45 protein-coding genes, 1 tRNA gene and 1 pseudogene (1 of these 47 cut by a window edge) are annotated in these 55,112 nt (G+C 66.6%); 29 read left to right on the forward strand and 18 right to left on the reverse strand.

Going from position 1 to position 55,112, the window contains the following annotated elements:
• From goxA to AC0IXR_RS15515, 9 genes are all read left to right on the forward strand, one after another.
• On the forward strand, positions 1 to 1,424 hold the 3' portion of the coding sequence (goxA, locus tag AC0IXR_RS15475) for a CTQ-dependent glycine oxidase GoxA (RefSeq protein ID WP_471761379.1). 541 nt of this gene lie to the left of the window's left edge; the window shows 1,424 of its 1,965 coding nt (coding positions 542–1,965); its start codon lies beyond the left edge, outside the window; it ends in the stop codon at positions 1,422 to 1,424.
• A gap of 11 nt (positions 1,425 to 1,435) precedes the next feature.
• Positions 1,436 to 2,506 carry an NAD(P)/FAD-dependent oxidoreductase gene (locus tag AC0IXR_RS15480; RefSeq protein ID WP_471761380.1) on the forward strand — a complete coding sequence of 357 codons (1,071 nt, stop codon included), beginning with the start codon at positions 1,436 to 1,438 and terminating at the stop codon, positions 2,504 to 2,506.
• A 16-nt stretch (positions 2,507 to 2,522) separates the two neighbouring features.
• On the forward strand, positions 2,523 to 2,999 hold the full coding sequence (locus AC0IXR_RS15485; RefSeq protein ID WP_207411039.1) for a RidA family protein: 477 nt from the start codon (positions 2,523 to 2,525) through the stop codon (positions 2,997 to 2,999).
• A gap of 149 nt (positions 3,000 to 3,148) precedes the next feature.
• Complete coding sequence (locus AC0IXR_RS15490; protein WP_471761581.1) at positions 3,149 to 3,466, forward strand: hypothetical protein; 318 nt, start codon at positions 3,149 to 3,151, stop codon at positions 3,464 to 3,466.
• A 454-nt stretch (positions 3,467 to 3,920) separates the two neighbouring features.
• A complete protein-coding gene (locus AC0IXR_RS15495) occupies positions 3,921 to 4,133 on the forward strand; it encodes a hypothetical protein (RefSeq protein ID WP_471761381.1) in 213 nt (70 codons plus the stop codon).
• A gap of 289 nt (positions 4,134 to 4,422) precedes the next feature.
• Positions 4,423 to 5,187, forward strand: coding sequence for a histidine phosphatase family protein (locus AC0IXR_RS15500; protein ID WP_419953121.1), 765 nt, complete (start codon positions 4,423 to 4,425; stop codon positions 5,185 to 5,187).
• Positions 5,187 to 6,089: an NAD(P)H-hydrate dehydratase gene (locus AC0IXR_RS15505; RefSeq protein ID WP_471761382.1), complete on the forward strand. Its 903-nt coding sequence runs from the start codon at positions 5,187 to 5,189 to the stop codon at positions 6,087 to 6,089. The genes AC0IXR_RS15500 and AC0IXR_RS15505 overlap by 1 nt, the downstream gene beginning before the upstream one ends.
• Positions 6,090 to 6,302: 213 nt before the next feature.
• On the forward strand, positions 6,303 to 6,857 hold the full coding sequence (locus AC0IXR_RS15510) for a YciE/YciF ferroxidase family protein (RefSeq protein ID WP_419953123.1): 555 nt from the start codon (positions 6,303 to 6,305) through the stop codon (positions 6,855 to 6,857).
• A gap of 12 nt (positions 6,858 to 6,869) precedes the next feature.
• The gene (locus tag AC0IXR_RS15515; protein ID WP_056422565.1) at positions 6,870 to 7,106 is read left to right on the forward strand and encodes a DUF2171 domain-containing protein; all 237 of its coding nucleotides are present in this window, start codon (positions 6,870 to 6,872) and stop codon (positions 7,104 to 7,106) included.
• 387 nt (positions 7,107 to 7,493) lie between these two features.
• On the opposite strand, the pseudogene AC0IXR_RS15520 reads toward AC0IXR_RS15515, so the two are convergent.
• A pseudogene (locus tag AC0IXR_RS15520) lies at positions 7,494 to 7,672 on the reverse strand (IS630 family transposase); the annotation flags it as partial.
• 309 nt (positions 7,673 to 7,981) lie between these two features.
• Entirely contained in the window at positions 7,982 to 8,428 is a 447-nt protein-coding gene (locus AC0IXR_RS15525) for a hypothetical protein (RefSeq protein WP_471761383.1), read from the reverse strand.
• A 145-nt stretch (positions 8,429 to 8,573) separates the two neighbouring features.
• On the opposite strand from AC0IXR_RS15525, the gene AC0IXR_RS15530 reads away from it, so the two are divergent.
• A complete protein-coding gene (locus AC0IXR_RS15530; protein WP_471761384.1) occupies positions 8,574 to 8,807 on the forward strand; it encodes a hypothetical protein in 234 nt (77 codons plus the stop codon).
• 202 nt (positions 8,808 to 9,009) lie between these two features.
• On the opposite strand, the gene AC0IXR_RS15535 is transcribed toward AC0IXR_RS15530, so the two are convergent.
• The 3 genes from AC0IXR_RS15535 to AC0IXR_RS15545 all read right to left on the reverse strand — a co-directional run bounded on the left by AC0IXR_RS15535 (position 9,010) and on the right by AC0IXR_RS15545 (position 11,571).
• Entirely contained in the window at positions 9,010 to 9,576 is a 567-nt protein-coding gene (locus tag AC0IXR_RS15535; RefSeq protein WP_471761385.1) for a metallophosphoesterase, read from the reverse strand.
• Between the two features lie 241 nt (positions 9,577 to 9,817).
• A tRNA-Lys gene (locus AC0IXR_RS15540) sits at positions 9,818 to 9,893 on the reverse strand.
• A 103-nt stretch (positions 9,894 to 9,996) separates the two neighbouring features.
• Positions 9,997 to 11,571, reverse strand: coding sequence for a 2-isopropylmalate synthase (locus AC0IXR_RS15545; protein ID WP_461221913.1), 1,575 nt, complete (start codon positions 11,569 to 11,571; stop codon positions 9,997 to 9,999).
• A 511-nt stretch (positions 11,572 to 12,082) separates the two neighbouring features.
• Here AC0IXR_RS15545 and AC0IXR_RS15550 point away from each other — a divergent pair.
• The 4 genes from AC0IXR_RS15550 (at position 12,083) to AC0IXR_RS15565 (ending at position 15,758) form a co-directional block, all read left to right on the forward strand.
• Positions 12,083 to 12,568, forward strand: a complete 486-nt coding sequence (locus tag AC0IXR_RS15550; RefSeq protein WP_471761387.1) for an SRPBCC family protein — start codon at positions 12,083 to 12,085, stop codon at positions 12,566 to 12,568.
• A 169-nt stretch (positions 12,569 to 12,737) separates the two neighbouring features.
• Positions 12,738 to 13,100 carry a hypothetical protein gene (locus tag AC0IXR_RS15555; RefSeq protein ID WP_311276495.1) on the forward strand — a complete coding sequence of 121 codons (363 nt, stop codon included), beginning with the start codon at positions 12,738 to 12,740 and terminating at the stop codon, positions 13,098 to 13,100.
• A 344-nt stretch (positions 13,101 to 13,444) separates the two neighbouring features.
• Positions 13,445 to 14,812 carry a KpsE/RkpR family capsule polysaccharide export protein gene (locus AC0IXR_RS15560; RefSeq protein WP_056422576.1) on the forward strand — a complete coding sequence of 456 codons (1,368 nt, stop codon included), beginning with the start codon at positions 13,445 to 13,447 and terminating at the stop codon, positions 14,810 to 14,812.
• A 148-nt stretch (positions 14,813 to 14,960) separates the two neighbouring features.
• Positions 14,961 to 15,758, forward strand: a complete 798-nt coding sequence (locus AC0IXR_RS15565; protein ID WP_311276496.1) for an ABC transporter permease — start codon at positions 14,961 to 14,963, stop codon at positions 15,756 to 15,758.
• A gap of 16 nt (positions 15,759 to 15,774) precedes the next feature.
• Here AC0IXR_RS15565 and AC0IXR_RS15570 read toward each other — a convergent pair whose 3' ends face one another.
• Positions 15,775 to 18,387, reverse strand: coding sequence for a bifunctional acetate--CoA ligase family protein/GNAT family N-acetyltransferase (locus AC0IXR_RS15570; RefSeq protein WP_471761388.1), 2,613 nt, complete (start codon positions 18,385 to 18,387; stop codon positions 15,775 to 15,777).
• 99 nt (positions 18,388 to 18,486) lie between these two features.
• Between AC0IXR_RS15570 and AC0IXR_RS15575 the strand changes: the two genes are divergently transcribed.
• The 3 genes from AC0IXR_RS15575 (at position 18,487) to AC0IXR_RS15585 (ending at position 21,792) form a co-directional block, all read left to right on the forward strand.
• A complete protein-coding gene (locus AC0IXR_RS15575) occupies positions 18,487 to 19,149 on the forward strand; it encodes a class II aldolase/adducin family protein (RefSeq protein ID WP_471761389.1) in 663 nt (220 codons plus the stop codon).
• Positions 19,150 to 19,713: 564 nt separating this feature from the next.
• Positions 19,714 to 20,208: a Ros/MucR family transcriptional regulator gene (locus tag AC0IXR_RS15580; protein ID WP_311276499.1), complete on the forward strand. Its 495-nt coding sequence runs from the start codon at positions 19,714 to 19,716 to the stop codon at positions 20,206 to 20,208.
• Between the two features lie 804 nt (positions 20,209 to 21,012).
• The gene (locus AC0IXR_RS15585) at positions 21,013 to 21,792 is read left to right on the forward strand and encodes a restriction endonuclease (protein ID WP_056422591.1); all 780 of its coding nucleotides are present in this window, start codon (positions 21,013 to 21,015) and stop codon (positions 21,790 to 21,792) included.
• 359 nt (positions 21,793 to 22,151) lie between these two features.
• On the opposite strand, the gene zwf is transcribed toward AC0IXR_RS15585, so the two are convergent.
• Entirely contained in the window at positions 22,152 to 23,696 is a 1,545-nt protein-coding gene (gene zwf, locus AC0IXR_RS15590; RefSeq protein WP_471761390.1) for a glucose-6-phosphate dehydrogenase, read from the reverse strand.
• 274 nt (positions 23,697 to 23,970) lie between these two features.
• On the opposite strand from zwf, the gene AC0IXR_RS15595 reads away from it, so the two are divergent.
• Positions 23,971 to 25,467, forward strand: coding sequence for an endo alpha-1,4 polygalactosaminidase (locus AC0IXR_RS15595; RefSeq protein ID WP_471761391.1), 1,497 nt, complete (start codon positions 23,971 to 23,973; stop codon positions 25,465 to 25,467).
• Between the two features lie 86 nt (positions 25,468 to 25,553).
• Here AC0IXR_RS15595 and AC0IXR_RS15600 read toward each other — a convergent pair whose 3' ends face one another.
• The 6 genes from AC0IXR_RS15600 to AC0IXR_RS15625 form a co-directional block, all read right to left on the reverse strand.
• The gene (locus tag AC0IXR_RS15600; RefSeq protein ID WP_311276500.1) at positions 25,554 to 27,041 is read right to left on the reverse strand and encodes an efflux transporter outer membrane subunit; all 1,488 of its coding nucleotides are present in this window, start codon (positions 27,039 to 27,041) and stop codon (positions 25,554 to 25,556) included.
• A gap of 188 nt (positions 27,042 to 27,229) precedes the next feature.
• The gene (locus AC0IXR_RS15605) at positions 27,230 to 30,502 is read right to left on the reverse strand and encodes an efflux RND transporter permease subunit (protein ID WP_461234783.1); all 3,273 of its coding nucleotides are present in this window, start codon (positions 30,500 to 30,502) and stop codon (positions 27,230 to 27,232) included.
• Entirely contained in the window at positions 30,499 to 30,945 is a 447-nt protein-coding gene (locus AC0IXR_RS15610) for an endonuclease domain-containing protein (RefSeq protein WP_471761582.1), read from the reverse strand. The genes AC0IXR_RS15605 and AC0IXR_RS15610 overlap by 4 nt, the downstream gene beginning before the upstream one ends.
• Positions 30,946 to 31,085: 140 nt before the next feature.
• Positions 31,086 to 34,199 (reverse strand): MdtB/MuxB family multidrug efflux RND transporter permease subunit, encoded by a 3,114-nt coding sequence (locus tag AC0IXR_RS15615; protein WP_471761392.1) that lies wholly within the window; start codon positions 34,197 to 34,199, stop codon positions 31,086 to 31,088.
• Positions 34,200 to 34,380: 181 nt separating this feature from the next.
• Complete coding sequence (locus tag AC0IXR_RS15620) at positions 34,381 to 35,817, reverse strand: MdtA/MuxA family multidrug efflux RND transporter periplasmic adaptor subunit (protein ID WP_471761393.1); 1,437 nt, start codon at positions 35,815 to 35,817, stop codon at positions 34,381 to 34,383.
• A gap of 272 nt (positions 35,818 to 36,089) precedes the next feature.
• Entirely contained in the window at positions 36,090 to 36,230 is a 141-nt protein-coding gene (locus AC0IXR_RS15625) for a hypothetical protein (RefSeq protein ID WP_200919012.1), read from the reverse strand.
• 388 nt (positions 36,231 to 36,618) lie between these two features.
• Here AC0IXR_RS15625 and AC0IXR_RS15630 point away from each other — a divergent pair, with 388 nt between their 5' ends.
• The 8 genes from AC0IXR_RS15630 to AC0IXR_RS15665 all read left to right on the forward strand — a co-directional run bounded on the left by AC0IXR_RS15630 (position 36,619) and on the right by AC0IXR_RS15665 (position 43,980).
• Positions 36,619 to 37,785: an aminotransferase gene (locus tag AC0IXR_RS15630; RefSeq protein WP_471761394.1), complete on the forward strand. Its 1,167-nt coding sequence runs from the start codon at positions 36,619 to 36,621 to the stop codon at positions 37,783 to 37,785.
• A 99-nt stretch (positions 37,786 to 37,884) separates the two neighbouring features.
• Positions 37,885 to 38,370, forward strand: a complete 486-nt coding sequence (locus AC0IXR_RS15635; RefSeq protein ID WP_471761396.1) for a DUF4112 domain-containing protein — start codon at positions 37,885 to 37,887, stop codon at positions 38,368 to 38,370.
• A 25-nt stretch (positions 38,371 to 38,395) separates the two neighbouring features.
• A complete protein-coding gene (locus tag AC0IXR_RS15640; protein ID WP_471761397.1) occupies positions 38,396 to 39,571 on the forward strand; it encodes an ABC transporter permease in 1,176 nt (391 codons plus the stop codon).
• 201 nt (positions 39,572 to 39,772) lie between these two features.
• Positions 39,773 to 40,993 carry a Gfo/Idh/MocA family protein gene (locus AC0IXR_RS15645; protein WP_461234790.1) on the forward strand — a complete coding sequence of 407 codons (1,221 nt, stop codon included), beginning with the start codon at positions 39,773 to 39,775 and terminating at the stop codon, positions 40,991 to 40,993.
• A gap of 123 nt (positions 40,994 to 41,116) precedes the next feature.
• The gene (locus tag AC0IXR_RS15650) at positions 41,117 to 42,400 is read left to right on the forward strand and encodes a cation:proton antiporter (protein ID WP_207411058.1); all 1,284 of its coding nucleotides are present in this window, start codon (positions 41,117 to 41,119) and stop codon (positions 42,398 to 42,400) included.
• A 276-nt stretch (positions 42,401 to 42,676) separates the two neighbouring features.
• A complete protein-coding gene (locus AC0IXR_RS15655; RefSeq protein WP_056423281.1) occupies positions 42,677 to 42,886 on the forward strand; it encodes a cold-shock protein in 210 nt (69 codons plus the stop codon).
• A gap of 176 nt (positions 42,887 to 43,062) precedes the next feature.
• Positions 43,063 to 43,425, forward strand: a complete 363-nt coding sequence (locus AC0IXR_RS15660) for a DUF6481 family protein (protein ID WP_280136526.1) — start codon at positions 43,063 to 43,065, stop codon at positions 43,423 to 43,425.
• Between the two features lie 357 nt (positions 43,426 to 43,782).
• Positions 43,783 to 43,980 (forward strand): hypothetical protein, encoded by a 198-nt coding sequence (locus AC0IXR_RS15665; protein ID WP_056422637.1) that lies wholly within the window; start codon positions 43,783 to 43,785, stop codon positions 43,978 to 43,980.
• Between the two features lie 103 nt (positions 43,981 to 44,083).
• Here the strand turns inward: AC0IXR_RS15665 and AC0IXR_RS15670 are convergent, their stop codons facing one another.
• Positions 44,084 to 44,620 (reverse strand): Dps family protein, encoded by a 537-nt coding sequence (locus AC0IXR_RS15670; RefSeq protein WP_056422641.1) that lies wholly within the window; start codon positions 44,618 to 44,620, stop codon positions 44,084 to 44,086.
• Between the two features lie 201 nt (positions 44,621 to 44,821).
• Positions 44,822 to 45,757, reverse strand: coding sequence for a L,D-transpeptidase (locus AC0IXR_RS15675; protein WP_056422644.1), 936 nt, complete (start codon positions 45,755 to 45,757; stop codon positions 44,822 to 44,824).
• 297 nt (positions 45,758 to 46,054) lie between these two features.
• On the opposite strand from AC0IXR_RS15675, the gene AC0IXR_RS15680 reads away from it, so the two are divergent.
• The 3 genes from AC0IXR_RS15680 to AC0IXR_RS15690 all read left to right on the forward strand — a co-directional run bounded on the left by AC0IXR_RS15680 (position 46,055) and on the right by AC0IXR_RS15690 (position 48,885).
• A complete protein-coding gene (locus AC0IXR_RS15680; protein ID WP_471761398.1) occupies positions 46,055 to 46,447 on the forward strand; it encodes a hypothetical protein in 393 nt (130 codons plus the stop codon).
• Between the two features lie 109 nt (positions 46,448 to 46,556).
• Positions 46,557 to 47,783, forward strand: coding sequence for an exonuclease SbcCD subunit D (locus AC0IXR_RS15685; protein ID WP_471761399.1), 1,227 nt, complete (start codon positions 46,557 to 46,559; stop codon positions 47,781 to 47,783).
• 121 nt (positions 47,784 to 47,904) lie between these two features.
• Positions 47,905 to 48,885 carry a catalase family peroxidase gene (locus AC0IXR_RS15690; protein ID WP_471761400.1) on the forward strand — a complete coding sequence of 327 codons (981 nt, stop codon included), beginning with the start codon at positions 47,905 to 47,907 and terminating at the stop codon, positions 48,883 to 48,885.
• A 71-nt stretch (positions 48,886 to 48,956) separates the two neighbouring features.
• Here AC0IXR_RS15690 and AC0IXR_RS15695 read toward each other — a convergent pair whose 3' ends face one another.
• The 3 genes from AC0IXR_RS15695 to AC0IXR_RS15705 all read right to left on the reverse strand — a co-directional run.
• Positions 48,957 to 49,652 carry a calcium-binding protein gene (locus AC0IXR_RS15695; RefSeq protein ID WP_471761583.1) on the reverse strand — a complete coding sequence of 232 codons (696 nt, stop codon included), beginning with the start codon at positions 49,650 to 49,652 and terminating at the stop codon, positions 48,957 to 48,959.
• Positions 49,653 to 49,971: 319 nt separating this feature from the next.
• Positions 49,972 to 53,502: a hybrid sensor histidine kinase/response regulator gene (locus AC0IXR_RS15700; RefSeq protein ID WP_471761584.1), complete on the reverse strand. Its 3,531-nt coding sequence runs from the start codon at positions 53,500 to 53,502 to the stop codon at positions 49,972 to 49,974.
• 775 nt (positions 53,503 to 54,277) lie between these two features.
• Positions 54,278 to 55,112: calcium-binding protein (locus AC0IXR_RS15705; protein ID WP_471761401.1), on the reverse strand; the 835-nt coding region annotated here is incomplete at its 5' end.

Raw genomic sequence — 55,112 nt, forward strand, 5'->3', positions numbered from 1 at the left:
CCTGCCGCATGCAGGGTCGGTTCTGGAACACCCTCGATGTCGATCTCGGCCACCTGCGCACAGACGACAACGGCCGCCTGCTGGTCTTTGCCGCCAACGGCATCTCGCGCACGGCCCTGCCGCAGAACCCGGTGCGCGACTTCACCAACAACGACGGCTGGCACGACGATTGGTGCGACGGCTGGGTACAGGCCAGGGTCGAGATCGACGGCGCCTCCGTACCCTGCGAACCGGCCTGGATCGTCTGCTGCGGTCCGAAATTCGCGCCCCAGCTCGAACCCATCGTCACCCTCTACGACGCCGCCCGCGAAGCGATGGTCGAGCTCGGCCATCTGAAGGCCCCCTCCGATACCGTCTCGTTCCGGCGCGACGTGCTGCCGATCCTGCGCCGGGCCGGCACCATGCAATGGGTGGCCACCTCCTCGTTCCTCGGCGCGGCCTGGAACCAGATCGGCGACCTCTCCAGTCCGGCGCTCATCGCCAAGCTGGCGCGTCCCCATGAAGAGGGCCGCGCGATGCGGCAGAACGTTCTCCAGGCCTTCCGCCGTCCGGGCGGCGAGGACCAGCGGGCCGCCGCCATGCCGATCATGCTGGGCGACGGGGTGAATTACCCGGAGAGCCAGCGCACCTGGCTCACCCTCACGCCGACCCAGTACCGTCAGCTCGAACTCTGGGCGGACGGAAAATTCGCCGACGATTACGAAGACGCCGCCGCCGATTCCGTCACGCGCCTCGACGACCTGCCGCTCGCCCTCCGGCCGGAGGCCCTCACCCGCGCCGCGCTCGATGCCTGCTCGGGCGGAGCCTTCCACCCCGGGGTCGAGATCACGTGGCCGATCCGTCACGCCGCCCTCTATCGCGGCCGTGACGAGACGAAGCTGCCCTTCCGCATCAAGATCTCGGATCGACCGGGCCTGATCCAGGATCTCGGCCTGCAGCTCAATGCCACCAACGTGTTCGCGGGCAATCCCGCCAAGCCGCGCGAAGGGGCTCCCATCGGCCCGCAGGCCCCCGGCGACCTGACCCGCTGGATGGGTGTGCCGTGGCAGGGCGACGCTTTCAGCTGTCAGGCGGTTCTGACCGCCTCGGGCTTCCCCACCCCGGTCTGGTGGCCCGCGCTGCTTCCGGTGGATGTCCTACCGGAGACTTTCTACGAGCACGTCATGCGCACCGATCTCAGCGACGAGGAGCGTTTGCGCTTCTACCATGCGCGGGTGCCGTGGGCGCGGGGCGCGGCCGGTATCGGGCTTCACGTGGAGGCGGGCTACACCGATGGCCTGCGCCGTATGATCGAGCTGTGGACCCGCATGGGTGTTCTCGTCCGCCGCCCCGGCCCCAAGGGCCTGACCGGCGTGCCGGAAGTGATCTACGTGGAGACCCAGCGCGGCTCCATGGACATCGCAGCCCCGTTCCCCCGCCGCTGAGCGCGCGGCGCGTGGACCGTATCGTGGTCGTCGGGGCGGGAGTCGCCGGCCTGTCCGCAGCCCGGCGTCTCGCCCTCGCCGGACATTCTCCCCTCCTCGTCGCGCCGGATCGCGTCGTGCCCAGCCGGGGGGAAACGCTCTCCGCCACGGCAGCTTCGTTTCTGGACGGGCTCGGCTGGTCCGCCCTGATCGACGGCGACACCGCCATGGCCAGTCAAGGGCGCTTCTCGATCTGGGGTGACAGCGCCCTGCGCAGAGCGTCCGGGTACGAGCACGGCGCCCATATCGACCGCTCCCTCCTCGAAGGACGGATGGCGGCGTCTCTGGCTGAGCGCGGGGTCGAGCGCCTGGCGGAGGCCGTGGTCGGCCTGGAGCATCTTCCCCGCGGCGTCCGCATCGGCTTGGCCGACGGGCAATGGCTCGATGCGGCGGCGGTGATCGATGCGAGCGGCCGGGCCGCGCTCTCGGCTGGACCGACCGCCCACCGGCGGCGCCTCGACCGGCTCGTCTGCGCCTATCAGGTGCACGACGTGTCCGATGATGCCGAGCTTGCCGCCGCGACCCTGGTGGAGGCGGTGGAGTTGGGCTGGTGGTACATGGCGCCGATGCCGGGCCGGCGCATGATGATCGGCCTCTTCACAGATTCCGATCTTCTGCCCGCCGGGGCGGCGAAGGATGGCAAGCTCTGGGCGGATGCGGCCAGGGAAACCATCGCCATCGCCGCCCGTCTGGAGAGCCTCGGGCTCGACACCGCCTGTGCCTCGCTGTCTCCCCAAGTTGCGCCGGCAGCCTCGATCGTGCCGACCCACCTGGTCGAGGGGCATGTCCTGCGCTCGGGCGACGCGGCGGCCTCCCTCGATCCGCTCGGGGCGAACGGCCTCGCGACGGCGCTCTGGAGCGGCATCCAGGCCGCGGAGGCCGCGCTGGCCCTCATCGCCGACGATCCGGCTCCGGCACTCGCCTACGAGCGCGCCTTTCTCGAAGGCATCGCGCATCACCTCTCCGGGCAGCGGACCCTCTACGCCGCCGAGCGACGCTTTACCGACGCTCCCTTCTGGTCCCGCCGGCATGCTTTCCCCTGAATCCGAGGATGATTCCATGAGACCCGTTTTTCGCTCCCTGCTCACCGCGCTTCTCGCGGTGCTCGTTCCCGTCGCGGCTTGCGCCGACGAGACACGCCGCGTCGAGATCCTCGCTCCGAACGCAGAGACGATCACCCCCAGCGGCACCTGGAGCATCGGCGCACGGGCGGGAGATTTCGTGTTCATCGGCGGGATGCGCGGTGTCGACCGGACCACCGGCGAACTCATCGAGGGCGAGGAGGCTCGTATCCGTCGCATGTTCGACAACATGCTCGCCGCCGCCGCGGTGGCGGGTGCAACGAAGTCCGATGCCGTTCGCCTGACGGTGTTCGTCACGGACGTCGCCCGGCTGCGTCCGATCGTCAACAAAGTACAGAAAGACATCTGGGGCGACGGCCCATATCCACCCCGCACCGTGCTCGAGGTTCCCCGCCTCGACCAGAACGACATCGCCGAGATCGACGGCACCTTCTACCGACCCATCGTCAAATGACGACATTCCGGCGGTGGCCGTAAGGCGCGGTCGACCCTTTCGATCAAACTCATGAGAACGCTGGAGCTGCGCCCGATCTCATCGACATCGTCATCGATGCCGGCGGCACCCAGACGGGCGGCGACGGCGATGACACGCTGCGAGGCGGCATCGGTGGGGATACCCTCAATGGGGGGGCCGGAAACGACACCATGATCGCTGGCCGCGACGTGGTCCAAGACTTTGATATTGCCGAAGGTGATAGACTTGACTTCAGTGTGATAGATGCAGAGCGCAACGTTGCAGGCAACCAGAGCTTTGACTTTATTGGAACCAACACCTTCTCGGGCGAGGCCGGCGAACTGCGCTTCAGGTTCGGCGGCGGAAACACTTTGGTCCAGGGTGACACCAACGGCGATGGAGCGGCCGACTTCGCCGTCCTCCTCAAGGGCCATCAAGTCCTCGACAGCGGATCCTTCATCGTCTGATGGTCCGAGCCTCCGAGAATGACCAGGGAAGGGCGAGGGGCCGGCGGCTCTCCGTCCTTCTTCAACGATCTCGGAGCGTCATCACGCTCCAGAGAACAGGTGTACGATTACAATCGTCGCCGGCATCGATGTCGATCATGAGATGTTCCTGCTTCATGCTCCCGAGACACAGCGATGTCGGATCCCGGTAATCTTTGGCATTCTGCGCTTGACGCTGGTATACCAGAGGGCACATGGTGTGAGTGCTCCTCGTGAGGAGCCTTCCTATGAGCAAAACTTTACCCGCCCGGCGTGAGCCGAGGCGGGTTTTTTCGTCGCTCCGCAACCCGCGACGCACTCGGCCGTTGGCGAACCGGGAAAGGGCGCTGCCTGCGCACGGTTCCGTCGCCACCGGCGAGGAGGCGGGAATCCGGCCTCCGCGCCCCCTCCCCTCTCCCTGGAACCGAGGCGTGCCGTGAACGACAACGAACATGCCGTCTACGCCATCGCCCCGGAACTCGGCGGCTGGACGGTCTACGACACGAAGACCCTGGAGCCCGCCATGGTGGACGGCATTCGACAGGTCGGATTGTGCCGTGATGCCGCTCACGCCCTCGCCGGCAGCCTGAACGCCATGGAACGGACGGTGGCCGGATCGTCGATCCCCCTTCCCGATGAAGAACCATAGGGTTTCCGAACCCGGGCTCTCGAGGGCAAGGCCCACACGTGGCTTGCCGCTTCGGAACCCGAGGCGACCACGAGCTCAGACAAGGTTCGATCATGTGCAGGCCGAGCGCCATGCGGCTTTTCTTGTCTCCGTTTCCGTCATGAAGCGTCATCGAGGCAGCGATCCCGACAAGTCGACGCAGTCTATTCCACCCGAATTCCTGGGGCCGCGTCACAGAGACAGAGCGAGCATTGCCGAACCCGGAGGATATCGCGGACGTTAGGCAACGACATCGGAATAGGATCCGCGAATGGGACAATGCTGGCCGAACCGTATCTGGATCGTTCGCCACGGTGAGAGCGCCGGCAACGTCGCGAGCGAGGCCGCGCATGGGGCCAATCGTGCGCGGATCGATATCGCCGAGCGCGACGTCGACGTCCCCTTGAGCCGACGGGGCGAGGAACAGGCCGACGCGCTGGGCCGATGGTTCGCGACGCTTCCCCCAGATGAGCGGCCGGAGACGGTGCTGACCTCGCCCTATAGGCGGGCGCGGCAGACCGCTTCCCGCATCCGCGCCGCAAGCGGCTTGGCGCATGAGGCGCCGGAGGATCTCGTCGATGAGCGGCTCCGCGAGAAGGAGCTCGGCATCCTCGACCGCCTGACCCGCTCGGGCGTCGAACAGCTGCATCCCGAACAGGCCGAGATGCGCCGGCGCCTGGGTAAATTCTATCACCGGCCACCGTCCGGCGAGAGCTGGTGCGACGTCATCCTGCGCCTCAGGAGCGCGCTCGACACGGTGTCCCTGCATCACGGTGAGAAGCGCGTCCTCATCGTCGCGCATCAGGTCGTGGTTCTATGCCTGCGCTATCTGCTGGAGGAGATGACCGAGGCGGAGATTCTCGCCATCGATGCCGCTGGCGACGTCGTGAACTGCTCCGTCACGGAATACAGCTTCCAGCCTGAGGAGAAGACGACGGGTAAGCTGAGGCTGGAACGCTACAATTTCGTGGCGCCCCTGTTCGAGGCGGGCGCACCCGTCACCTCCGAACCCGACGCGAACGTGGCGGCCCGGTGATGGAAACGCAGAGCCTCACCCTCGCCCGGCTCCGGACGCTTCGGCTTCCCATCCCCCATGAGGGCAGCAAGGACGAACGCGGCAGCGCCTTCGTCCTCGGCGGCTCCACGGAAGTGCCCGGGGCCGCCCTCCTGGCAGGGGTCGCGGCTCTCAGGGCCGGCGCGGGCAAGCTGAAGATCGCCACCGTCCGCAGCGTGGCCATCCCCCTGGCCCTCGCGATTCCCGAAGCCATGGTCGTCGGCCTGCCGGAAACGCCATCGGGCGGCGTCGAGGCCCAGGGCGCCCTCGATCGGCTGCTGGCGGTGACGAAGGGCTGCGATGCCATCCTGATCGGACCCGGCATGGTCGAGGATGAGGCAACGACCGCTCTGACGATGGCTTTGCTGAAGCAGCACTCGTCCGCCGCCTTCATCCTCGATGCCGCTGCCATCTGTGGGCTCGGTGCCCACGCGGCCGACATCCGCGCTTTCGGAAGCCGGGCCGTCATCACGCCCCATGCCGGTGAGATGGCCCAGTTGCTGGATCGCAGCCGTGAAGAGATCGAGGCCGATCCGTTGCGCGCGGCCGTCGACGCAGCGGCTTCGCTGCAGGTCGTCGTGGTGATGAAGGGTGCCAAGACCTGGATCGTGGATCCGCAGGGCGCGCACTGGTTCTACGAAGGCGGCGGCATCGGCTTGGCGACGTCCGGTTCCGGCGATGCCCTGGCGGGCCTCGTGGTCGGGCTCCTCGCCCGAGGGGCTGCTCCCCTCACCGCGGCCCTCTGGGGGGTGTATCTGCATGGCGAAGCGGGATATCGCCTTGCCGCCGATATCGGCCCGCTGGGTTTCCTCGCGCGGGAGATTTCCGGCCTCGCCCCCGGACTGCTTCAGGAGACAACGGCCGATTCTGCCTCGGCGCCTTGAAGCCATCCGCCGGCGTGGCTCGACCGGGCGTCGGCGGGGGAGCCAGGCTGGCGGCGAAAGGTTCCCCGCACGGCAGCGCTCTTCATAGTTTTCCCCGAAATCCCGACGTTTCTTTTTTGGGACCCGCAAGGCAACGCGAGCGTTCATAGGAGACGGACAGCGCTGCGACGCGTCGGTATCAAATAAGACATTCGACAAAGTGGGATGGTATCTATGGCTGCCAAGCAGAAAACCTTGCACGATGCGTTCTATGAGACTCTCAAGGACGTCTATTACGCTGAGAGACAATCCGTTCGCGCTCTGAAGAAGTCGGCCAAGGCCGCCGAGCATGACGAGTTGCGTCAGGCGTTCGAGACCCATGCCGAGGAAAGCGCCGTGCAGGTCGAGCGCCTCCAGCAGGTGTTCGAGATCATCGGCAAGTCCGCACGCTCGAAGACCTGTGAGGCCATGCAGGGCCTGACCGCCGAGATGGAAGAAGATCTCGAGGATTTCGGCGGCAGCCCGGCGGCGGATGCGGTCCTGATCGGCTGCGCCCAAGCGGTCGAGCACTACGAAATCGCGCGCTACGGCACCCTGAAGACCTGGGCGAGCCAGCTCGGCTACGAGGATGCCGCCAAGCTCCTCGACGAGACCCTTCAGGAGGAGAAGAAGACCGACGAGCTCCTGACGCAGATCGCACAGAGCATCAATGTCGAAGGGTCGGACGAGGCTCCGGCCGAGGACGAGGCGGCCCCCCGGAAGAAGAGCGCCAAGGCCAAGGCCGAATAAGGAGTTCCGATCATGGTCGATCCTAGCAAGATCCAGGACCATATGCCGGTCATCGGTTCGGATGGCGGGCATGTGGGCACGGTGGATCATCTCGATGGGCAGCGCATCAAGCTCACCCGGACCGATCCCGAGGCCAAGGGTCAGCACCACTTCATCCATGTCGACTCCATCGACACGGTGGAGGACGGCACGGTGAAGCTGAACCGAACCACCGCCCAAGCCAAGGACGAATGGGGCACGGCGGAATAAGGCCGAGGCTCTGGCAGACGTCCGAAGGGGTTGCCATCACGGCAACCCCTTTTCGTCTCGATCAGGGAACATTTCGGGGCGGGAAGCCCACCGGTGAAGAGATCCTCGAAAGAAATGGAGGCGCAGGGTTGCCTGCCCCTCGGTGGACAACCTCGGGACCAAGGTGCCGTTGCGGGCTCCGTGAACGCCGGGCTGGGTAATGGCCTCAGTGCCTCCGCCGTTTGGGAGGTGCTCACAACGCAAGGTCACCTTCGACGGGCATGGCCGTCGCGATAAGGAACTGTTCGCTGGCGAATTCTGCACACACGCCATTCAGGGGGGCGGGATGATGCACCTCACCGGCCGGATTGCTGTCCTGGCCGTGCGGTCCTTCGGTTCGGGCGATTAGGCCGGCAAGTAGAGCAGACGGGCGCCTGCCGCCCAATGGTCGCGCCACTGCCGCTGACCTTGTGGGCGGTCAGGTTGTCGAGCACGACCGTGTCACCGTGCTTCAAGGTCGGCACCAGGGTCTCTTCGACGTAGCGGCGGAAGCAGATCCCGGTGATCGGTCCGTCCAGGAGCGGCGTATCGAGGATCAGGCTAATGAACGCGGACTCGGTCGGCTGATCGGAGCAACCGGCGAACGGTTCGACCCTCCGCAGCACACGGTATTCGCCTCCGCTCTCCAGCACGCATGCAATGCGTGCCGAACGGGTTGCGTCACCTCGACCGTTTCCTCGCCTTCAAGCTCACCGTCGCGTGGCCTTTCAAGGCCGTGACCTGCTCGTAGATAGACACGGTTGCGTTGGCTCAACGCGACGAGCCGAGCCTCGGTGCCCGATGGAGACAGCACGTGTCAGGGCTCGGGACACCAAAGGCAGACAGGCCAGGCGATCCTACGGCTTGACCGCAGCCTTCTTCGACGGCTCCGCCGGTTTGATGCTGCCTGTCTCCGATACCCGATCCCGAGCCTGCTCGACGCGCTTCCTGGAAGCGGCAGCTGCGCGCTGAGAGCTGGCAAGCTGGCCTTTGGCTGCGTCGCGAGCCGACACAGCTTGGCTGAGTTCCTCTCGAGCAGAGGCGAGCTTACCTTGCCACTCACGCAAGAGTTCGCCGTTTGCCTGCTCCAGCTCTTTTTGCCGGTCGACCAACCCGTTTCGCTCTGTCTGCAAGAGGCTGACCTGATTCGTCAGATCGCGGTTGAGCGAAGCTTTGTTCGCGAATGCACCCCATCCTGCCAGAGCGTAAACTCCCAGGATCAGATTGAGCGCGACAGTCCGTGTCGGCGTCCAAGCAAAGAGCAGCTGGAGTTTCCAGCGTAGCAGTTCGAGCATGCGAGGCATGGCCGTTTGACTCCCATCTCAACTGGGCGGACCCCAATGGTCCGAACTGCTGATCGATTGAGTAAGAGAGGATGCCCGCTCAGCGTTAATGCTTGCTTACGAAGGGGCACCGGTCGGTCGTGGATGTACGACGAGGTCGCCATCGATGAACGCCACGCTGAAAGAGGTTGAAGGTCCCGATCCCGATTGGCCGAAACGGGTTGGGGCGAAATCACTCACGCTTGCCGTCATGGTATCGGCGGGGCAGGCGAGTGCCGTTCCGCCGCTGTCGTGGAGCTTGGTCCGGATCAAATACGCCTGCGCGCCGTTTGATGGAGAGAGGAGCCGTGCCATGACCCTTTCCCCATTCAATAAAGCTCGACCTCGTCCGACTGCCTGACGGTCGGGTCGGAGCCATCGTTGGCGTCTGGAACCTCGGCGAAGCCTACGAGGTCGATGTCGGCGGCGTTCGTGAGACTTGGTCGACCGACGACCTTACGCCGACGGCCTGACCCCCGACGGCTGGCACATCCGCAAACGCGGTGCCTCCGTGCGGAGACACAGGTGGATTTTTCGCGCCGAGACGTCAGCGTCGGGGCTGATCATATGGTCCGAGTCTCATTCTGCCGTTGAAGTTCTTCCGGGACAGCGTGAGCCTGGTTCTGGCGGGTTATGAGTTCGCCGACACCGACGGGTCGGTAGCCCCATGCATCGACGCCGACATCGCATGAGAAGCGGGTGTCGGGCAGTGAACCATGTGTGTGGCCATACAGGTGCCGCGTCCCGCGCCACAGGCCGGGCCAGGCGCGATGCGCGTAATGTGCGAGAAACAGCCGCCATTCCGTGCCATCGGCATCGCTTACAGTGATCCGCGCAGTTTCCTGCGGCGGTTTCACCCACGGCAATTCAAGAACCCGATTGGTGTCGTGATTGCCGCGGATCAGTCGCTTTCGGCCTCTCAGGCCCTCGAAGATCTCCGCGCAGCGCCCCCGGCTCGCTCCGGCTGCGAAATCGCCGAGATGCCAAACGTCGTCGTCCGTGCCGACAACGTTGTTCCAACCCTCGATCAGAGCCGCATCGTGATCATCGAGTGATCCGAACGCCCCTCCACGCTGACGCAGGATGTGAGCATCCCCGAAATGGGTGTCTGAGGTGAAGAAAGTAGCCATACGGATCCGACGGCGCCGCATGCTTCAGGCAGCGACCTGCCATTCAAACCCATCCGACTCAGCTTGGATCGACCCGACTCGAAAAATTGTAGGGTGGTACGAACTCACCGCGCTCACGCGTTTCCGTTCGCTCAACACAAGCTTCGAAACATAAGGAGGGGCGCTGCAACGAACCGGTAGCTACGTGGTCGCCAGGGCTTTTCAGGAAGCCAGCAATCAGCAGCTACGTCATTGAAATAATTGGTGGGTGCACAAGGGTTCGAACCTTGGACCCGCTGATTAAGAGTCAGCTGCTCTACCAACTGAGCTATGCACCCATTGCCTTTCGGCAATCGCGGCGGCCACCAAAACCCGCTGCGACGAGGGGGCTGATAGCAAAGGCCCCGGAGGGTGTCCACCCCCGGGGCTTCATTTTCCCGGCTAAACCGATGCGGCGTGCTGGGCGTGGAGGCGGACCGCCGTCGCCGAGAGCTTGTTCAAGGCCGAGAGATAGGCGCGGGCCGAAGCCACGAGCGTATCGGGATCGGCGCCCCGCGCCGTCACGCTGCGGTCGCCGGCCTTGAGGCGGACGGAGACCTCGGCCTGGGCGTCGGTGCCCTCGGTCACGGCGTCGACCTTGTAGAGTTCGAGCTGCGCCTCATGCGGGACCAGGGCCTGGATCGCGTTGAACACCGCGTCCACAGGGCCATTGCCGTCGGCCTCCTCGGTGACGATGCGGTCGTCGATGGCGAGCTTCATCGTCGCGCGCTGGGGGCCTCGCGTCCCCGCGATGACCGAGAGCGAGACGAGGCGGATGCGGTCATGGGCCGTGGCGAGGTTCTGATCGACCAGGGCCTCGATATCCTCGTCGTAGACGTGCTTCTTGCGGTCGGCGAGCGCCTTGAACCGGTCGAACACGTCCTGCAGCTGATTGTCGGCGAGATGCAGGCCGAGCTCCTCCAGCTTCGAGCGGAAGGCCGCGCGGCCCGAATGCTTGCCCATCACCAGCGACGTCTTGGCGACACCGACGGAGGCCGGGGTCATGATCTCGTAGGTCTCGGTATGCTTGAGCATGCCATCCTGGTGGATGCCGCTTTCATGCGCGAAGGCGTTCCGGCCGACGATGGCCTTGTTGTACTGCACGGGGAAGTTCGTCGCGTGGGAGACGAGCTTTGAGGCGCGGGTGAGCATCGTGGTCTCGATGCCGGTCTCGTAGGGCATCACGTCGCCACGGGTGCGGATCGCCATGACGATCTCCTCGAGCGCGGCGTTGCCCGCGCGCTCGCCGATCCCGTTCACCGTGCACTCCACCTGCCGGGCGCCGCCCTCGACACCGGCCAGCGAATTGGCGATGGCCAGACCGAGATCGTCGTGGCAATGGACCGAGAAGATCGCCTTGTCGGCATTCGGCACCCGCTCGCGCACCTGGCGGAACATGCTGCGGTACTCGTCCGGCGTCGCGTAGCCCACGGTGTCGGGCAGGTTGATCGTGGTCGCGCCCGAGCGGATCGCCGCCTCGACGCAGCGGCACAGGTAGTCGATCGGCGTACGCGTCGCGTCCATGGCCGACCATTCCACGTCCTCGACGAGGTCGCGGGCCTGCGCCACGGTCTTGAGGATGATCTCGATCACCTCGTCCTGGGATTTGCGCATCTGGTGGGCGAGGTGGATCGGCGAGGTCGAGACGAAGGTATGGATGCGGCCGCGCCGGGCGAGGCGGACGGCTTCGCCGGCCCGCGCGATATCGGCGGGAATGGCGCGGGCGAGGCCGGCGATGGTGGCGCGCTTCGCGCGACGGGCGATCTCGGAGACGGCCTCGAAATCGCCGATCGAAGCGATGGGGAAGCCCGCCTCGATGATGTCGACCCCCATTGCGTCGAGGAGTTCGGCGACGGCGAGCTTCTCGTCCAGGGTCATGGTGGCGCCGGGGCATTGCTCGCCGTCGCGCAGGGTGGTGTCGAAGATGAGGACCCTGTCCTTCGGAGAGGCCGCGGTTGGGGCGATGATGTCGGTCATGGCGTGTCGTCCTGTCGGAGGCGCGGTCGCTTCGGGACGCGGCGCCTTTTAAACCCATCGATCGGCTCGACCGGACTTTTCGGAGTCACGGCCGCGAAACGATCCCCTGAGTGCCCAGGCGCAGGCGCCCGGCCGGCCCTCAGGGGCGGATAAGGAGGAGAAGGCCGGTGGAAAGAGCACCAGGGCGCGCAGAACCGCGCGCGGCCGTGAAGGCAGCGTCGGCGATGTCCTGCGTGGAGCCGGCGGTGGCCAAGGCTCGTCTCTCCCGAATGGCGTGACAGGCGCGCGAAGCACGCGGTCAGGCGGTTACGTAACCCCCGGCGCTTCCGTTGACAAGGATCGCACTGCGACCGCCCCGACCGGTGTCAAATCTTCGTGGGCTTGACTCGGAGCCATTGCCCCGGCCCGGTTCGCGACCAGCCTTACCCCTATCCGCTCGCTGCTCTTTGCACGGTGGCAAGGCGCGGACCCATCCGCGCTTATAAATCAACCGGAAGGAAACCCCTCTCTCATGTCGCGCACCTTCATGCGTCGCCTCGCTCTGCCGGGTCTGGTCCTCATCGCCGGCACCGCTCCGGGCTTCGCCATCGACCTCACCAAGACCATCGACATCGCGGCTCCGCCGGCCAAGGTCTGGTCGACGATCGGCGATTTCTGCGGCATCGGCACCTGGCACCCGGCCATCGCCAAATGCGAGCCCTCCTCCAAGGGAAGCACGATGCTGCGCACCCTCAGCCTCAAGGGTGGCGGCGCCATCGTCGAATCGCAGACGGCACGCGACGACACGGCGATGCGCTACACCTACGCCATCGTCGAGAGCCCGCTGCCGGTCTCCGATTACTCCTCCACCCTCGCGGTGAGCCCGAAAGGGTCCGGCTCGACGGTGACGTGGACGGGAACCTTCAAGGCGAAGGGCGTCCCGGATACGGTCGCGGCCGATGCCATCACGGGAATCTACGAATCCGGTCTCGCGGCGATCGCCGAGAAGGCAAAATGACCCGCCGACACAAGATTGGAATATGACGACATGGGATCGTCGCCGGAGCCCAGGCCCGGCGATTGACCAGCGGGTTGCGTGAGGGCAAGAACTTGCCCGAAGAGCGAGATTCCGGCGCAGCGGCCACGCTGCGCCGGCCCGTCGCGCCGGAACGTGAAGGAATAGCTCCGTGACCGAGAACCTGGTGCTACCACGACGCGCCGGCCTGACGCTGGTCACCTGCCTTGCCGCTGCGCTCGGCGCCTGCAGTGCATCCGGTCCTTCCCCCAAAGCGGCGGTGGCGCCCATTGCCGCCACGGTCGCTACCGCCCCCGCCCTGGCCCCCTCGCCGACGGGCTCGGGCTGCGGTCCCAGCATCGCCCGCACCCAGGCCGTGGTCGACAGCGATGTCGCGACCGGCAACCTCAACCCGCCGGTGGGCGCGCGCTTCTCGGCCGACCTCGCGCGCGCTTCCGAGGCCTGCAATGCCGGGCGGGACCGTGAGGCCATCGGACTGCTTGCCGCCGCCAAGGCGCGTTACGGCTACCCGTAGACCGAAGCGGGTCGTCGTTCGTTGCGCTTCGCCCTTCGGATGCGCATGTCCTGATCTGACGTCACCGCTGGCCGCGGGGCGCCCGGACCTCATCACGAAGGCGTGACGGCGCCCCACCGGAAAATGGCGCGGCGCGATGGGAGACGTGCTCAGGACATGCGCCGGAGCCGCTCTATCCAGCAGAATACTGCTGGAAATACCTGCCTTTCCCGGCGATCACTTGCAAGCTCTCGTCCGGCGACTTGAAAGCAACACGGGCCACATCCCTGCTGCGCCGCCATAAAAGGGCCGGGAAATGACCTACTGTCAGGGACGACGAATTTTGGTGACAGGCCCCGCGACGCATGAGCTCAGCGCCCAACAACATCACGCGCTTGCCGACCGCGAACGTGACCGCGATCGAGACTAGAGACGCGCTGGCCAAGGAGGAGCGGGCCCGGGCCAACGAACTGGCGGTGAACGACGACCGCGAGATGCTCCCCCAGCGGGACGACGAAGCGCGGCGGGAACTGGCGCTCGAGGGCGCGGATGACGAGACGTTTTCCCTCGTTCCCATGCCACAGCCCGATCACAACTGGAGCTATATGCTGATCAGCTTCGGCATCGTCGTGCTCCTGCCCCTATGCCTGCTCGGAATGTATTTCCTGTTCCTCGCCACGCCGCAATACTTTGCCGAGTTCCGGTTTTCGGTGACCGAGGTGACCCCCTCGGCCGGCCCTCTCGGCGGAGGGGCGAGCGGGGGTACGACTGCATCGGCAGTCGCCAGCGCCATGGGAGGTCACGGCGCTGCAGTCGGCGGCGGCAGCGCGCAGAACTTCGTCGTGATCGACTATCTCAAGAGCCGTCAGGTCGTCGACGAACTGTCACAGACCGTCGATGTCCGCGAGATCTACAGCCGCCCCGAGATCGATTGGCCGAATCGGTTCGACAGAAGCCGGTCGACAGAGCACTTGGTGCGATACTGGAACAAGATGGTCTGGGCGAATTACGATCCGCTCACCGGGCTCGCCTCCGTCGAGATCAAGGCGTTCCGTCCCGACGATGCCCTGACCATCGCCAATCAGCTCGTCACCTTGTCTGAGACCCTCGTCAACAAGATCGCCAAGCGCGCCGAGGAAGATGCCGTCAAGTTCGCCGAGCAGGAGGTCGTCCGTGCCAAGGCCAGCCTCGACAAGGCCCGTGCCGCCATGGCCGAGTTCCGCGAGAAGGAGGGTGTGATCGATCCGATACCCAGCGTCGTCTCGGGCAACACCCAGCTCATCGGCACCCTGCGCGGATCGGTGTCACAGCTCGAGGCGGATTACGACACGATCCGCAGACAGAATCTCAGCGAGACGGCCCCCTCGGTCCTGGCTCTCAAGTCCCGCGTCCAGGCGGCGCGCGAGCAGCTGGCCTCCGTCGAGCGCGAAGTCTCCGGCAGCCGCTCCGGCCGCAATGTCCTGGCGGGCGTCGTCGCCCGGTTCGAGTCACTCGATATGGATCGGCAATATGCGCAGGCGATCCTGCTCACGTCGTTGCAATCCCTCGACCGTGCACGGGCCAACGCGGCGGCCCAGCATCTTTATCTCACGCCTTACGTTCGCCCAGCACTACCCGAAAGTGCAGGCGGCCCGCGCGTCCTCCTGTCGATGATGCTCGGAGGCTTCGTGCTCGCATCGATCTGGTTCATCGGCCTGCTCAGCGTGCGCTCGCTCTTGAACAGTCGCGCCTGAGCGAATCCAACCTTCGGCATCGGACAAGATTTCTGGCTCATGACGAGGCGACACCTGGCACGAGGCAACACTTGGCACGAGGCGCGTGAGGGGCGGTCTCACGACCGGCCCTCGCCTAATCTGGCATCCTTGGACCTCGACTAAAACGATGGCAAATTCTTCGATCGCGCTTCCGACCGCCTCTTCGAAGCCAAGAGTACGACCATGGCTGACGATCGTGGTCGCGTTGATTGTCCGTGATTTCGGACTCCGCTTCCGCAATTACCACCCAGCCATCGGCATCCTGCTCTTCATCGAACCGATCATCGTCATCGCGACCATGTCTGGATTGAAGATCTTTCTCTTTGGAAAGGAGCCGCCTTTCGGACCGTCAGTTCTTCTCTTTATGGGAACCGGCATACTTCCATTCTATATCTTTCGGCGTTGTGCCACCGGTGTTCGCGGCCTCAAGTCGCGAGCATTAGAGTATTACTTGGTTAAACCATTTGATTTTCTTTTGTCTCGCTTCTTAATTAGCATTATACAAAATATAATTCTCATGATCATCTTTTTTTCTGCGCTTTATATCTACGGAATCCGGGAGGCTGCGCCCGTGTTACCTGATATGTGCCTCATCAGCCTCTTTGCTATTGCTTGTTTCTCTATAGGAATATCACTCATCAATACGAGCATCCAGTCGTACTTCCCTGGATGGGCGCAAGTTTACGGATTCTTGAGCAGACCAGTCATGATGTTCAGTGGGGCGTTCAGGACCGTTGATCTATCCCCTGAACCTCTTCGAACGGTTTATTCATGGAATCCGCTCTCGCACATGATTGAGCTGTTCCGGCTGGGATTCTATCCGAATTATCCTCACGCGAGCTTCGATGGAATTTATCTGACCAAATGGTGCGCAGGCGTCATTTTCGTCGGGATCCTGTTCTACAACAATAAAGCCAAAGACTGATTCGATTGGTCTTTGTCTACGGCATATCGAGCGCTAGGCTCACCTTCATCACAGTGCCGTCATCCTTGTCCGGATGGACCGAGAAGCCGAGGTTGCGGCATACGGCCAGCATGGGGCGGTTCTCCCGAAGGACCGTACCCTCGATGCGCTTCAGACCCTCCGCCCTCGCCCAGTCGATCATCAACTGCATCAGCGCGAAGCCGAGGCCGGTGCCCTTGCGATCGCTGCGGACCAGGATGGCGTACTCGCCGCTCTCATGGTTCGCATCCGCATGGAGACGGACCGCGCCGAGCATCGACGCGGTCTCCGCGTCGATGGCGACGAAGGCGATGGCGCGGGCATAGTCGAGCTGTGTCAGCCGGGCCAGGAAGGCATGGTTGAAGTCGCGCACTGGCATGAAGAAGCGCAGGCGCAGGTCTTCGGCGCTGACCTGCTCGAAGAAGCTCTTGAACAGCCCCTCATCTTCTGGCCGCACCGGGCGCACGGTGACCCGCTCGCCCTTCAACACGAGATTGCGCTCCCATTCCACCGGATAGGGGCGGATGGCGAAGCGCGGGTTCCGGGTGCCGCCGCGCCGCTCCGGGGCGGGGCCGATCATCACGCGGGCATCCAGGGCCAGCACGCCGTTGGCATCGGCGAGCAGGGGATTGATGTCGAGCTCGCGCACCTCCGGCAGGTCGGCCGAGAGCTGGGCGAGCTTGACCAGGACGAGGCCGAGCGCCCTCCGGTCCACCGCCGGCACGTCGCGATAGGCGGCAAGCCGCCGCGCCACCCGCGTACGGTCGATGAGTTCGCTGGCGAGCCGGAGATCGAGGGGAGGCAGACTGAGCGCCCGGTCGTCGATGACCTCCACGGCGACGCCGCCCCGCCCGAACACCACGACGGGGCCGAAGACGGGATCCTCGGCGAGGCCGGCGATGAGCTCGCGGCGCTTACCCTTGCGCACCATGGGCTGGACCGCGAACCCCATGATCCGCGCATCCGGCCGCTGCCGCCGGGCCCGGGTGAGGATGTCGGCGGCGGCGGTGCGCACATCCGCCTCGCTGGTGAGGTCCAGGCGCACCCCGCCGACATCGGATTTGTGGACGATGTCCGGTGAGACCACTTTCAGCGCCACCGCGCCGCCCTCGGCGATGATGGGCCAGGCAGCCGCCGCGGCGGCATCGACATCGGGAGCGAGCGTGAGCGGCACGCTGTCGATCCGGTAGGCGGCCAGGAGGCCCGCCACGGCGAGGGGATCGAGCCAGATCTCCCCCGCTTCCAGGGCCGTCGCCACGATGGCGCGGGCGGCCTCGACATCGGGCGAGAATTCCCGCGGCAGGGAATCCGGCGTGCGCATCAGGTCGTCCTGCGCCTCGCGGTAGCGGACCAGATGCATGAAGCCTTCCACGGCATCGGCATCGGTGGCGAAACGCGGGATGCCGGCGGCGGCGAGTACGACCCCGGCCTCCCCGTCGTCGCCCACCGTCACAGCGAAGACAGGCTTGCGCCGCCCGCCCTTGCGCCGGGCGGCACTGACCGTGTCGGCGATGGCCGAGGCGACACCGGCGCTGTCGGAGCGGGCCGTCGGCACGTGGATCGCCAGCACGGCGTCGTTGGCCGGGTCGGCGAGAAGGGGCCCAAGGGCGTCGGCATAGGCCTGCGCATCCGCCTCGACGCCGAGATCGGCGGGATTGCCGCCGAGCCCCGCCGCGGCCAGCGTGCCGCCCCGGTCCGCGAGCCTGTCGGCGGCGAGCGCGCCGATGCCCTCGCCATTCCCCAGGATGGCGAGGCGCTGGCCGGGGAAGGGGCGCTGCCGGCCCAGCGTCTCCACCGCCGAGAACATGGCGTCGAGCCCGTCGACGCTGAGCAGCCCCGCCCGCCGGAACGCCGCCTCGTAGACGGCATCCGGCCGGGCGAGGGCGCCGGTATGGGTCACCGTGTGGCGCAGGGGCGCCTCGTGGCGCCCCGTGCGCAGCACCAGGACGGGTTTGGCGCGCGCCGCCGCGCGGGCGGCCGACATGAACTTGCGCGCATTGGGAATCACGTTCAGCGACAGCAGGATCGCGCGGGTGTGGATGTCCGCGGCGAAATGGTCGAGGCAATCGGCGATGTCGATGTCGCAGGCGGCGCCCAGGGACAGGACGGCCGAGAACCCGACATCGCGATGCGCCGCCCAAGCGACGATGCCGGCGGCCACCGTGCCCGATTGCGAGATGAGGGCGAGATCGCCGGCTTTCGGCGCCGCCGCGAACAGACTGGCATCCAGTTGGGCACGCGGCACGATCAGCCCCATGCTGTTGGGGCCGAGGAGGCGCATGCCCCATTGCCTCGCACGGTTGCGCACCGCCTCGCAGAGGTCCTGCGACAGGCCGGACGTGAGAATGGCGGCCACGGCGACACCCCGCAGGCCCGCCTTCTCGACCCAGCCTTCCACCGACGCGGCCTCCGCGACGATCACGACGAGATCCGGCGTGTCATCCAGGTCGTCGAGGGTGGGAAGGCCCGCTTCGCCGACGAGATGAACCGGGCCGGCGAACCCGGCCTTCTCCAGATTGCCGACCACGGCTTGGCCGAGCGCGCCCCGGCCGAGGCCGACGACCGCGATCGCCCGTGGCGCCAGCAACGCCTCGAAGCGATAGGTGCTCATGAACTGGCGTGACCTTCGATCAGGCCGGCGCGGCGGAATGCGACATCACGCCGACCGGCACGGTATAGGGCATGGGTCTCTCGCGACTCGGGGAACCACATGTCAGAACCAGAAGCTTACGAGATTTCCTGCGCCATCGTCGAGGCGATGCGGTCCCTGATCTCACTGGGACTGAGCCAGGGCACCGCCGGAAACGTCTCCGTACGCTATCGCGACGGCTTTCTCATGACGCCCTCCGGCATCCCGGCCGACGACCTGCGGCCGGAGGACATCGTGCGGATGACCATGGCGGGCGGTCATGACCATGCCCTCGCCCCTTCTTCCGAATGGCGCTTTCATCGCGATATCCTGCAGCGGCGACCCGAGATCGGCGCCGTCGTGCATGCCCATCCGACCTATTGCACCGCCTTTGCCATCTGCGGACAAGAGATTCCCGCCGTCCATTACATGATCGCGGCGGCGGGCGGCCCGACTATACGCTGCGCACCCTACGCGCCCTACGGTACGGAAGAGCTCTCTGTCGCGGCCGTCGCGGCCCTCGACAATCGCCTTGGTTGCCTGCTGGCCAACCATGGCATGATCGCCATCGGCAGCAACCTCACGAAAGCATTGTGGCTGGCGGTAGAGATGGAAGCACTATGCCGACAATATGCAGCCGCGCTGCAGGTGGGCAAACCAATCATACTGTCGGATGCCGAGATCGCCCGAACCGTCAGGCGGTTCGAAAGCTATGGGCCGCGAAGCCGGGACGTAGCGCCGTGAGAACATCCGACTCTGTCGGACGGAACGGGGTGCGATGATTACGTAGAACCGACTGCATCGCCCCTCATCTACGGCTTGAACTGTCTTTCGGCAGCAGATTCCCAGAAAAACTTTTCTTCTCCTGCGCAACGGGAGGCTGTTCCGGCAGCCGTCCCGACGGACGCTTAGACATTCTTACAAAGCGTGTAGTTTATTTCGGAAGCCTACATTCAAAGTTGCGAAACTGACCTAAAATAGCTCAGACCTGGGCAGCAAGGTTCCAATTCAACAATTAAATTGCCGCCTCCATGGTCGCCTGCAATTTTTTTCAGAGCTGAGGGGATACAAAAAATCCTCCCCTTCCCGGTAACATCAGCCAATTCTGCGGTGCTTGAAGCTCCCCCAACAGACCTGAAGCTTCATTCCAGTTTTCGTTAAGGACGTGGTCTTGCCGTAGCCTCTTGCGCTTTGTTAATGGCTGCCCTACGAACTGCCTAGTCAACTCATGTTGATGAAAAGACCCTTCCGCCCGCATCGATCGGTGCCTTGGGCCGGTCTAAAACTGTCTTACTTCCGGGGGTGAGCGTGGAACTCGAGAACGACGTTGTAACGGATTACATTGAGCTTACCGCCGACATCGTCTCGGCATTCGTAAGCAACAATTCCGTGCCTGTTTCGGATATCGCAGCGCTGATCGCATCGATCCATGCGACCTTGAGCAACCTGACGACGGCCGCTTCGCCGGAGAAATTCGAGCCGCTGACGCCGGCCGTATCCATCAAGCGTTCGATCACGCCGGACTTCGTCATCTGCCTCGAAGACGGCAAGAAGTTCAAATCGCTGAAGCGTCACCTTCGGACCCGCTATTCCATGACGCCTGACGAGTATCGGGCGAAATGGAGCCTTCCGAGCGACTATCCGATGGTTGCCCCGAACTACGCAGCCGCACGGTCGGAACTGGCGAAGAACATGGGTCTGGGCCAGCAGCGCCGGAAGACCCGCGTAAAGCCCCCCGCCGCCGAAGCCCCGACCTCTCCCGCACCGCGCGGCCGTCGCCCCCGCGCGGCTCTGGCCTCCTAAAGCCTCTCCGCCGAAGCGGATGCCGCTTTGGCTAGAAAGAGCGTGACACAACGAAGGCCTAGAGCTGAAGCAGGATGAGACGACGCGGGAGATCGCCTCGTCTAAAGCATGCACGGTAGGACGAATACGGAGAGCTGCATTCGATTTGACTCGGTCATGTCGGATGCAGTTCTACGCGTTTTTGTTCTACCGTTTCGGGCGTGCGAACACTTCATCGAGCTTCGTCGCGGAATCAGAAGCTCTCTCGCTTGAGAAGGCGAGTGGTACCCCGCTCTCTGACGAGCGGACGATAGGTGTGCCGCATCGATGGGGCCGCCGTGAGCGGATTACTCGTTCGGGACGCCAAACGGATGTGCTCGGTGCTGTCGGGGCCGGCACACGGCCCAATGGCATCCTCATCCACAAGAAAACGACACAGATGTCATCGGTCGCGACCACGGAGCGACCGAGCATATCTCCAATGGAACGCTTGCGCTTTCCTGTCCCGAGACTCTTTGGGGCCAATCTGCATGCAAAATAATAAATAATCCCCCAGTTCTAACGGCAACATCATCCACCTTGTGCGTTTCCTCTGCAAATACGCTTCAACGTGAATGAATTCGAACCAATCCAGGGGGATGAATCCAATCATTTTTGCCTGATGTCGATTGACGACATCCGATTTCGTCTCGCGCCGCACGGCACTATCGGAGCAGGCGGTTTTTCTGGCACGAGCCGGCGTTAGGCCCGTCGCAAGACCCTCCCGGCATTCTGCGAAAGAAGGCGCGGCCGATGCGGGCGCGTTGGCAGCGGGAAAGGGTGCGCATGTCCGGTCGATCGAGCCTTGTCGCGCGCCTGTTCTGGACCACCCTCCTGGGTGGGGGCCTTGCCTTCTGGTTCGGACTCCCCGCCCTGGCGGCGACCGGCCTCTGTCTCTGCCTGATCCTGCTGCATCGCCTCGACAGGCCCCGGCGCTTCAGGCGGACGGTACGCCGGCTCGCGCGCGCCCATGCCGAGACCCTCGCCCTCCGCCGCCGCCAGGAATGTTTCGAGGACGCCTACGGCAACCGGATCGACGATGGCTGGCTGCGCGAGCGGGATTACTTCGCCGAGCGGTCGATCCTGCCGCATCTCGATGCCAAGGGCTTCACCGACCTCGCCGACACCCGCTGGCCGATCGTCCTCGACATCATCGACGACGTTGCCCTGTCCGTCGCTCTGCCGGACGAGGACGAGGCCCCGGAAGACGGCATCGCCTACGAGCGTTTCTGCGCCGAGGCGCTGCGCGAGGCGGGATGGTCGGCGCGCCCGACGAAGGCCAGCGGCGACCAGGGGGCGGACGTGGTCGCCGAGCGCTCAGGCATCCGCCTCGTCCTCCAGTGCAAGCGCTACACCAAGCCCGTGGGCAACGCGGCGGTGCAGGAGGCCTCGGCGGCGGCGCGCTACTGGCAGGCGGATATGGCGGCCGTCGTCTCCAATGCCGGCTTCACCCCCGCCGCGCGCAGGCTATCGGGCGCCACCGGCGTTCTCCTCCTCCACCACGATGCCCTGCGCACGCTCGCGCCCATCCGCAGATCCCGGCGGCTCGACGCCGAGCCGGCCTGACGCGCGAGTCTCACCCCTCTGCGCTACGATATTCATACATGTCGCGGGCACCACGAGTCCCCTCTCCTGGAAGGCAGGGCCATCGCATATGGTACCACGCCGTCATTCCGGGTCGCCAGAGGCGAGCCCGGACCCGGAGGGCCGCGCCAGAGGCGTGCAATCCAGAGCCGCCGACGGTGCAAAGTCCTGCACCGCCTGTGTTTCTGGATCCCGGGCTCCGCTGCGCGGCCCCGGGATGACGGGGGGCTGCGTTTCAATTTCTCGACGAGTAAATCGGCATATGCGATCACCCTGCCTTCCAGGAGAGGGAGTTCCGCTGCGCCTCATGTCGAAGCCGCCTGTATAAAGGGAACAGCCGTCTAGCGGATGGGTGAATCCACGATCCCCTCCGCGAGAGGCAGCCAAGCCCGCCCGTCGCGGGCAAGCAAATCATCCGCCCCCGCCGGTCCGTTGCTGCCCGCCGCATAGAGCTCCACCGGGGCGTCGCCCCAGGCCTGGATGAGGGGGTCGACGGCGGCCCAGCCCGCCTCGATGGCGTCGGCCCGTTGGAACAGGGTCGGGTCGCCGATCATGCAATCGTAGATCAGGGTCTCGTAGCCGACGCTCGGCGCCTCGGTGAAGAAATCGCCGAACCGCACGGAGGAGGTGACCGCGCCGAGGCGCATCTCTGGCCCCGGCCGCTTGGTGTTCCACTGGGTGCTCAAGCCCTGGTCCGGGTCGATATGCACGCGCATGATGTTCGGTGCGAGATCGGTGCCGGCGAACAGGCCATGACTCGGCGGCTTGAAATGCACGGCGATCTCGGTGAGGCGCCCGGCCAGACGCTTGCCCGTACGCAGGTAGAACGGCACGCCGGACCAGCGCGGGTTATCGATGGAGAGCTTCAGGGCCGCGTAGGTCTCGGTGCGGGAATCGGCTGAGACATCGGCCTCCTCGCGGTAGCCCCGCACGGCATGACCGTGCTCCTCACCGGAGGCGTACTGGCCGCGCACCGCCTGATCCGGCGTCACCGGCCGCACAGCTTCCTCGATTCGCGCCTTCTCGTTGCGGATCTCCTCCGCATCGAAACTGGCGGGCGGCTCCATCGCCACCATGGACAGAAGCTGGAAGAGGTGGTTCGGCACCATGTCGCGCAGCGCGCCGGTCGGCTCGTAGAAGCCGCCGCGCTGCTCGACGCCGATGGTCTCGGCGGCGGTGATCTGCACATGGTCGATGTGGTGGGCGTTCCATATCGGCTCCAGCATGGCATTGGCGAAGCGCAGCGCCAGGATGCTCTGCACCGTCTCCTTGCCGAGGAAGTGATCGATGCGGAACACCTGAGTCTCGTCGGCCTGGTTCAGGATGCGGGCGTTGAGGGCGCGCGCCGACGCGAGGTCCGTGCCGAAGGGCTTCTCGATCACCACGCGGCGGAAGGCGCCCTCCCCCTCCTTCAGCAGGCCCGCGGCACCGAGATGGTCCACCACCGGGCCAAAGAAGCGCGCGGACACGGCCAGGTAGAAGATCGCGTTGCCGCCGATGTCCTGGGCGAGCCGCCGATAGGTCTCCGCCGCCTCGAAATCCCCCTTCGTGAAGGTCAGGCGCTCACGGATGAAGCCCCAGTGATGGGGGTCGATGGAATCCGGGTGGAATTCGGAGGTTCGGTCCTGGGTGAAGGACTGCATCGTCTGCGAGAGGTCGTCGCGCCAACCCTCGCTCGTCCGGTCGTTATGGTCGATACCAACGATCTTCAGCCCCTCGGAGAGCAGCCCGCCGGCGGCGAGATTGTAGAGGGCCGGCATCAGCAGGCGCTTCGTCAGGTCGCCGGCCGCCCCGAAGATCACCAGGGTGCAGGGCGGGGCGGTCTCGACCTCGGAACTGGCGAGCTTCTGCTTGCCGTCGCTCGCTGGGACGTCGGATCGGCTCATGGGACGGATACTCCGGGATGGATCGGCGACGCGGGTCAAACCGGATTTGCGCCGTGCCGTTCCGATCCATGGTGCATAGCAGCGATCACGCTGCCGTGGTGGCGGAACATGGCCCGTGCCCGGCGGCCGACATCGGACGCATCGCTTGCATCGAAAACGCCGGACCGATCGAAGTCTCCGTTAAGGGCTTGCGACCCCATAGAGAGGCCGAACGTCCGCCACGCCCAGCGGGACGCTCGCCGCGACGCGGCCGAATGCGAGGACCGATCGACCCATGGTCACCTTCAGAACCTCCACCGGGACCGTCGCCGTCGAGACCTGGGGATACGAACTGCAAGGACGCGATGGCGCGCCCCTCGACCGGGATCTGCTCGCCTCGGCGACCCATGACCTCCTCGTCATCGATTCCTCCCGCGACGGCACCAACGCCCTCCGGTTCTCGGCCGATGACGTCACGCGCATGAAGGACGGGATGGGCGGCCGTTCCGTGGTCGTCTCGTACATCTCCATCGGCGAGGCGTCCGACTTTCGCGATTACTGGCAGCCCGGCTGGACCGAGACGGGACTGGCGGAGGGCGACCTCGACGCGCAAGCGCCCGATTGGCTCGGGCCGCTCAATCCCGACTGGCCGGAATCGCGCAAGGTGCGCTTCTGGGACAAGGAGTGGCAGGACATCCTCTTCAACGACGCGCGGACGGGCGATGTCGACGCCATCGTCGCGGCGGGTTTCGACGCCGCCTATCTCGACATCGTCGACGGCTATTATTTCTGGGGCACGGAAGTCGCCGCCAAGGACCGGCAGGCCGGCGACCCCGTCTCGGTGAAGCAGGCGGCGCAGCGCATGGTCGATTTCGTCGTCGCGCTCACGGAACATGCCCGCGAGACCAACCCCGACTTCTTCGTCATCCCGCAGAACGGCGCCTGGATCCTCAACGATCTCGGCAACGACACCGCGCGCAGGGAAGCCTATCTCGACGTCATCGGCGGGATCGCGGTGGAAGACCTCTATTATCGCGGCGCCCGCGACGAGAACAATCCGCTCAGGCCCGATGCCGAGACGATCGAGATCCTGAAGCAGGATTTCCTCGGCAACGGAAAGCCGGTCTTCTCCGTCGATTACGTCAACGGCGCCGAGCGCGTGGCGGAGTTCGACGCCCTGGCCCTCGCCGACGGCTTCATTCCCTTCGCCGCGCCGACGCGCGGCCTCGACCGACTGGTCGGCACCCATGACGGCGACCCGGCCTACATCCTGCCGACGGGCAAGGCCGACATCCTGCGGGGCAGCGTCCTCGCCGACCGAATCGACGGGCTGGCCGGCAACGACAGGGTCGACGGGAGGGCGGGCGCGGACCGACTCCTCGGCGGGGCGGGAAACGACACGCTGTTCGGGGGCGACGGCAACGACACGCTGTTCGGTGGCGCCGGGAAGGATCGCCTGAAGGGCGGGGCGGGCGACGACGTCTTCGTGTTCGCCACCGCCCTCGATGCCCGGAAGAACGTCGACCGGATCACCGACTTTTCGCGGGCCGACGACACCGTCAAGCTGGACGACGACGTCTTCCTCGGGCTCACCACCGGGCGGCTCGCCAAGGGCGCCTTCACCATCGGCACCCGAGCCTCGGATGCGGATGACCGCATCCTCTACGACACGGCGACGGGCGATCTCTTCTTCGACCGGGACGGTTCGGGGGCGACCTACAAACCCATCCTGTTCGCGCATCTCACCAAGGAGACGGCCCTCGCCGCCTCGGATTTCCTCATCATCGGCTGATCCGCGCGGCGCCGCGCACCGTCACCGCCCGTGCAATCCCTCGCCATCCGCCCGCAGCGGACGGCTCACTCGTCCGTGCGGACGGCTTACTCGTCCGTGCGGACGGCTTGGCCCCGGTCGATCGGCAGGCGGTCGCCCTTGAGTTCGTCGGGCGTCGGAAGGCTGCGGACGTCCCAGCCGCCGCCCAGCGCCCGGATGAGGCTCACCGCCGTGGTGAAGCGGTTGAGCCGCACCTGCAGGGCGGTCACTTCGTTGTTCAGTTCCAACGCCTGGGCGGTGATGACCGTGGTGAAGTTCTGGGTACCCGCCCGGTACTCGTTGAGGGTGATCTCCACGGCGCGGCGGGCGGAGGCTACGGCCTCCTCCTGCGCCGCCTGCTGCCGGGCGAGGATGCGCACCCCGGCCAAGCCGTTCTCCACCTCGGCGAAGGCGGTGAGCACGGTCTGGCGGTAGGTCGCCACCGTGGCGTCGTAGGCGGCTCTCGCGATCTGCACGGCGGCGGTGCGGGCGCCGCCATCGAGCAGGGTCTCGCTGCCGGCCGCGGCCACCGACCAGACCTGGTTCGCGGCCGAGAAGACGCCGTTGCTGGTCAGCCCCGAGACGCCGCCCGAGCCCGAGAGGACCAGGGTCGGGTAGAAGGCCGCCACGGCGACGCCGATCTGCTCGCTCTGGGACTGCACGCTGCGCTCGGCCTGCGCGATGTCCGGGCGCCGCTCCAGCAGGGCGGAGGGAATGCCCACCGGAACCGCGGGCGGCGTCTTCGGCAGGCTCCCCTTCGGCAGGGACAATTCGGAGGGCGGCCGTCCGATCAGCGTCGCGATGGCGTGTTCGAAGGTCGCGCGCTGCAGGCCCACCGCGATGGCCTGGGCCTGGGTCGACTGCACCTGCGTCTGCGCCGTGATCACGTCGGAACGGGCCGCCACGCCGGCATTGTACTGGTTCTCGGTGATGGCGAGGCTCTTCTTGTAGGCCTCCACCGTCTCGTTCAGCAGACGCTGGAGCGAGTCCTGGTAGCGCAGGCTGAAATAGTTGGTGGCGACCTCGGACTGGATCGCCAGGCGCACCGCCGCCAGATCCGCCGCGCTCGCCTGGGCATTGGCGACCTCGCTCTCGATGTTGCGCCGGATGCGGCCGAACAGGTCGAGCTCCCACGAGGCCTGGGCCTGGAGCGAGACCGAGGTGCGCTCGGTGCCGAGCGTCCGCGAGCGCGTGATCGTCGGCGCGCCGATGACCGTGGGGTAGAGCGCCGAGCGCGCCTGGGCGACGAGGCCGCGCGCCTGGTCGTAGGAGGCCAGGGAGACGCGCAGGTTCTGGTTGTCCACGTCGACGAGGCGGATCAGCCGGTCGAGGGCGGGATCGCGGAACACGCGCCACCAATCGCCGCGCTCGGCCCCGTCATTGGGCTGCACCGCGCGCCAGCCCTTCCGCGTGGCGACATGGGCCACGCTGTCCTCGCGCATTCCGCCCTGCTTGAACGCGAGAGGAGTCTCCACGGAGGGCCGGGAGTAATCGGGCCCGACCATACAGCCGGAAAGGGTTGCAGAGAGAGAGAGAAGGGCGAGGGGCAAGCACAACGTGCTCCCTCTCCTGGAAGGAGAGGGTTGGGGTGAGGTGTGTGACACCTCCGAAAAGGTCGCACACCTCACCCTGTCCCTCTCCTTCCAGGAGAGGGAACCTGCGCCGTCGTCTGGAAGCGGTGCGCTTCCCCTCGAAAGGGAAGCCACGAGCCCGCGCAGGCGACCGTCCGTCAAACCGCCCACGCTCATTCGGCCGCGCCCGGAACCACGCCCAAGGCCGGGCGACGCCGGCGGAGGCGGTCGAGATAGAGGTAGACGACGGGTGTGGTGTAGAGGGTCAGGAGCTGGCTCACGATCAGGCCGCCGGCGATGGCGATGCCCAGGGGGCGGCGCATCTCCGACCCCTCGCCCCCGGCGAGGATGAGAGGCAGGGCGCCGAGCAGGGCCGCCAGCGTTGTCATCATGATCGGCCGGAAGCGCAAGAGGCAGGCCTCGAAGATCGCATCCTTCGGTGTGGCCCCGCGCGTGCGCTCGGCGTCCAGCGCCACGTCGATCATCATGATCGCGTTCTTCTTCACGATCCCGATAAGCAGGAACACCGCGATCAGCGCGATGATGGTGAATTCCGTGCCGGAGACGAGGAGCGCCAGCAGCGCGCCGATGCCGGCCGAGGGCAGTGTCGAGAGGATCGTCACCGGATGGACGAAGCTCTCGTAGAGGATTCCGAGGATCGTGTAGACGGCCAGCAAAGCCGCCAGGATCAGCAGCGGCTGGCGCGAGGACGAGGCCTGGAAGGTCTTGGCCGCGCCTGCGAATTCTCCGTGGATCGTGGCCGGCAGGCGTAAGGCCGCCTCCGCCTCCTCAATGGCGGCGGTGGCGTCCGAGAGGCTCTTGCCCGGCGCCAGGTTGAACGAGAGCGTGGTAGCCACGAACAGGCCCTGGTGGCTCACCTGCACGGGCGCGTTCGCGGTCTCGACCCGGGCGAAGGCCGAGAGCGGGATCATCGTCTCCTTGGCGCTCGAAACGGGTGCGCTGGACGAGGCCCCCGCCCCGCCCGCGATGGCGTTGGAGGCGGCGTTGCGGGCGGAATCGGCGGCGATGGTGGAGGCCGTCGTCCCCGTCGTCGCGGCCCCCGCCACCGTCCCGGCCACCGCGTTGGTGATGGCCGAGCCGCGCGCCTTGCCGCCCGATGTCGAGACGAAGACGGTCTTCAACGTCTCCGGGCTCTGCAGGTAGCGCGGCGCGATCTCCATCACGACATGGTACTGGTTGAGCGGGTTGTAGATCGTCGAGACCTGCCGCTGGCCGAAGGCGTCGTAGAGGGTGTTGTCGATCTTGTCCGGCGTGATGCCGTAGCGATAGGCGGTGGCCCGGTCGATGACGAGGCGGCTCTCCAACCCGCCCTCCTGCTGGTCTGAGGTGACATCGGCGAAGACCGGATTCTTCTGCAGCGCCTCCACGAGCCGGGGCGCCGCCGCATAGAGTTCGTCGGCCGTGTCGCCCTGCAGGGTGTACTGGTACTGGGCGAAGCTCTGGCGCCCGCCCATGCGCAGGTCCTGGCGCGGAAACAGGAACAGCCGGGCACCGGCCACCTGGGCCAGCTTCGGCCGCAGCCGGGTCATCACCTCGGTGATCGAGGCGCGCTCGCCCCGCGGTTTCAGGCCGACGAAGACGTTGGCCGAGTTGGTGGCGCGCCCGCCGGTGAAGCCCACGACGCTGTCCACCGCCGGATCGGCCTGCACGATGGCGGTCGCCTGTTCCAGCTTCTGCTTCATCGCCTGGAACGAGATGCGCTGGTCGGCCTGGATGCCGCCCATCATCTGCCCGGTATCCTGCTCGGGGAAGAAGCCCTTGGGGACGATGATGTAGAGATAGACGTTGAGCCCGATCGTCGCGAACAGCGTGAGCAGCACCAGGCGGCGATGAGCGAGGGCGATCCGCAGGGTGCGCTCATAGGCGCGCAGCGTTCCCTCGAAGGCGCCTTCCAGCCCCCGGATCAGGAGGTTGGGGCGGCGCGGCGCCTCTCCCTCCGGCACGCTTTCACGCTTGAGCAGCAGCGCGCACATCATCGGCGTGGTGGTGAGCGAGAGGACCAGCGAGATCAGGATCGCCAGGGACAGGGTGACGGCGAATTCCTCGAACAGCCGCCCGACGATCCCCCCCATCAGCAGGATCGGGATGAACACCGCAATCAACGACAGGGTCATGGAGATGACGGTGAAGCCGACCTCCTTCGACCCGGTGAGGGCGGCCTCCACCCTCGGCTTTCCGAGCTCGATATGGCGCTGGATGTTCTCCAGGACGACGATGGCGTCGTCCACCACGAAGCCCGTCGCGATGATGAGGGCCATCAGCGACAGGATGTCGAGGCTGTAATCCAGCAGGTACATGGCCGAGAAGGTGCCGATGATCGAGATCGGCACGGCCACGGCCGGGATCAGGGTCGCCCGGCCGGAGCGCAGGAAGGCGAAGACCACGCCGATGACGAGGACGACCGCGATGATCAGGGTCTCCTCGGTCTCCGCGAGGGAGGCGCGGATCGTGGCGCTGCGGTCGCCCGTGACGGTGAGGTCGATGTCTCCCGGCAGCGCTGCCTGGACCTGCGGCAGCGCCGCCTTCACCGCCTTGATGGTGTCGACCACGTTGGAGCCGGGCTGCTTGTAGATGAACAGGATCACGCCCGGCCGGCCGTTCACGAGGCCGAGATTACGCTTGTCCTCCACCGAATCCTCGACCTTGCCCACATCGGTGAGACGCACGCCCGCCCCGTTGCGGTAGGCCACGACGATGTCACGGTAATCCGCCGCCACCCGGCCCTGGTCGTTGGCGTAGAGCTGGTAATGGCGGGTGTCGGTCTCGATTGCGCCTTTCGGGGAATTGGCGTTGGCCGAGGCGATCGCGGCGCGCACCCCTTCGAGCCCGATCCCGTAATTGTAGAGGGCGGTGGGATCGAGTTCGACCCGCACCGCCGGGAGCGACGAGCCGCCGATATCGACATTCCCCACCCCGGGGAGCTGGGACATCTTCTGCTGCACCACCGTGGCGGCGGAATCGTAGAGCTGGCCCGGCGACAGGGTGTTCGAGGTGAGCCCGAGGATCAGGATCGGCGCATCGGCCGGGTTGAACTTGCGATAGGTCGGGTTCGAGCGCAGGGCGGTGGGCAGGTCGGCCCGCGCGGCGTTGATCGCTGCCTGCACGTCGCGGGCGGCCCCGTCGATGTCGCGGTTGAGATTGAACATCAGGACGATCCGCACCGTCCCGACGGAACTGGTAGAGGTCATCTCGCCCACATCGGCGATGATGCCGAGCCGCCGCTCCAAGGGGGCCGCCACCGTCGTCGCCATGGTCTCGGGCGAGGCCCCGGCCATCTGCGCCTGGACCAGGATGACGGGGAAATCCACCTGCGGCAGCGGCGCCACCGGCAGCTTGAAGAACGCAAAGATCCCCGCCAGCAGCACCCCGATGGTGAGCAGCGTCGTGGCGACCGGACGGCGGATGAACGGTTCGGAGACGTTCATGGGCGGGAGGCCGGGCGCATACTCCCTCCCCCCTCTGCGGGGGAGGGTGGCCCGGCCGTCAGGCCGGGTCGGGAGAGGGGAGCGACGCGGCCGGACGCGGCGCGAGCCAGCCGCGCCTCGACGGTCGCGCCGACCGAGTCGAGGACCGAGGCGAGATCGCTCAGGACACGGTCATTCGGGAAGCGCAGAATCTCGAATCCCTGCTCCCGCAGCCAGACATCGCGCGCGGCGTCGCGATCACGGCGTTCGGCCTCGTCATGCGGGGCTCCGTCGAGTTCGACGATCAGACGGGCGGACGCGCAGAGGAAATCGGCGATGTAGGGCGGCAGGGGAACCTGGCGTCTGAATTTGAGCCCACGGAAGCGGCTACCGCGCACCTGCTGCCAGAACGCATCCTCGGCAAGGGTACGAAGCCGGCGTTGCTCGCGAGCGAACGCACGCAGATGTGGAGTGGGTCTGACAAGGGTCCGCCCATCGTCGCTCGGCGCGTCCGATCCGGAAACCGGGTTCCCCTCTCCCGACCCCCTTCGGGGGCCACCCTCCCCCGCAGAGGGGGGAGGGAGAGTGACGGCAAGGTCCCGGATCACGGCGTCACCCCCGCAGCCTTCGCGCCGCCGCCGCGCTTGAACCGGCGCTCCAGGCGGTCGAAGGCGAGGTAGATCACCGGGGTGGTGAACAGGGTCAGCACCTGGGAAACGATGAGGCCGCCGGCGATGACGATGCCGAGCGGCTGGCGCAGTTCGGAACCGACGCCGGTGCCGAGAATGAGCGGCACCGCCGCGAACAGGGCGGCCAGCGTCGTCATCAGGATCGGGCGGAAACGCAGCAGGCAGGCCTCGTAGATCGCGTCGCGCGGGGCCATGCCCTCCTCGCGCTCGGCCTGGAGCGCGAAGTCGATCATCATGATCGCGTTCTTCTTCACGATGCCGATGAGCAGCACGATGCCGATGACGCCGATGATGTCCAGCGGCATGCCGAAGAGCATCAGCCCGACGAGGGCGCCGATCCCCGCCGAGGGCAGGGTCGAGAGGATCGTGATCGGATGGACGAAGCTCTCGTAGAGCACGCCGAGCACGATGTAGACGGTGACGATGGCGGCGATCACCAGGAAGAGCTGGTTCGAGAGCGCCGATTGGAAGGCGAAGACCGAGCCCTGCGGCACCACGCGGAAGCTCGGCGGCAGGTCGATCTCCTTTCGCGCCGCCTCGATCGTCTGCACCGCATCGCCCAGCGCCGCGCCTTCGGCGAGGTTGAACGAGACGGTGGTGGCCGGGAACTGTCCGAGATGGCTGATGAGAAGCGGCGCCCGGCGCTCGCTGATCCGCGCCACCGCCGAAAGCGGCACCTGGCCCGAGGCCGCCGTGGAGGAGGGCAGGAAGATGCCGTTGAGGCTGTCGAGAGTCTTGTGCAGGTCCGGGTCGGCCTCGAGGATCACCCGGTACTGGTTCGACTGGGTGAAGATCGTCGAGACGATGCGCTGGCCGAAGGCGTCGTAGAGCGCGTTGTCCACGGTGGCGGGGGTGATGCCGTAGCGGCCCGCGGTGGGCCGGTCGATGGTGATGTAGGCCGCCAACCCGTTGCCCTGGAGGTCGCTCGCCACGTCCGACAGCAGCGGCGAGCGCTGCAGCGCCTGGACGAAGCGCGGCACCCAGGTCTCGAATTCCGAGAGGTTCGGGTTCTCCAGGATCACCTGGTACTGCGTCGCGCTCACCGCCGTATCGATGGTGAGGTCCTGCACCGGCTGCATGTAGAGCCGGATGCCGGCGACCCCGCGCGTCGCTTCCTTCAGGCGGCGGATGATGGCGCTGGCATCGGTAGCGCGGCCCTCATGCGGCTTCAGGTTGATGAGGAACCGTCCGGAATTCAGCGTGACGTTCTGGCCGTCGACACCGATGAACGAGGACAGGCTCGCCACATCCGGGTCCTGCAGGACGATCCGGGCGAGTTGCTGCTGGCGGTCGGCCATCTCGGCATAGGAGACGGTCTGGTCGGCCTGGGTCACGCCCTGGATGACGCCGGTATCCTGGACCGGGAAGAACCCCTTGGGGATGACCACGAACAGGTAGGCGGTGAGCGCGATGGTGCCGAGGGTGACCACCAGGGTCAGGCCCTGGTGGTTGAGGACGATGCGCAGCATCCGCCCGTAGCCGGCGATCACCCCGTCCATGGCCCTACGCCCGGCCCGCCCGATGAATCCTTCGCGGCGCTCCGCCTCCGGCGCGTGCTTGAGCAGGCGGGCGCACAGCATCGGCACCAGGGTGAGCGAGACCACCGCCGAGATCACGATGGTGGCGGCGAGCGTGATCGCGAATTCGTGGAACAGGCGCCCCACCACGTCGCCCATGAACAGGAGCGGGATCAGCACCGCGATGAGCGAGACCGTGAGGGAGATGATGGTGAAGCCGATCTCGCTGCTGCCCTTCAGGGCCGCCTCCATCGGCGAATCGCCCTCCTCCACGTGGCGGGCGATGTTCTCGATGACCACGATGGCGTCGTCGACGACGAAGCCGGTGGCGATGGTCAGCGCCATCAGCGACAGGTTGTCGAGGGAGAACCCGTAGAGATCCATGATCGAGAGCGCGCCGATGAGCGAGAGCGGTACCGACAGGCTCGGGATCAGCGTCGCGGACAGGCTGCGCAAAAACAGGAAGATCACCAGCACCACGAGGCCGATGGCGAGCGCCAGTTCCACCTGCACGTCGTGGACCGAGGCGCGGATGGTGGTGGTGCGGTCGGTGAGCGGCGTCACCGTGATCGCGGCGGGCAGCGTCCCCTGCAGCTGGGGCAGCAGCGCCTTGATCTTGTCGACGGTGGCGATGACGTTCGCACCGGGCTGGCGCTGGATGTTGAGGATGACGGCGGGCGTCTCGTCCATCCAGGCGCCGAGCTTGGTGTTCTCCGGGCCGTTGACCACGTCGGCCACATCCGAGAGCCGCACCGCCGAGCCGTTCTTGTAGGCGATGATCGCCTGCTCGTAGGCCTTCGGATCGCGGATCTGGTCGTTGGCGTTGATGGCGTAGGACTGGGTCGGCCCGTCGATCGTACCCTTCGGCGTGTTGACGTTGAGGTTGGTGATGGTGGTGCGAAGGTCGTCGATGTTGAGGCCGTAGGCGGCCAGCGCCCGAGAGTTGAAGCGCACGCGCACCGCCGGCCGCTGACCGCCGCCCATGCTGACCAGGCCGACGCCGGAGACCTGGCTGATCTTCTGGGCGAGCCGCGTCTCGGCGAGATCGCGCACCTGGGTGAGCGGCATCGTCGTCGAGGTCAGGGCCAGGGTCAGGATCGGCGCGTCGGCCGGGTTGACCTTGGCGTAGATGGGTGGCGCCGGCAGGTCGGAGGGCAGCAGGTTGCCCGCCGCATTGATCGCCGCCTGGACCTGCTGCTCCGCGATGTCGAGGCCGAGATCCAGGCTGAACTGGAGCGTGATCACCGACGCGCCCGCAGAACTCTGCGAGGTCATCTGGTTGAGGTTGGCGAGCTGGCCGAACTGCCGCTCCAGCGGCGCCGTCACCGCCGAGGTCATCACCTCCGGGCTCGCGCCGGGATAGAAGGTCTGCACCTGGATCGTCGGGTACTCCACCGACGGCAGGGCCGAGACCGGCAGGTTCAGGTACGACACCATGCCGACCAGCAGGATCGCCAGCATGAACAGCGTGGTGGCGACGGGACGCAGGATGAAGATGCGGGACGGGTTCATGGGGTAACGGCCATGACGGGCGCGCCGCCCCTCCCCTCCCCCCGCTGCGGGGGAGGGTGGCCCACGCAGTGGGTCGGGAGAGGGGAGCGCCCTATGCGGAGAGGTCGTCCCCTCTCCCGCCTGCTCCGCAGGCACCCTCCCCCGCAGAGGGGGGAGGGAGAAACGGCGTCGAGAGTGACTATCACGGCTGCGCCGCCGGCCGCTCTCTGCGGCGCTCGCGCTTCTGCGGCGGGTTTTCGGGAGGTGTCCCGGCGGCGGGGGTCGATGTCGTGGCCGGGGCGTCGGTTGCAGGTGCGGCTTGGCCAGGTGCGGCTTGGCCAGGTGCGGCTTGGCCGGGCGCCGCAGGTTCGCCGGGTGCCGCCGGCTGCCCCTTGCCGCCCTCGGTGACGCGGACCTTGGCGCCGTCGCGCAGGCGGTCGGTTCCATCGACCACGACACGGTCGCCGACCGCCAGCCCCTTGGTGACGGCACTGCGCGTGCCATCGGCCTCGCCGACGGTGATCGGCCGGACCACGACCTTGTCGTCGCTGTCGAGCAGGTAGACATAGGCGCCGGGCGTGCCGCGCAGGATCGCGGCGGTGGGGACGATGGGCGTGTCCCGCACCGTATCCACGGTGAGCTTGGCGTTCACGAACTGGTTCGGGAACAGGCTCTCGTCCTTGTTGTCGAACAGCGCGCGCAACTTCACCGTGCCGGTGGTGGTGTCGATCTGGTTGTCCACCGTGTCGAGGGTGCCGGTGGCGAGCACGTTGGCATCGCCCCGGTCATAGGCGGTCACCGTGAGCTTCGCGCCCGAGCGCAGGCGGCGCATGACGCGCGCCACGTCGTCCTCGGGCAGGGTGAACACCACTGAGATCGGATGCAGCTGCGTCACCACCACGATGTTGGTGGAGGCGGCAGTGACGTAATTGCCCTGGTCGATCTGGCGCAGGCCGACGCGGCCCTCGACGGGCGAGACGATGCGCGTATAGGCGATGTTGAGCTTCTGCTGGTCGACCTGGGCCTGGTCGATGGCGACCGTGCCCTCGTTCTGCTTCACCAGGGCCGCTTGCGTGTCCACGTTCTGCTTCGAGATCGAATCCTGCAGGCTGAGGCGCTGGAAACGGGCGAGGTCGAGCTTCGAATTCTGCAGCAGGGCCTGATCGCGGGCGAGCTGGCCCTGGTACTGGGCGAGTTGCGCCTCGTAGATGCGCGGATCGATCTGGGCGAGGAAATCGCCCTTCTTCACGGTCTGCCCCTCGCGGAAGCCGATCTCCGTGAGATAGCCGCTGATCTGCGACTGGATCGTCACGGTGGCGAGCGGTGTCACCGTGCCGAGGCCCGACAGCACCACCGGGATCTCGCCGGTGGAGACCGTGGCGACCCCGACCGCCTGTGGCATGTCGCCCGGACGTCCACGGGCGCCCTTGCCGCGGGCGGGCGCGCCGTCGGCCGTGCTCTCCGTCTTGGGAGCGAGCTTGGGCGCGAGATAGAATCTGTAGCCGGCCGCTCCCGCCCCGGCGAGGAGGAGGAGCAGGATCAACCATGTTCCCACACGGCTTCGCCGGCGCGTCGGCGCCGGGGTGTCCGGTCTGAATTCCCGGGCCGTTTCGGTCCGGATGGGCGATTGTTCGTTCATGCCTCGACAATCCAGCCGATCGCTCCCGAACGGCACCGCGCAGTCTGGACGAAATGGCGACGTGAGTCCCGAGGGAACAGGGGGCGCGACCACCGCGCAGCGGGGCGCCGATCCGGGACAGTGCCGGGAGCCGCGCTGGGTTGCCGGTGGGTCTTACCCGTCGATCGATCGCTCAGCATCGCGGCCGGGCATGCCGGATTATTGCGACGCCAGTGCGGCGCGGAAGTTTCCGGGTTGTTTCCGACGTTCCGGCGGCGGATCGGGGGAAGCCTTCAGGGGAGTGGCTTCGACGGGTAGGCCTCGACCACCGCGTGGTAGGCCGCGTCCGGCGGCGTCACCGGCATGGCGAGGCGCAATCCCGCTCCCGCCAGGGCGATGAGGAAGGCAAGGGCGCAGCAGGCGCGGGTACTCAACGCGGTCGTCCTCGTGATCCGATACGAGGTCGCTAACCCGGAGGACCATCGAAGCACAAGCGGAACGCGGAAAAAGCCGCCGCCCCGAGCCGGAGCGACGACTTCAATCCTTGGGGGGATCGGCTTCTTGGGAAGGACCGGAGCGGTACGTCGCCCAACCGAAACGAGGGGGCGGTGTTCCTGTTGAGCGGCGACCGCTCCGGCCATGTCCAGAACCTACGTTACGCCTGATGAATGTCAACAATCGTCAGGCGCGGTCCGGGATTAGGGGCGGAGGGGCGTGCGATCGCGCACGTTCCCGAAAGCACGATTTCCGGCCCGAAACGCCCATGCTACCGAGGGGACGGACGACGTCAGCTTCAGTTTATCGCCCACGAGCGTTTCCCGGATGAACCCTGTTTTCGCCGACCTCCCCAATACCGTGTTCGACGTGATGTCGGTGCTGGCGCGCGAGCTCGGGGCGATCAATCTCGGACAGGGTTTCCCGGACGATCCCGGGCCGGCGGATGTGCGCGAGAAGGCCGCCGATGCCCTGCGCGACGGCTACAACCAATATCCGCCGATGATGGGTTTGCCGGTGCTTCGCCGCGCCATCGCCGCCCATTACGAGCGCCATCAGGCCCTCGCTCTCGATCCCGACACCGAGGTGATGGTGACGTCGGGCGCCACCGAGGCCCTGGCCGCGAGCCTGCTCGCCCTGGTCTCGCCCGGCGACGAGGTCGTGCTGTTCGAGCCGATGTACGACGCCTACCTGCCGATCATCCGGCAGGCCGGCGGCATCCCGCGCTTCGTCACCCTGCGGCCTCCGCATTTCCGCCTCGACGAAGAGGCGCTGGCGGAAGCTTTTTCCGAGCGCACCCGCGTCGTCGTTCTCAACAACCCGCTGAACCCGACCGCGACGATGTTCGGGGAACAGGATCTCGCATTGCTGGCGAGGTTCTGCGAGCGATTCGACGTGACCGCCATCTGCGACGAGGTGTGGGAGCACGTGACCTTCGATGGACGGCCCCATCGCCCGCTGATCGGGTTCGAGGGCATGCGGGACCGAACCGTAAAGATCGGCTCGGCCGGCAAGATCTTCAGCCTGACCGGCTGGAAGGTCGGGTTCGTCATGGCGGCACCGGCTCTGCTCAAGGTGGTCTCGAAGGCGCACCAGTTCCTCACCTTCACCACACCGCCGAACCTGCAGGAGGCGGTGGCCTACGGGCTTTCCAAGGACGAGGCCTATTTCCTCGAGATGCGCGCCCGGTTCGCCCGCTCGCGCGACCGGCTGAGCACCGGACTCGCAGGCCTCGGCTTCTCTGTGTTGCCGTCGCAGGCGACCTACTTCCTCACCATCGACATCGGCGAGTTGGGGCCGCGCCTCGGCTGCGCGGACGACGTCGCCTTCTGCCAGCATCTCGTGCGGGAGCACGGGGTGGCGGCGATTCCCATCAGCGCCTTCTATGCGCAGGGGGCCGTGCGCAACCTCGTCAGGCTGTGTTTCGCCAAGCAGGATGCGACCCTCGACGCGGCGCTGGACCGTCTCGCGGGTTTGATGCGGAGCAGCGATTGATGAAGCGGCACGGCCGTGCGGGCCCGGTGCTTGCAGCTTGCCCCGGGCAGGGCCACATCCTGCATCATGACCACGACGCGCATCCCCCGGAGCCCCGCCATGGCCTTCAACGACGCCGTCTTCGCCACTCGCGAATTGCCCAACGGCGCCTTCGGCCGGCGCGATGGCACCGCCACACGCTTCCACGCCGAGCCCGACAGCCCGGAGGCCGCGCTGCTGCGGCTGGAGCAGTTCGCCCACATCATGGACTCGGCGTTCGTGATCCCCGGCATCAACCGGCGGGTCGGGCTGGACGCCGTCGTCGGCCTCGTTCCGATCATCGGCGATGCGGCGGGCATGCTGCTCGCCTCCTACATCGTCTACGAGGCACGTCGCCTCGGTGCGCCGAAATGGCTGCTCGCCCGCATGGCCATGAACGTGGCCTTCGACGGGGTGATCGGTGCCGTCCCACTGGCCGGCGACATCTTCGATGCCGCGTTCAAGGCCAATCGTCGCAACGTGCGCCTGCTGCGCCGCCACCTCGAGAAGACCGGCGGCCTGCGCCCCAACGAGATCGAGGGAACGGCCGTCCGTCTCGACGGCTGACGCACAATCCAATAGGGGCGGTCTCATGAACGAGATCGCCCGCCCCGCGGAAGCCGTCCCCGTTGCCACTCCGCCTCCCCTCGTGCCGACGGCACGGGGGCTGTCGCCGCTGAACCGGCGGCGGCTCTCGAATTTCCGGCGCAACCGGCTCGGCCTCTGGTCGTTCGTAATCTTCGTCGGCCTGTTCAGCTTGAGCCTGTTCGCCGAATTCATCGCCAACGACCGGCCCCTTGTGGTCTCGTACAAGGGCGAGATCCTGTTTCCCGTCCTGATCGATTATCCGGACGAAAAGTTCGGCGGGTTCTATGCGCGGCCGAACTACCGGTCGGCGGAGACGCGGAAAGAGATAGCCGATCACGGCTGGGCGGTCTGGCCGCCGATCCCCTATTCCTACGACACGATCATCGACGGGCTGCCGACCCCCTCGCCTTCGCCGCCCACCTGGATGCTCACGGACGAGCAATGCCAGGCGGCGGCGAAGCAGAATGGCGCGGAGACCACGGGCCGGGAGGGGTGCAAGGGCCTGGAGATGCACTGGCTCGGCACCGACAACACCACCCGCGACGTGCTGGCCCGCGTCATCTACGGCTTTCGCATCTCGGTGCTGTTCGGGCTGATCCTGGCCATCGTCTCCTCGGTGATCGGCGTGATCGCCGGGGCGGTGCAGGGCTATTTCGGCGGCTGGGTCGATCTGTCCCTGCAACGCTTCATCGAGGTCTGGAGCGGCATCCCGACCCTTTACCTCATCATCATCATCTCGGCCTTCATCGCGCCGGGCTTCTTCGTGCTGCTGGGCATCCTGCTGCTGTTCTCCTGGGTGGCCCTGGTCGGCGTGGTGCGCGCCGAGTTCCTGCGGGCGCGCAATTTCGAATATGTCCGCGCCGCCCGTGCGCTCGGCCTCTCCAACATCCGCATCATGAGCCGGCACCTCCTGCCCAACGCCATGGTGGCGACGCTGACCTTCATGCCGTTCATCCTCAACGGCTCGATCGGCACGCTGACCTCCCTCGACTTCCTCGGCTTCGGCCTGCCTCCCGGCTCGGCCTCCCTCGGCGAGTTGCTGGCGCAGGGCAAGGACAACATCCAGGCCCCCTGGCTCGGGCTGACCGGCTTCTTCGTGGTGGCGGTGATGCTGAGCCTGCTCATCTTCGCCGGCGAAGCCGTCCGTGACGCTTTCGACCCCCGCAAGACGTTCAAGTAACAACCACGTCCCAGTAAAAACCACGTCCCAGTAAAAACCGCCTGTCGCGCGAGACCCACCGAGATGGGTCTCGTGTTTTAATCCGCCCCGCGCGCCTCCACCGCAGGTTCCGATGGAATCCGATTGGAGCGTCATGCGTTGTCAGGGGGCGGCATCCTCGATCCGGCCGCGAGATTTAACCCTCCTGGATCCGGAGATACGATGTCCGACGCCTCGCATACGACGCCGTCCCGCCGCCTCTTCATGGCCGGCAGCCTCGCCGGAATCGGCGGTGTACTGGCTTCCGAGCGCGCCGCCTCGCAGGCGATCCCCACCACCCCCACCGGCCGGCCCGAGCCCAAGCTCGACCAGCCGCCGCCCCTGCCGCGCGACAAGCATCTCGGCTGGGCCGTGGTCGGCCTCGGCGATTTCACCCAGGCCCAGGTTCTGCCCGCTCTGGAACGGGCCCGCCGCTCGAAGACCGTGGCCCTCGTCTCGGGCAATCCCGACAAGGCCAAAGCCGTCGCGGCCCGCTACGGAGTCGAGGCCGGGGGGATCTACGATTACGGCACGATGGGGAAGATGGCCGACAACAAGGACATTGCGGCCGTCTACATCGTGACGCCGAACTCCACCCATGCCGACCTGACCATCAAGGCGCTGGAGGCGGGCAAGCACGTTCTCTGCGAAAAGCCGATGGCTACCAATTCCGCCGATTGCCAGCGGATGATCGACGCTGCCAAGGCCGCCGACCGCCGCCTGATGATCGCCTACCGGGTCCATTGGGAGCCGCATAACCTGCGCGCCAAGGCGATGATGGACAAGGGCGAGTTCGGCGACGTCCGCTTCGCCTCCTCCGACCACCACCGCCCCCTGGAGCCGTCGCGGCCGCGCGACCAGTGGCGCATGTTGAAGGCCGTGGCCGGCGGCGGATCGCTCGTGGATATCGGCATCTACGGCCTCAACGGCCTGCAATGGTTTTTCGGCGAGAGCCCGTCCTCGGTCTCGGCCTCGATGCACTCGCCGGAAGGCGATCCGCGTTTCGGGCAGGTCGAGGACGTGTTCACGGCGCAGCTGGTCTTTCCCTCGGGCCGGCGCGCCACGGTCTCGTCGGGCTACAGCTCCGACAAGAAGCGGATCGACATCTGGGGCGAGAAGGGCGTGGCGACCCTCGATCCCGGCACCGCCTACCAGGGCAACCGGCTCGTCGTCAGCGACGCCAAGCGGGCCGACGAGGTCCTGACGGCCGAAGGCGATGCCGTGCAGTTCACCGGCGAGATCGACCACCTCTCGCAGATCATCGCCGAGGGCGGAGAGCTGCGGACGCCGGGCGAGATGGGCCTGCGCGACGTCCGCCTGATCGAGGCGCTCTACCGGGCGGCGGAGACGCGCCAATGGGTCGATCTCAACCCCGACATGACGATGCGGTCGGGCACGCGCTGAGGATGGATCGGGAGCGGCCCGCAACGGCGTCGCTCCCATACGACATGCTGAAGGTGAACAATCGGTCTTGCGTATGGGTCGTGGTGATTCCGGCGAAGAGCGTACAGGGACGAATCGCGGGTTATGGACGCCTATGTCATCATGCTCGGGGGCTTTGGCGCCCTCGTGCTCCTCACCGCCTGGCTGCCGATGGTGCTTCGGCAGCTGCCGCTGTCGCTGCCGATCTGCTGCGTCGCGATCGGGGCCGGCCTCTCGCTGATCCCCGGAATCGCCGACTTCTCACCCCGGCCTCAGCAGCATCTGCGCCTGATCGAGAAGGTCAGCGAATTCGTCGTCATCATCTCGCTGATGGGGGCCGGGCTGAAGCTCGACCGCAGGGTCGGCTGGAAAAGCTGGATGGTGACATGGCGTCTCCTCGCCTTCGCCATGCCGCTGACGATCCTGATCCTCGGGTTCCTGGCCTCTCATCTCCTCGCCCTCGGCCTCGCCTCGTCCCTCCTGATCGCCGCCGCCCTCGCGCCGACCGACCCGGTCCTCGCCTCCGAGGTCCAGGTCGGCCCGCCGTCACAGGGCGTCGAGGACGATATGCGGTTCGGCCTCACCTCGGAGGCCGGGCTCAATGACGGGCTCGCCTTCCCCTTCGTTCACCTCGCCATCGCCCTCGTGGCCGCGAACGGCCTGAGCGCCGCCGGGTGGACCGAATGGGTCGGCGTCTCGCTGGTGTGGAAGATCCTGGCCGGCGTCGCGCTGGGTGCCGCGATCGGGCGGGGCTTCGGCTGGCTGACCTTCCACCTGCCGAACCGGGCACGGCTCTCGCGGACGGGCGACGGTTTCGTGGCCCTCGGCATCACCTGCCTGACCTATGCGGCCGTGGAGGCCGTGCATGGCTACGGCTTCATCGGCGTCTTCGTCGCGGCGCTGGCCATGCGCTGGTCCGACCACGGCCACGATTACCATCACGCGCTGCACGGGTCGGCCGAAGCGTTCGAGCGCCTGACGATGATGATCCTTCTCGTCGGCTTCGGACTCGCCATCGGCGGCGGACTCCTGCGCGACCTCACCTGGGCGGGCGTCGCCTTCGCGCTTCTGGTCATCTTCGTGGTCCGGCCGCTCTGCGGCTGGATCAGCCTCCTCGGGCACGATCAGCCCGCCGCCGAACGCGCGGTGATCAGCATCTTCGGGATCAGGGGGCTCGGCACGATCTACTATCTCGCCTACGCCTCCGGCCATGCGGCCTTCGAGGGGGCGAGCCTGCTCTGGAGCACGGCGGGATTGACCATCCTGCTCTCCATCGTCCTGCACGGGGTAAGCGTCTCGCCGATCCTCGGCTTTCTCGACCGCCGCAGCGGGCGCGATACCGAGAGCGCCCAGATGGACCTGCCGCTGGGCTCCTCCCCGGCCGAATGAGGCCTCTCGGCAGAGCGAAATCAGCGCCCGTATTGACTGGCCACCGGCGGAAATTTCCCTCCGTGCTCGAAAATAAAACCCAAGTTTTTCATGGCATTTGCTAAATCCCGCCATTGAGAGTACATAACAGAGATCGAAGCGTGATCAGATTTTCATCTGTGTGAGCCAAAGAGCTTTCGCAGAGCGGAAGTCGGGTGCGAATCGAGACAACGGAGAAGGCCGTACATCTTCGTGCGGACCTCCGAACTATGATGCCCGCAAGGGCGAAGGATTATGATGGCTGTCGGTACTGTTAAGTGGTTCAACGAGCAAAAGGGCTTCGGCTTCATCCAGCCGGATAACGGCGGCAACGATGTGTTCGTGCACATCTCCGCTGTCGAGCGCGCAGGAATGCGTGGTCTCGCCGAAGGCCAGAAGGTCTCCTACGAAATGGAAACCGACAAGCGCAGCGGCAAGCAGTCCGCCGGCAATCTCCAGGCCGCCTGAACCATATCGCATATGGGCCATGTGAGGCTCCTACGAGAGCCTGACATTGGACAAGGAGCCGCTCTCCATTGGAGAGCGGCTTCCTGCGTTTTTATCCATCTCCCGACCGGTTCGGTTCGGAGCCTCGTCCACTGTCCCGCGGTCGTTCCCGGCCGCTTCCCAGACCAGGATTCTGTGTGAGCCAATTCAACGAAAACTCCATGACCGACCGCCTCAAGGCTTCGCAAGAAGCCCGTCAGGCCGCCCTGGCGCGTTTCCGCGACCGGCCGGCCGCTGACGATCCGACGGTTCTCGCCCGCAAGGCCGAGCGTGAGGCCATTGCCCGTGAGCGCGAGATCCGCGTCGCCGCCCGTGAGGCCGAGCGCGCCGCCGCCGCCGCCCAGGCCGTCGCCGAGGCCGAGGCCGAGCGTGAGCGCCAGGCCATCGAAGCGGCCCGCGTCGCCGAAGAGAAGATCGCCCTCGCCGCCGCCGCTCGCATCGAGCAGAAGCAGCAGCGCGATGCCCGCTACGCCGCCCGCAAGGCGAAGGCGCGCAAGTAAGGCATTCGCCTCCGAAGTCTCCGGCCTCGCGACGGATTCCGCCCTGCGAGAGCCGATGTTTCGGAACGAACAACCGGACGGCTTTACCGAACATGACGTTCGATGATGGCGCTGTCCGGCTGCAATGTCGTGGCCGCTCCGGCATGATCGGGGCAGCGACGGTCAATGGGTTGGCTCGGTCCTTCGTGTGGGTTCGAGCGCAGGGTGGCATCTCCGGACGGGGTTGCCGCCCATCTCGTCCTTTTCCGCAAGGCAGGCCGATGTTCGGTCCTGTGCCTTCCGGCAAGGCGACGCGCGACCACGAATACCCGTCCGAGGACGCAGAACCGTTTGCGTCCGCTCAGAAAGGCATATCTCATGGCCCATAAATTCAAGCTCGGGCAGCGCGTGCGCCGCGAGCGCATCGGCTATGCCGACCTCAAGGCCGATCCGACCGACGTCTTCGAGATCGTCCGCCTCGTTCCCGAGGACCAGACCGGCGAGCCGTTCTACCGGATCAAGGCCGGCGGAGCCGAGCGCGCTGTCCGCGAAGGCGAGATCACCCTCGCCTTGTGAGGCTGTCGCCGCTCCGGCCAACAGCTGGAGACAATCGGAAAAAGGCCCCGCATCCTTCGATGCGGGGCCTTTTTTCCATGTCTCGATGGGGAGACGGTGAAGATTAGTGGCCGCCCTCGGTGGCATTGCGGGTCGCCTCGTAGAGGAACCATGTCCGCTCTTCGGACTGGTTGATCCACTCTTCCAGCAGGCTGGTGGTGGAGACGTCCTTGGCCTCGTCCGTTACCTCGTGGAGCTCACGCATGTTGGCGGTGAGAGTCTTGTTGTCGTCGCGCAGCTCGGCCAGCATTTCGAGCGGGCTGACATACTCGGCGTCGTTGTCCTCGACGCGGGACAGCCGCGAGGCCTGACCCAGCGACCGCAGGGTCGTGCCGCCGATCTTGCGGGCGCGCTCACCGACGTCGTCGATGATGGCGAAGATCTGCTGCGACTGCTCGTCGAGCATCAGGTGATAGTCGCGAAAGTTAGGGCCGCTCACGTGCCAGTGGAAGTTCTTCGTCTTCACGTACAAGGCGAAGAGGTCCGACAGCAGCACGGTCAGGCCCTCGGCGATCTTCTTCGTCGCCTCGGGGGCGAGATCGGTCGGGGTGTTCAGGCGATCCCCATCGACACGCGTACGCCCGCTCAAACTCTTTGCCATGACGTCATAACTCCGGTTGAATTCCGATCGTGGGCGGCGCTCAGCGCACACCCTGTGACGGGAAGAAGCCAGAGAGGCGAGGGAAGTTCCGATTCCCGAGCCCGGCACGGTGACGCTCGCGCTGTCGTGACACTCACACGGCCCCGGATGCCGGCGCCGCGGTGGAATCCGGCGGGCCATGCCCGCCGGGGCCAAGCGACCTCAGGTCAGCACGACGACCCGCGTGCCGATCTCGACGCGGCCGTAGAGGTCGATCACGTCCTGGTTGATCATGCGGATGCAGCCGGACGAGACGCTGAGACCGATGGATTCGGGCTCCAGGGTGCCGTGGATGCGGTAGAGTGTGTCCTTGTTGTCCTGCCAGAGGTAATGCGCCCGCGCACCGAGCGGGTTGCGGGAGCCGCCGGGCACGCCGAGGCCGCTCTGGAGCTGGGTCACCGAGCGGGCGAGCTTGGGCGTCCGCGCGATCATCTCCTTGGGCGGATACCAATCCGGCCACATCTGCTTGGAATTCACCGTCGAGACACCGGACCAGGAGAAGCCCTGCTTGCCGACGCCCACGCCGTAGCGTCGCGCCCGCCCGTTGGGCTGAACCAGGGTGAGGTGGTGCGCGCGCGGATCGACCACGATGGTGCCCGGAGGCTCCGCGCCCGTATAGGCGATCTCCTGGCGAAGGAAGTTCGGGTTCGCTTTGCGCCAGTTGAAGGCATGGACCGGGAAAGGCTCGTCGGTGATCGCCGCATAGGCCCGGGCGTAGTCGATCGGCCCATTGTCCACCGGACGCGAGACGGGGTTGCCCTGGTTCGCCGGCGGCTGCTCGGCACGGCGGCGGGCGTTCGGATCAGCATAGGGATCCGAATCAGGGTCGTCCTCGAAACGCGGTGCGGTGGCGCGCTCGCGATAGGGCTCGTAGCGACCGCCACGGCGGCGATAGAGCCGTCCGGCCTCGTCCCGGTAGAGACGGTCGTCGTCATAGGGGCCGTATCCGTCGTCGGATTCGATGGCGAGGCGGCCACGGACCTGGGCCAGAGCGGCGAGCGGTGAACCGGCCAGGACCAGGGTCGCGCCGGCGCCGCTCAGCAGGGTCCGCCGGCTGAAGGGAAGAGTGGGACGCTCGATGAGGGGGCGTTCGGACATGAGGTACTCAAAGATGGGCCGCTCGCCAGGGCGCGAGGACTAAAGCCAAGATTGGGCGGTGACTTAGCAAGACCAGGGGCCGCCGTCACGCCGGGCCGTCGCTCATCAGCATTGCGGTACGATCGGACCGGCGGCACGGTCCGGGAAGGGAGAATCCACCGACCTTTCATCATGCCGCGAGAATATGCGGGAGATGTCCGATTTCATCGATCCTTGCGATTGCAAAAATATCCGTCCGCATCGACATAAGGCGCTGCATTTCAACACCATCACATCTTTGGAAGACGGACGAATCCTGTGCCGATCTCTTCTTTCGCACGCCTCGGCGCGTCGGTCCTGACGCTCGCCTTCGGGCTGACACTCGCGGGGGAGAGCCCCGCTTTCGCGGGTCCGAAGCCCGCCCTCTCGTCGCCGGCGGCCAAGGCCGTCGACTCCGCCAAAGCCGGAGCCTCCCGGACGAAACCCGCCAAAAGGTCGCGGACGGTGAAGGCCAACACGGTGAAGACGAAGCCTGCGCCCGTCGCCACCGGTTCCCTCGCCAAGGAGGCCGCCGAGACCACCTCGACGGAGGCACCCGGCGTCACCTGGACCTCGGCCGAGCCGGACGAACTCCGCTGCGGTCGCAGCCGCCGCAAGCTGTGGCAGGCGGGCGAAGGCTGGGTGGTCAAGAACGTGACGGTCTGCCGTTAAGCGTCTATCCGACAAGCGGAGGCGGGCCACCGGGTAGGACCGGTGGCGGCGGCGCGCTACAAGCCTCCTCGCCGCACAGACAATGTCCGGGCGAGTTGGAGGCGATGACGTGATCCGCGTGCTGCATACGGGCGACTGGCATATCGGGCAGTCACTGCGCGGCTATTCGCGCACCCACGAGCATGCGAGGGCGCTGGCCCATCTCGAAGCCATCGTCGTCGGCCACGAGGTCGACGCCCTCGTGGTGGCGGGCGACGTCTACGACAGCCAGAACCCGTCGGGCGAGGCGCAGGCTTTGCTCTACGAGGTGCTGGTGCGCCTGCACCGGGCGCGCCCTTCCATGACCATCGTCCTCACCGCCGGCAATCACGACGCGGCCGGGCGTCTCGAAGCGCCGAGCCCGATCCTCGAGGCCATCGGGGTTCGGGTCATCGGCAATGTCCGCCGCCGCGACGGCGCCCTGTCCATCGAGCGTCATCTCGTGCCGATCCTCAGGAACGGCCACGTGGCGGCCCAGATCCTGGCCGTGTCCTATCCCACCGCCGCCTGCCTGCCGCCCCTACGCCGGGAGGAGGGCTCCCCCATCGTCCGGGCCGTGCGGGCCCTCTACGCCCAGGTGATGGAGGCGGCGACGCCGCATCTCTCCGGCCTGCCGCTTCTCCTCACCGGGCATCTGCACGTGGCCGGGGGGACCGAATCTGAGGGGGCCGAGCGCCGCATCCTGGTCGGAGGCGAACATGCCGTGCCACCCGACGTGTTCCCGGTGGAGGCCGATTACGTGGCGCTGGGCCATCTCCACAAGGCCCAGACCATCGGTGGCGGGATGGTGCGGTATTCCGGCTCGCTGATCCCGCTCTCGGCCACCGAGCAGCCCTACGCGCATGGGGTGAGCCTCGTCACCCTCGGCGATGGACCGGCCCGGGTGGAACACATCCCGATCCCGCGCCCGGTTCCGTTCCTGCGCCTGCCACCGCGCGGCGACATGCGGCTCTCCGAACTCGGCGACCATCTCAAGGCGCTGGGCCTCGACCCGGCCCTGCCGATGGAGGAGCGGCCCTATATTCAGGTCCGCCTCGCCCGCGAGGGGCTGGGGCCGGGCCACCGCGCGGAGGTGGACCGGATCGCCGAAGGCTTCCCCGTCCGCATCGTCGATACCCGCGTGACGGCGGCGGCCGATCCGGTCGCGGAGGCCGTCGATGCGGCGCCGCTCGTGCGCCTGTCCGAGCGCGACCCGGAAGACCTCTTCCGCCTCGCCTTCGCGCGCGTGCGGGGCACCCCGCCGGAGCCGGCGCATCTGGAGGTGTTCCACCGGGTCCGGGCCGAGGCCGAGGCCTGAAATCCGCCACGCTGCCGCTTGTCACGCCGCCGTTACCCTGTACATATTATAATTCGATTGTGCGCCATCGAGTTTTGCCGGCCCATGCCGATGCGAGCCGGGCGACGGGGGAAACAGCGCCATGAAATCTACGATCGTCGCCACCGGCTGCGCCATGGCGCTCGCCCTCGCCTCTCCGGTCCAGGCCGAGGAGGCGGATGCCGCCGCCATCGTCAACGGCCAGTTCGTGGCCGGCGGCAACAAGGCCGGCGTGCGGGCCAGCGGCGCCAAGGGCGTCTGCCTCACCGGGCAGTTCACACCCTCGGCCGAGGCGGCGGGGCTGTCGAAGGCACCGCATTTCGCCAAGACCGTGCCGGTGACCGCGCGATTCTCCATGGGCGGCAGCAATCCGAACGTGTCGGACAAGGCCAAACCGGTGACGCGGGGCTTCGCCATGCGCCTGCGCGACCCGGCGGGCGACCTTGTCCTCGTCATCATTTCCGCGCCGGTCTTCTCGGCGCGCACGCCCCAGCAGCTGTTCGATTTCGTCTCCGTCCGCGCGCCCGGGCCCGACGGCAAACCCGATGCCGAGAAGGTCAAGGCTTTCGCCGCCGCCAATCCGGAGACCACGAAACAGGCGGCCTGGCTCAACGCCCGCCCGGTTCCGGCGAGCTATGCCGGCGTCGATTACTGGGGCGTCCATGCCTATACGCTGACGAACGCCAAGGGCGAGGCGCGGGTGGTGAAGCTGAAGACCGTCGCGGATGCGGGACAGCTCGGCCTGAGCGAAGACGACCTCAAGGCCAAGCCCGACAGCTTCTATGCCGATGAGTTGAAGGACCGCCTCGCCAAGGGGCCGGCCACCTTCTCCCTGGTGGCGATCCACGGCGAGGCCGGCGACCCCACCGCCGACCCGACCGCTTTGTGGCCCGAGGACAGCCGCAAGAGCACGAAGCTCGGCACCCTCGCGATCACGGCTCTCGAGCCCGCCGCCACCTGCGACGCGGCCACGTTCGATCCGGTGGTGGACCTCCCCGCCGGCATCGCCGGCCCGGCCGACGACCCGATGTTCGCGATCCGCTCCCCGGCCTATGCCGTGTCGCTGTCGCGCCGCTCGCAGTAGGGGCACGCTCGACCCGCCTGCCCGATCGCGAGGGGATCACGCGACCGGGCAGGCGGAGGACGGCGCGGACGTCAGAAGATGAAGCTGCCTTCCGTCACGGAATCGGCCGTGACGGAAGGCAGGATGATCTTGTTCGAGGCTCCGGTGTCACCCGTGAAGGTGATGATCGTGTTGGCCTCGCCGTGGAACGATCCGATCTTCACGTCATCCATGCTGCCCGTGATGACACCGATGTGAAGCACATCCTCGGTCACATCGAACTTGCGGATGACATCGCGGCCATCGCCCGAGACGAACTCGAAGGTGTCGGCGCCCGCGCCGCCGAAGAGGGAATCGCCGCCCTTGCCGCCGGTGATGTCGTCGCTGCCCTTTCCAGCCACGATGCGGTCGGCGCCGTCCGTGCCGGTGATCGTGGAGCCGCCAACGGCCAAGCTCTGCGAATAGATCTTCGCACCGATATCGACGCCCGTCATGCTGAGGGCCGCCCCATCGCGGACATAGACCTTCTCGATGCTGGCCAAGCCGGTGAACGAAGCGTCGGTCAGGGCGACGGCACTGCCTTTGTTCACGAAGAGCAGGTCCGTCCCCTCGCCACCATCCACCATCACGGGCGAACTGCTGATGACGAGGCGATCGTTGCCATCCCGATCGTACAATTCGTCGGAACCGCCATTGCCGCTCAGCGTATTGGCGCCGCCGGTTCCGTAAAGGACATCGTCGGACGCACTGCCGAGGATGTTCCCAAACTCCTCATATCCATCAATCAGCGCGCCAGGGCCGAAATCGAGCGTCCTGGCTTCCGTGTTGACGGATTGCTGATACCCAGACGTAGAATCATTAGAATCGAAGCCTCAATCCGACGTATAATGAAGTTCTGCTATCTCAATATCCAAAGAACAGATTCAATCTGAAAATTTTATAGATTGATATGATTTGCATAATTTATAATACAGTTATAGCTCGGTCCGGATTCCTTTGGATAAACCGCTCCCGAGCGAGAAGCCGGTCTCCCGCGGGCGGGTGAAGAACGCCGCCCCCGCCGGGCCGCCCCGAAGGGAGACGAGGGTTCGGGTGCCGAATTCACCCCTACCCGGAGGCGATCATGTCCTTGATCCGGCCGGCCAGCGCTTCCATCACGAAGGGCTTGGTCAGCACCTGCATGCCGGGCTCGAGATGCCCGTTGCCGACCACGGCGTTCTCGGCATAGCCGGTGATGAACAGGATCTTGAGGTCGGGCCGCGCCACCCGAGCCGCGTCGGCCATCTGGCGGCCGTTCATGCCGCCGGGCAGGCCGACATCGGTGACGAGGAGGTCGATGCGCACGTCCGATTGCAGCACCTTGAGGCCGGAGGCCCCGTCTGCCGCCTCGATGGCGGTGTAGCCGAGCTCTTCGAGCACCTCGGTCACGAGCATGCGCACGGTGGGCTCGTCGTCGACGATGAGCACGGTCTCGCCCCGTTGCGCGCGCGGCGCGGCGGCGAAGGCGCCGGCCTCGTCCACCTCGGAGGCTTCGCCGTAATGGCGCGGCAGGTAGAGGCACATGGTCGTGCCCTCGCCGAGTTCGGAATAGATCCGCACCTCGCCGCCCGATTGCCGCACGAAGCCGTAGATCATCGACAGGCCGAGGCCGGTGCCCTCGCCCAGCGGCTTCGTCGTGAAGAACGGATCGAAGGCGCGGGCGATCACCTCCGGCGTCATGCCGGTGCCGTTGTCGCTGACGCAGAGGGAGAGATACTGGCCCGGTTCGAGGTTGCGTTCGCGGGCGGCATGCCCGTCGAGCCATTTGTTGGCGGTCTCGATGGTGAGGCGGCCGCCATCCGGCATGGCGTCGCGCGCGTTGATGCAGAGGTTCAGCAGCGCGTTCTCGAGCTGGTTGGGGTCTACCAAAGCCGGCCACAGGCCCGCTGCGCCGACCACCTCGATCGTCACCGCCGGCCCGACCGTGCGGCGGATCAGTTCCTCCATCCCCGAGACCAGGGCGTTCACGTTGGTGGGCTTCGGGTCCAGCGTCTGGCGCCGCGAGAAGGCGAGCAGCCGATGGGTCAGGGCCGCCGCCCGGCGCGAGGCGCCCTGCGCCGCGTTGATGTAGCGGTCGAGTTCGGTCAGGCGCCCCTGCGCCATCCGGGTCTGCAGCAATTCGAGACTGCCCGAAATGCCGGTGAGCAGGTTGTTGAAGTCGTGGGCGATGCCGCCGGTGAGCTGGCCCACCGCCTCCATCTTCTGCGATTGACGCAGGGCTTCCTGGGTCTGGGCGAGAGCGGCCTCGCGGGCCTTCTCCTCGGTGATGTCGCGGGCCACCGCGTAGAAGACGTCGCCCACCGGCGCGCTGACCCAATCGAACCAGCGATACTCGCCGGCCGCCGTGCGGATCTGGTTCTGGTGCCGCATGGTGCGGCCCTGGCGCATCGCCTCGACGATCCCGGCGCTGACATCGAGGAAATCGGGGTGGATGATCTGCCAGAACGGCGTCGCCAGCAGGGTCGCCTCGTCGTAGCCGAGCATCTCGCTCCAGGCCGGGTTCACGCTGAGGAACTGGCCGCCCAGGGTGCCCGACATCAGCAGGTCGGGGATCAGCGTCCAGATCCGCACGCGTTCCTGGATGCGCTCGGCGATCTCGCGTTCGAGCTCCGCCCGCGAGCGGGCCAGCACGTCGCGCGCCTCGACGATGTCCTGGATCTCGGTGCAGGTGCCGAACCAGCGCACGATCCGGCCGCCGCTGTCGCGCACGGGCTGCGCCCGCCCCAGCACCCAGCGGTACTGGCCCGACCGGTGCCGCAGGCGATACTCGATATGGTAGGGTTCGCCCGTCTCCAGGCTATGGCGCCACACCGTCCAGGCCTTGTCCCGGTCGTCGGGGTGGAAGAGGCCGTTCCAGCCAGCGCCGTCGGTGGAGCCCGCCGGGACGCCGGTATAGTCGTACCAGCGTTGATTGAAGTAATCGTGGTGCCCGTCCGGCAGGGTCGACCACACCATATGGTCGATGGAATCGGCGATGGCCTGGAAACGCCCTTCGCTCTGGCGCAGACGCTCCTCCGCCTCCCGGCGCTCGTCGATGTCGATGACCGAGCCGACATAGCCGAGGAATTCGCCCTCCGTGCCGAAGCGCGGGGTCGCCGCATCGATGGCCCAGCGATAGGTGCCGTCGGCCCGGCGCAGGCGATACTCGACCCGGAAGGGCTCGTGCGAAGCATTGGCGGACAGGAAGGTGTCCGCCGCCAGCCCCTCGTCGTCGGGATGCGTCGCCTTGGTCCAGCCGAGGCCGAGGGCCTCCGCCTCGGTCTGCCCGGTGAACTCGTACCAGCGCCGGTTGAGGTAGATGCAGGACCCGTCCGGAATCGTGACCCACATCATCACGGGGGCGTGGTCCGCCATGTTGCGGAACCGCGCCTCGCTCTCCGTCAGCGCTTCGGCCTGCGCCCTGCGCTGGGTCTCGTCCCGGGCGATCCGAAGGAAGCCGGGCGAGCGGCCCTGCAGGTCCGGCGGCAGCCGGTGGAGGGAGCCGGCGAGGAACACGCGCGTCCCGTCCGAACGCTGGTGCCAGCGCTCGGCATCGGCGCGGCCGGTCTCGACGGCCCTGGAGATCTCCCCGGCATCGATCCCCTTCGCCCGGTCCTCCTGCGTGAAGATCATCGAACCGTGACGGCCGAGCGCATCGGCGACGCTCCAGCCGAGAACCTCGACGGCGCCCGCCGACCAGCTCGTGATGACGCCCTGCGGGTTCATGGTGAAGACGACATGGTCGCGCGCGCCCTCCATCACGAGGCGCAGGCGCTCCTCACGTTCGCGCAGGGCCTCTTCGGACGCTCTGCGCTCGCTGATGTCGCGGTAGAAGACCGAGAGGCCGCTTCCCGACGGGTAGACCCGCACCTCGATCCAGATGTCCTGTTGCGTCGAGGTATGGCGGTAGGTGAGTTCGGCCGAGGCGCGCTCCGCCATGGCGCGGCGGTAGAGCGGCCAGGTCGGCATCCGCTCGGCATCCGGCCACACGTCGAGGAGGTGACGGCCGAGGATCGCCTCGGAGGGGCGGCCGTCGAGGCGCAGGCCCTCGGCGTTGATGCGGCGGACACGGAAATCGCGGTCGAGCAGGAGGAAGCCCTCGCCCATCCCGTCGAGGACGCCCCGCACCTCGGCCTCGCTCTCGCGCAGCCGGGTCTCGGCGCCGACCCGGCCGGTCGTCTCGGTGCAGGCGCAGAAGAAACCCGCGACGGAGCCGTCCTCTTCCCGCACCGGCGTGTAGGAGAAGGCGAAATGCGTCTCCTCCGGGAATCCGTTGCGTTCCATGACGAAGGAGACATCGTCCATCTGGATGGAGAGTCCCGCATAGGCATCGGCGACGATGGGTGCGAGGTCGCTCCAGATCTCCGACCAGACCTCCGCGATGGGACGCCCCATCGCGTCCGGGTGCTTGTGGCCGAGCAGCAGCGCATAGGCGTCGTTGTAGAGGACGATCCGCGACGGCCCCCAGGTGATGAACATGGGCTGGCGCGAGGCGACCATCATCGCCGTCAGCGTGCGGAGGGAAACAGGCCAGGACTCGAAGGGTCCGAGGGGCGTCGCAGACCAATCCGCGGCCTCGATCAGCGCGCCGCACTCGCCGCCGTTCACGAGGACACTCACTGCCACCCTTCCTTCGTCGCCATGCTCGATGCAGGATGGCCCGATGCGGGATCGGATCGCGCGCCCGCACAGAATCGATGCCTCTGCCAACGGCCAAGGTCGATCCGCCGTTCCCCGCCGGAGCCCGTGCCAAGGGGGCCTTCACCGGGGGGAAGGTCTCGCATCGTCATCGCGGCCCGATGACACGAGCCGGTGTCCAATGTCAAAGTCGCGGCGCCTGCCGGTCAGTATCTCCGTTTGAAAGGTCGCCCTGAAAGATCGCCCCCAGGCTCCCGTTCCGCTTCCTGGTGGTGGAAATCCGACGCTTGGTACCGATCGCTCAACGTCCGAGACGGGTGGATTTTTGCCAGTCTGCTTTTGGGCGAGGAACGCCCTTGGCGGGCATCATCCAAGGCTTCGTCGGACTCCCACTTGAAAGCTTAGATCAATGAGCGGGAGACGCCGGCACCGATCTGAGGAGCCGACCTCGATGAGGTTCTCACGTCTCGCCCAGCTACGTCCAGACGTTCTGCACCGTCCCCTGTCCGCCGATCCGCTAGGGCTCGCGCCGCTTGCTACACCACGCCTGAGGTGAGGTGCCGTGACAAGACGGCCAAATGCTTATGAGGGCTCGAGAGCGGAGAACCCATCCCGGCCGGCGGCGACCCTTCCTATGAGGGGCGTGCAACGTGCTGGCAGACCACCCACGGCGATATCTTGCGTAGGTGGCCCAGAGCTTTGAGAATCAAGAAGCCCTGGCCGAACGCAAAGTGTCCGGCCAGGGCGTGTCACGGGCTTACGCCACCAGGAAGTCGGCGTGGGTCAGCGTGACCTTGGTGTCGATGACGGCGAACTGGATGGCCGTCTTGGCCGTGCCGCTACCATCGGCGTCGTAGGAGAGCGCACCGGTGTCGTGGTTGTAGAGGATGCGGTCGGTGCCATCGACCACGGCGCCGGTATTGCCGAGATCCTTGAAGGCGCTCGACGCGAGGCCACCCGCCGAGAGGGCGGTGAACACGTCCCGCGCCAACTGGATCGTGTCATCCGCCGCCGCGAAATCGGTGAGGCGGTCGATGTTGCTCGAACCTAAGGCCGTCGAGAACACGAAGGTGTCGTTGCCGGCGCGGCCATAGAGTAGATCAGCGCCAGCGCCACCGTTGAGGGTGTTGGCACCCGCATTGCCCACCAGGGTGTTGGCAAGTTCGTTGCCACTGAGATTGATCGCGGTGGTGCCGGCCGCACTCGTCGTGTCGAGCCGCTCGATCTCCTGACCGGCTCCGAGCGCGTAGCTGATGTTCGTCAACACCCGGTCGGTGCCGCCATCCGCCACCTCGAACACGCGGTCGCCCGCAGTGTCGACGAGGTAGGTGTCGTTGCCGGCGCGGCCATAGAGCAGGTCAGCGCCAGCGCCACCGTCGAGGGTGTTGGCCCCCGCATTGCCCACCAGGGTGTTGGCAAGTTCGTTGCCGCTGAGCTTGATCGCGGTGGTGCCGGCCTCACTCGTCGTGCCGAGCCGCTCGATCTCCTGACCGGCTCCGAGCACGTAGCTGATGCTCGTCAACACCCGGTCGGTGCCGCCATCCGCCACCTCGAACACGCGGTCGCCCGCAGTGTCGACGAGGTAGGTGTCG

The organism is Methylobacterium sp. AC832 (assembly GCF_979256025.1).

Bases quoted from the DNA above. Each gene is read 5' to 3' on its own strand.
- AC0IXR_RS15485 (WP_207411039.1), top strand. From the start codon at position 2,523: ATGAGACCCGTTTTTCGCTCCCTGCTCACCGCGCTTCTCGCGGTGCTC.
- AC0IXR_RS15500 (WP_419953121.1), top strand. From the start codon at position 4,423: ATGGGACAATGCTGGCCGAACCGTATCTGGATCGTTCGCCACGGTGAG.
- AC0IXR_RS15505 (WP_471761382.1), top strand. From the start codon at position 5,187: ATGGAAACGCAGAGCCTCACCCTCGCCCGGCTCCGGACGCTTCGGCTT.
- AC0IXR_RS15510 (WP_419953123.1), top strand. From the start codon at position 6,303: ATGGCTGCCAAGCAGAAAACCTTGCACGATGCGTTCTATGAGACTCTC.
- AC0IXR_RS15515 (WP_056422565.1), top strand. From the start codon at position 6,870: ATGGTCGATCCTAGCAAGATCCAGGACCATATGCCGGTCATCGGTTCG.
- AC0IXR_RS15525 (WP_471761383.1), bottom strand. From the start codon at position 8,428: ATGCCTCGCATGCTCGAACTGCTACGCTGGAAACTCCAGCTGCTCTTT.
- AC0IXR_RS15530 (WP_471761384.1), top strand. From the start codon at position 8,574: ATGAACGCCACGCTGAAAGAGGTTGAAGGTCCCGATCCCGATTGGCCG.
- AC0IXR_RS15535 (WP_471761385.1), bottom strand. From the start codon at position 9,576: ATGGCTACTTTCTTCACCTCAGACACCCATTTCGGGGATGCTCACATC.
- AC0IXR_RS15545 (WP_461221913.1), bottom strand. From the start codon at position 11,571: ATGACCGACATCATCGCCCCAACCGCGGCCTCTCCGAAGGACAGGGTC.
- AC0IXR_RS15550 (WP_471761387.1), top strand. From the start codon at position 12,083: ATGTCGCGCACCTTCATGCGTCGCCTCGCTCTGCCGGGTCTGGTCCTC.
- AC0IXR_RS15560 (WP_056422576.1), top strand. From the start codon at position 13,445: ATGAGCTCAGCGCCCAACAACATCACGCGCTTGCCGACCGCGAACGTG.
- AC0IXR_RS15565 (WP_311276496.1), top strand. From the start codon at position 14,961: ATGGCAAATTCTTCGATCGCGCTTCCGACCGCCTCTTCGAAGCCAAGA.
- AC0IXR_RS15570 (WP_471761388.1), bottom strand. From the start codon at position 18,387: ATGAGCACCTATCGCTTCGAGGCGTTGCTGGCGCCACGGGCGATCGCG.
- AC0IXR_RS15575 (WP_471761389.1), top strand. From the start codon at position 18,487: ATGTCAGAACCAGAAGCTTACGAGATTTCCTGCGCCATCGTCGAGGCG.
- AC0IXR_RS15585 (WP_056422591.1), top strand. From the start codon at position 21,013: ATGTCCGGTCGATCGAGCCTTGTCGCGCGCCTGTTCTGGACCACCCTC.
- zwf (WP_471761390.1), bottom strand. From the start codon at position 23,696: ATGAGCCGATCCGACGTCCCAGCGAGCGACGGCAAGCAGAAGCTCGCC.
- AC0IXR_RS15595 (WP_471761391.1), top strand. From the start codon at position 23,971: ATGGTCACCTTCAGAACCTCCACCGGGACCGTCGCCGTCGAGACCTGG.
- AC0IXR_RS15605 (WP_461234783.1), bottom strand. From the start codon at position 30,502: ATGAACGTCTCCGAACCGTTCATCCGCCGTCCGGTCGCCACGACGCTG.
- AC0IXR_RS15615 (WP_471761392.1), bottom strand. From the start codon at position 34,199: ATGAACCCGTCCCGCATCTTCATCCTGCGTCCCGTCGCCACCACGCTG.
- AC0IXR_RS15620 (WP_471761393.1), bottom strand. From the start codon at position 35,817: ATGAACGAACAATCGCCCATCCGGACCGAAACGGCCCGGGAATTCAGA.
- AC0IXR_RS15630 (WP_471761394.1), top strand. From the start codon at position 36,619: ATGAACCCTGTTTTCGCCGACCTCCCCAATACCGTGTTCGACGTGATG.
- AC0IXR_RS15635 (WP_471761396.1), top strand. From the start codon at position 37,885: ATGGCCTTCAACGACGCCGTCTTCGCCACTCGCGAATTGCCCAACGGC.
- AC0IXR_RS15640 (WP_471761397.1), top strand. From the start codon at position 38,396: ATGAACGAGATCGCCCGCCCCGCGGAAGCCGTCCCCGTTGCCACTCCG.
- AC0IXR_RS15645 (WP_461234790.1), top strand. From the start codon at position 39,773: ATGTCCGACGCCTCGCATACGACGCCGTCCCGCCGCCTCTTCATGGCC.
- AC0IXR_RS15650 (WP_207411058.1), top strand. From the start codon at position 41,117: ATGGACGCCTATGTCATCATGCTCGGGGGCTTTGGCGCCCTCGTGCTC.
- AC0IXR_RS15655 (WP_056423281.1), top strand. From the start codon at position 42,677: ATGGCTGTCGGTACTGTTAAGTGGTTCAACGAGCAAAAGGGCTTCGGC.
- AC0IXR_RS15665 (WP_056422637.1), top strand. From the start codon at position 43,783: ATGGCCCATAAATTCAAGCTCGGGCAGCGCGTGCGCCGCGAGCGCATC.
- AC0IXR_RS15670 (WP_056422641.1), bottom strand. From the start codon at position 44,620: ATGGCAAAGAGTTTGAGCGGGCGTACGCGTGTCGATGGGGATCGCCTG.
- AC0IXR_RS15675 (WP_056422644.1), bottom strand. From the start codon at position 45,757: ATGTCCGAACGCCCCCTCATCGAGCGTCCCACTCTTCCCTTCAGCCGG.
- AC0IXR_RS15690 (WP_471761400.1), top strand. From the start codon at position 47,905: ATGAAATCTACGATCGTCGCCACCGGCTGCGCCATGGCGCTCGCCCTC.